A 57,077-nucleotide genomic window follows, 5' to 3' on the forward strand; every position below is an offset into this window, starting at 1 on the left:
GCCTCCCCCGGCCCGAGCCGGTGTTCCACTGATGTCAGCGGACCTGGTCCACGTCGACGAGGTCGACCCGGATACCACGGCCGCCGATGGCGCCCACGACGGTGCGCAGGGCGCGCGCGGTGCGGCCGTTGCGGCCGATCACCTTACCGAGGTCGTCGGGGTGGACCCGGACCTCCAGCACCCGTCCGCGGCGCAGGTTGCGCGAGGCGACCTGCACATCGTCCGGGTTGTCGACGATGCCCTTGACGAGGTGCTCGAGAGCCTCCTCGAGCATGCTCAGGCCTCGGTCGACTCGGCGGCGCCGGCGGCGTCGGCCGCCTCGTCCGCCTTCTTCTCGGACTTCTTGGCCTTCTGGGTGATGGCCTCGCCCTTGGGCTCGCCACCCTCCAGGGTCTTGGCGAACTCGTCGAACGCGGCGCGCTTGTCGGCCTTCGGCTCGGCCACGAGCAGCGGCGCCGGGGCCGGCAGGCCCTTGTGCTTCTGCCAGTCGCCGGTGAGCTTCAGGATCGCGAGAACGGGCTCGGTCGGCTGGGCGCCGACGGACAGCCAGTACTGCGCACGCTCCGAGTTGACCTCGATACGCGAGGGGTTCTGCACCGGGTGGTACAGGCCGATCTCCTCGATGGCCCGGCCGTCACGGCGGGTACGGGAGTCGGCGACGACGATGCGGTAGTGAGGCGAACGGATCTTGCCCAGACGCTTCAGCTTGATCTTGACTGCCACGGAAGTGGTGTCTCCTGGTCTTGACGTGGTTGGGCACAACGAGATGCCACGTGGGGTTGCGGTACTCGGGTGCCCGATGGACGCGTCAGCCGGAGGAGAGAGGGGTCCTGTGCGGCCGTCGAGTACAGCTAGCCATTGTGCCACACGCCGATGACGCGCTGTTCCCCGGACCTGCGCCGCCCCCGTCAGGCGGCCGGGCCGGGGGTCAGCTCGCCGCGGCGACCGGTTCGGGGATACGGAAGGGTTTGCCGCAGCCTCCGCAGACGATGGGCGCCTGGGCGAGGACCGAGGGGACGACCCGGACATTGCGCCCGCAGTCGCAGACGGCCTTCACCCGGACGCCGCCGCCCGAGGAGCCGTGCCGGGCGGCCGGTCCCCGGAAGGAGCGTTTGGTGTCGGACGCCGTGGCGACGGTATGGGCTCTGAGGGCGCGCTGGAGCCGCTCGATGGTCGGACGGTACCGGCGCTTGGCTTCGGGGCTGAGCACGACCAGCGAGAAGCCACTGCTGGGGTGCGGCTCATCGGCGTGGTCGAGGCCCATCTCCTCGGCGATCGCCAGGAATCTGCGGTTGTGGTAGCGGCCGGCGCGGGAGGTGTCTCGGACGCCTCGCGCGGCGGCGATGCCGTGGACTGCCTCGTGGAGCAGTCGCTCGAAGGACAGCTCGCCGCCGCAGGCGGACGACGACTCTCCGATCAGGGACTCTGGCGCGGCGAGATCCGGCAGCTCAGGGTGGTGCCGTTGAATATCGGCCCATGCCTGTGCCAGTTCTGCGGCGAGAACAGGTGGTGTCGTGCTCACGTCGTGATAACGAGCCTGGACGGTCCACGGTTCCATTACGGGGCATCCCAAATATTTTGCACGTACCAGTCAGTTGACATTGATGTGTCCCGACGAGGGCGGGTACGTCGATCTGCGGAGAAGACTCCCAGTGCGCATCAAGGTGGTACGTAGTACCTCGTACGGCTCCGGGCACCGCGCGGGCGGTTCGCGCACTCCCGGCATCCCCGTGGGGTCTCCGGACATCGGACACCGTACCGAAACCGCCCCCGCGAAAAGGCCGACTTGGTGCTTCCCGGCCGGATCCGCACAGGTTTCCGGCCGTGGGTCAGGGGTCCTGTTTGGTGAGGCGCGGGATGCCGGCGGCGCGGTAGGCCGCGTCCTCGTCCAGCGTCTCGTGTTCCAGCAGCGCCGCCGCCAGGGAGTCCAGCCGGTGCCGGTTCTCCCGGAGCAGGCGGCAGGCGCTGTCGTAGCACTCGTCGACGATGCGCCGCATCTCGTGGTCCACCGAGTCCAGGGTGGCGGGTGCGGCGGAGAGGCCGTACGGCACCTGGGCGTCGGCGGGGACGGCGGAGAGCCGCCCCACCCGCTCGCTCATCCCCCAGCGCCCCACCATCCCCCGCGCCAGCCGAGTGACCTGTTCGAGGTCGCTCTCGGCGCCGGTGGTGACCATGCCGAAGACGATCTGCTCGGCCGCCATGCCGCCGAGGGCCCCGATGATCCGGCCGCGCAGATACTCCTCGGTGTACGCGTACTTGTCCGCCTCCGGGGTGGAGAGGGTGACCCCCAGGGCGCGTCCGCGCGGCACGATGGTCACCTTGCGGACCGGGTCGGCGCCGGGCTGGACCATGCCGAGCAGGGCGTGGCCGCTTTCGTGGAAGGCCGTGCGCCGTCGTTCGTCGGCGCTGAGGACCAGGGGTCTCTCGGCGCCGAGCTGGACCTTCTCCAGGGCGGTGGTGAGGTCCGACTGGGTGACGGCGTCCTGCTGGCGTTTGACCGCGACCAGCGCGGACTCGTTGGCGAGGTTGGCGAGATCGGCGCCGGTCATCCCGGGGGTCGAGGCGGCGATCCGGGCGAGGTCGACGTCGTCGGCGAGGGGGATGTCGCGGGTGTGGATCCGGAGGATGGCCTCACGGCCGGGCCGGTCGGGCGGGGAGACCTGCACGATCCGGTCGAAGCGGCCGGGCCGGGTCAGCGCCGGGTCGAGGACGTCGGCCCGGTTGGTGGCCGCGAGCACGATCACGCCCTCCGAGCCGGTGAAGCCGTCCATCTCGGTGAGGATCTGGTTGAGGGTCTGTTCGCGTTCGTCGTGGCCGCCGAGTCCGGCGCCGCCGCCGCGGACCCGGCCGATGGTGTCGATCTCGTCGATGAAGACGATCGCGGGCGCGACCTTGCGGGCCTCGGAGAACAGCTCCCGGACCCGGCCGGCGCCCACGCCGACGATCATCTCGATGAACTCGGAGGCGGAGGCCGAGAAGAAGGGGACCCCGGCCTCTCCGGCGACCGCCCTGGCGAGCAGGGTCTTGCCGGTGCCGGGCGGGCCCGCGAGAAGGACGCCGCCGGGCATCCGGGCGCCCATCCGGCGGTAGGCCCCGGGGTGCTTGAGGAAGTCGACGACATCGTCCAGTTCGCCCTCGACCTCGTCGATCCCGGCGACGTCGGCGAAGGTGGTGCGTTTGCCGGGGAGGAGTTCGACGGGCCGGGGCGGTTCCTTGCGGCCGAGCATCCCGCCACCGCCGCCGAGGGCGGCGCCCATTCTCCGGGCCGCGTACACCCAGACGGCGATCAGCAGCAGTATCGGGAGGAAGGCGATGAGCAGGGTGGACCAGATGCTGGTCTTCTGGACGACGGGTTCCGCGGTGACCGTGACGTTCCGCCGGGTCAGCTCGGCCCAGAGGTCGTCGGTGGCGAAGGCGGGCCGCTGCGTCTTGAACTTGGTGTAGTCGCCGTCCTTGTCCGGCAGGGGGGCCTTCTTCTTCAGCTCGCCCTCGATCGACTCGTCCTTGGAGTAGATCTTGGCGATGTTGTCCGCGGCGACCTGCTTGCCGAACTCGGTGTACGAGATCGTGGGCTCCTGGCCGCCGCGGAAGAGCGAGAGCACCAGGCTGGCGACGAGATAGACGACCACGGCGGCGAGGAGCAGCCCCCACAGGCCGCCGGGCATCTTCTTGCGCGGCGGGGGCGGCGGGGGCGCGCCCTCGGAGCGCCAGGGGTCGTCGGGCGCCCGGCGCGGCGGCACGGGGTTGCTCATACCGGGACGTTAAACCGGGGCGGCGGGCTCGGCATCCCCATGTGGACAACCGCGGAGGCACCCCCGGCTCGAAGCCGGGGGTGCCGATCGGGTGTCCTGGCCCGCACCGCGGCCGCCCCGGTGCGGGGCGGGCGCGGTCAGCGCATGAACTTCTTGAACTCGTCCGGCAGCTCGAACGACTGGTCGCCGCCCCCGGCCGGCAGCCCGAAGGCCCCGCCCTCCTGGGCGGCCTGCTCGCGCCGCTCGACGGCGGCCTGCTCATCGGCCTTGCGCTTCATGGGGTTGCCGCTGCGCCGCTTGCCCTTGGCCTGCTTCTGCTGCTTCTTCTGGCGGCCGGGACCGCCGCCCATGCCGGGCATCCCCGGCATGCCGGGCATTCCGCCGCCCTGGGCCATCCGGGACATCATCTTGCGGGCCTCGAAGAACCGCTCCACCAGGCTCTTGACGGCGCTGACCTCGACTCCGGAGCCGCGGGCGATCCGGGCCCTGCGGGAGCCGTTGATGAGGGTCGGTTCGGCGCGCTCGGCCGGGGTCATCGACTTGATGATGGCGGCGGTGCGGTCCACGTCGCGCTCGTCGATGCTGTTGATCTGGTCCTTCATCTGCCCCATGCCGGGCAGCATGCCGAGCAGCTTGGAGATGGAGCCCATCTTGCGGACCTGCTCCATCTGGGCCAGGAAGTCGTCGAGCGTGAAGTCCTTGCCCTTGCTGCTCGCCAGCTTGGAGGCCATTTTGGCGGCCTCTTCCTGGCTGAAGGTCTGCTCGGCCTTCTCGATGAGCGACAGCATGTCGCCCATGCCGAGGATGCGGGACGCCATCCGGTCGGGGTGGAAGGCGTCGAAGTCGTCCAGCTTCTCGCCGTTGGAGGCGAACATGATCTGGCGGCCGGTGACATGGGCGATGGAGAGCGCGGCACCGCCGCGGGCGTCGCCGTCGAGCTTGGACAGGACGACGCCGTCGAAGCCGACGCCGTCGCGGAAGGCTTCGGCGGTGTTGACCGCGTCCTGTCCGATCATGGCGTCGACGACGAAGAGGATCTCGTCGGGCGATACGGCGTCGCGGATGTCCGCGGCCTGCTGCATCAGCTCCTGGTCGATGCCGAGGCGGCCGGCGGTGTCGACGACGACCACGTCGTACTGCTTGGCGCGGGCGTGCTCGACGGAGTCCTTGGCGACCTGGACCGGGTCGCCGACGCCGTTGCCGGGCTGGGGGGCGTAGACGGCGACGCCCGCGCGCTCGGCGACGACGGAGAGCTGGTTGACCGCGTTGGGGCGCTGGAGGTCGCAGGCGACCAGCAGGGGGCTGTGGCCCTGGGCCTTGAGCCAGCGGCCGAGCTTTCCGGCGAGGGTGGTCTTACCCGCGCCCTGGAGACCGGCGAGCATGATCACGGTCGGCGGCTGCTTGGCGAACCGCAGCCGCCGGGTCTCGCCGCCGAGGATGCTGACCAGTTCCTCGTTGACGATCTTGATGACCTGCTGGGAGGGGTTGAGCGCCTTGGAGACCTCGGCACCCCGGGCCCGCTCCTTGACCTTGGCGATGAAGGCTCGGACCACGGGGAGGGCGACATCGGCTTCCAGCAGCGCGATACGGATCTCCCGGGCCGCGCCGTCGATGTCCGCCTCGTTGAGGCGCCCCTTGCCCCGCAGGGTCTTGAAGGTGTTCGCCAAGCGGTCGGAGAGAGTATCGAACACGGCGCTCTTCGGTCCTCAGAGTCGGGGGCGGGGGGAAATCGTCCTCCAGGGTATCCGGCCGCGGGAGGTACCGGCCCGCCCCGGCCGGGAAAAACGCCCCGGGCCCCTCAGCGCAGGGCGGCCTCGACGGCCCGTGCCAGCCGATCGGCGGTCTCGTCCGCCAGTGGTCCGCCCCGGTCGCCGGTGACGTAGAAGGCGTCGACGGCGTTTCCGCCCAGGGTGCCGATGTGCGCGCTGCGGACCCGTACGCCCGCGTCCTCCAGGGCGAGCCCGACCCGGTACAGCAGTCCGGGGGCGTCGGGGGCGCGGACCTCGATGACGGTGGCGTGGCGGGAGGCGTCGGACGCGACGGTGACCCGGGGCGGGGGCGGTTCGACGCCCCGGCGGCGCGGCTGGGCGGCGTCCCGTTCGGCGAGCCGGTCCCGGACGGCGAGGGATCCGTCGAGGGCGCGGACGAGGTCGGCGCGGAGCCGGTCGGCGGCCGGGAGGGCGCCGTACGCGGCGGCGATCCGCCAGTTCAGCACGGTGACGGGGGCGGCGCCGGGGCCGACGGCGGCGGGCAGCGGGATCTCGCGCAGATCGGCGGAGCGGACGGTGAGCCGGTGCAGGGCGAGCACTCCGGCGACGGCGGGCAGGATCCCGGGCCGGTCGGGCAGGGCGATCCGCAGCACGGCCCCGACGGGCTCGGTGGCGCCCACGGCTTCCCCGGCGGACGCGTCCCCCGCGGGGTCGGCCTCGGAGTCGGCCGTGCCGGTACGGGCGCGGAGCGCGAGGACGGGCCCGCCGGTGCGGTACGCCTCGACGGCGAGCCGTTCCGCCTCGGCGCCGGGCGCCTCGGCCGCCGCCGGTCCTGGCGGGGCCCCGCCGATGGCGGCGGCGACCCGTGCCACGAGATCGGCGACGAGGGACGCGCGCCAGGCGGACCAGGCGGCGGGCCCGGTGGCGAGCGCGTCGGCCTCGGTGAGGGCGTGCAGCAGTTCCAGTGTCCCGGTGGTCCCGACGGCGTCGGCGACGGCCCGTACGGTCGCCGGGTCGTCGAGGTCGCGCCGGGTGGCGGTGCGGATCAGCAGCAGATGGTGGCGTACGAGGGCGGCGACGACGGCCGCGTCGGCGGCGGCGAACCCCATCCGCAGGGCCGTGTCCCGGGCGACGCCCTCGCCCGCGGTGGCGTGGTCCCCGGGGCGGCCCTTGCCGATGTCGTGCAGCAGGGCGGCGACGAGGAGCAGGTCGGGGCGGTGGACGCGGCGGGTGAGCGCGGCGGCCCTGACGGCGGTCTCGACGAGATGGCGGTCGACGGTCCAGAGGTGGACGGCGTTGCGTTGGGGGCGGTGGCGTACGTGTTCCCAGGCGGGCAGCAGCCGGGTGATCAGGCCCTCGGCGTCGAGGGCCTCCCAGACGGCGACGGCGGGTGCCCCGGCGCCGAGGAGGGTGACGAACTCGTCCCGGGCGTCGGCGGGCCAGGGCACCGGCAGCGGCGGGGCGGCCCCGGCGAGGGTGCGGACGGTGTGCCGGGAGAGGGGCAGTCCGGCGCGGGCCGCGGCGGCGGCGGTGCGCAGCGGCAGGACCGGGTCGTGTTCGGGGCGGGCGGTGCGGGCGAGCCAGACCTCGCCGTCCTGTTCGACGACGCCGTCGGCGAGCGGGACGCGGTCGGGGGCGGGCCGCCGGGTGCCGCCGGTGAGCAGGGCGCGCAGCCGGGGGCGGCGGCCGCGGGCGCGCAGGACCCGGTGGACCTCGCGCCAGGTGACGTCGGCGGCGTAGGAGATCGTCCCGGCGGCTTCGTAGACGTGGCGCAGGAGGGTGTCGGCGTCGGGGGTGCCGAGTTCGGCGGCGACCTGGTCCTGGTCCTGGAGGGCGAGGCGGTCGGTGGCGCGGCCGGTGGTGAGGTGGAGGGCGTCGCGGGTGTCGAGGAGGGTGCGGCGGGCGTCGTCGAGTCCTTCGCGGGGGGCGTCGGCGAGCCAGGAGGCGGCGACGGCGCGCAGGGCGGTGGCGTCGCGGAGTCCGCCGCGGGCTTCTTTGAGGTCGGGTTCGAGGAGGTGGCGGAGTTCACCCTGGCGGTCGGCGCGGTCGCGGCAGAGTTCGGCGAGTTCGGGCAGGCGGGCGGGGGCGCGGTTGCGCCAGTCGGCGAGGACGGCGGTCCGTACTCCGGCGACGAGGCCGAGGTCTCCGGCGACGGGCCTGGCGTCGAGGAGTCCGAGGTGGACTTTGAGGTCGGCGTCGGCGGTCGCGCGGGTTTCGGCGGGGGTGCGGACGGCGTGGTCGAGGGCGATGCCGAGGTCCCAGACGGGGTACCAGACGCGGTCGGCGAGGGCGGCGACGGCGCCCGGGTCGGCGGTGCCGTCGTGGAGGAGGAGCAGGTCGAGGTCGCTGCGGGGGGAGAGTTCGCCGCGGCCGTAGCCGCCGACGGCGACGAGGGCGGCGCGGTGGACGCCGGTGTCCCGGCGGGCGGTGTGGAAGAGGCCGGCGAGCCAGTGGTCGGTGAGGGCGGCGAGGGCGGTGCGCCGGGGTGCGCCGGGGCGGTCCCGGTCGTTGAGGAGCAGGAGCCGGGCGGCGGCGTAGCCGGATGCGGGGTGCGGCTCCGGTTCGGACGCGAACATTTCCGGTGCGGCCCCTGTGTTCGGTGTGGCCCCTGTGTTCGGTGTGGCCGCTGCGTCGTGGCTGTGCACCGCTGCTCCCTCGTTCGTTCGGTGGCCCGGGGCCCCGCCGGTGGGGGCGGGGCCCGGTGCCGTACGGCCGCGGCCGGTGGGTCAGAGCGCGTCGGGCCCGCGTTCCCCGGTCCGGACGCGAACGGCGGTGTCGACGGGGACGGACCACACCTTCCCGTCTCCGATCTTGCCGGTGCGGGCGGCTTTGACGACGACGTCGATGAGCTGTTCGGCGTCGTCGTCCTCGACGAGGACTTCGATACGGATCTTGGGGACGAGGTCGACGGTGTACTCGGCGCCTCGGTAGACCTCGGTGTGGCCGCGCTGGCGGCCGTAGCCGCTGGCCTCGGTGACGGTCAGGCCGTGGACCCCGAAGGCCTGGAGGGCCTCCTTGATCTCGTCGAGCCGGTGCGGCTTGACGACGGCGGTGATGAGCTTCATGCGTCCACCTTCCTGGTGCGGTCCGCGGCCACCAGGGCGTCGCCGGGTACGGCGGGGGCCTTGGTCCGGGATCCGGTGCCGCCGCCCGCGCCGCTGAAGTCGTACGCGGTCTCGGCGTGCTCCCGCTGGTCGATACCGGTGATCTCGGCGTCCTCGTCGACCCGCATGCCCATGGTCCGGTCGAGGATCAGGGCGAGGACGGCGGAGACGGCGAGGGAGTAGGCGAGGACGGCGGCGACGCCGACGGCCTGCTTGCCGAGCTGTTCGAGTCCGCCGCCGTAGAGGAGGCCCTTGGCGTCGGACTGTACGCCGCCGGTGGCGAAGAGGCCGACGAGGAGGGATCCGGCGATGCCGCCGACGAGGTGGACGCCGACGACGTCGAGGGAGTCGTCGTAGCCGAGCTTGTACTTCCAGCCGACGGCGACGGCGCAGAGCACTCCGGAGATCGCCCCGACGGCGATGGCGCCGAGCGGGGAGACGGAGCCGCCTGCGGGGGTGATGGCGACGAGTCCGGCGACGGCGCCGGAGGCGGCGCCGAGGGTGGTGCAGGCGCCGTGCCGGATCTTCTCGTAGGCGAGCCAGGCGAGCAGTGCGGAGGCGGAGGCGACCTGGGTGTTGACGAACATGACCGCGCCGACGCCGTCGTCGTTGCCGAGCCATGATCCGGCGTTGAAGCCGAACCAGCCGAACCAGAGGAGGGCGGCGCCGAGCATCACCAGGGGCAGGCTGTGCGGGCGCATCGGGTCCTTCTTGAAGCCGATGCGCTTGCCGATGACGAGGATGACGCCGAGGGCGGCGGCTCCGGCGTTGATGTGGACGGCGGTCCCGCCGGCGAAGTCGATGACGCCCATCTCGAAGAGCCAGCCGCCGGCGCCCCATACCCAGTGGGCGACGGGGAAGTAGACGACGGTGGCCCACAGGGCGATGAAGAGCGCCCAGGCGGAGAACTTGACCCGGTCGGCGAGGGCGCCGCTGATCAGGGCGGGGGTGATGACGGCGAACATGAGCTGGAAGACGGCGAAGACGTAGACGGGGACGGTGTAGCCGTCCCAGAGTTCGGTCAGGCCGATGCCGCCGAGTCCGACGTAGTCGGTGGACCAGCCGATGACGCCGCCGCTGTCGGTGCCGAAGGCGAGGGCGAAGCCGTAGAGCACCCACAGGACGGTGACGATGCCCAGGCTGACGAAGCTCATCATCAGCATGTTGAGGGTGGACTTGACCCGGACCATGCCGCCGTAGAAGAAGGCGAGGCCGGGGGTCATCAGCATCACCAGGGCGGAGCAGATGAGCAGGAAGCCGGTGTTGGCTGCGGACAGTGCCGGGGCTTCGGCGGCTAGCGTCGGGATGCCTTCTGGCATCGGCGTCTCCTCGTCGTCGGTTCGGCCGCGTGCGGGTGGGCCCGCGGGCGGGGCGGGGCCCTCGGCCGTGTCCGCCGTCCGCCCGGGGGTGTCGCGGGCGGACGGGAGGGGCGGACACGGCGAGGGCCGCTCGCCGGCGGTGTGGGGGGCCGTGGCGTCGAGAGTGGCGCGGTGGGATTTCGGCCGGTGCCGTGTGTTGTTTCGCGGGGGTGACGAAGGCGTCGGGTGTGTTACGCGGCCATGAACCGGCGATGTCCGGCCCGCCCCGGAGACGGGGCGGACCGGACAGGGCGGGACCGGACAGGGCGGTGGGCGCGGGGACCGGGGGCGCGGGAGGTGCGGGGACCGGCGGGTGGGGCAACCGGGGGCGCGGGAGGTGCGGGGGCGCGGGCCGGTCAGACGGCCTGCGCGGTCTCGGGGAGCTGGGCGGTGAGCTGGTCGGTGAGGCCGACGACCTCGGCGACGTCACCGAAGTCCCTGGCCGCGGTGTCGACGGTCTTGCGGAGCCGGTTGTTGACGCGTTCGGAACGGACGCGGCGGGCGACGGTCAGCGCCTCGGAGGCCAGTTCGGTGGCCTGTTCGGGTTCCTTCTTCAGCAGATGGACGGTGGCCATGCCGATCAGGTTGAGGGCGTAGGACCGCTGGTGGACCGGGTCGTCGCGGAAGAGCTGTACGGCCCGTTCCATCAGCGGCTCGGCGAGGGAGGCGTAGTTGGGGCTGCGTCCCGCGACATAGGCGAGGTCGCGGTAGGAGTGGGCGTTCTCGCCGTTCAGCTCGGCCTCGGTGAAGAAGCGGATCCAGTCCGGTTCGCGTTCGCCGTCGTCTCCGGCGTCGGCGAAGGTGGCCTCGGCCATCCGGACGGCGCGTTTGCACTTGCTGGGCTGGCCCATGTTGGCGTAGGCGCGGGCCTCCATCGCGTACAGCATCGCCTGGGTGCGGGCGGTGGCGCAGTCCCGGCTGCCGTACTGGGCCAGATGGATGAGTTCGAGGGCGTCGTCGGGCCGGCCGAGGTGGATCATCTGGCGGCTCATGGAGGAGAGGATGTACGAGCCCAGGGGCTTGTCCCCGGCTTCCTTGGCGGCGTGCAGGGCGAGGACGAAGTACTTCTGGGCGGTGGGCTGGAGGCCGACGTCGTAGCTCATCCAGCCGGCGAGCTGGGCGAGCTCCGCGGCGCAGGTGAACAGGCGGGCAGTGGTGAGGTCGGGGTGCGGCTCCTGGAGGAGGTCGGTGACCTCGTGGAGCTGGCCGACGACCGCTTTGCGGCGCAGCCCGCCGCCGCACTGGGCGTCCCACTGGCGGAACATCACGGTGGTGGACTCCAGCAGGTCCAGCTCGGGCCCGGAGAGCCGGGGCATGCGGTGCCCGCCGGTCTCCGGGGGCGTCACGGCCCTGCCCGGGTCGCCGGGGGTGGGGACGAGCCAGCGCTGCATGGGTTCGACGAGCGACGGTCCGGCGGAGAGCGCGAGGGACGTGCCCAGGAAGCCGCGCCGGGCCAGCATCAGATCGCTGCGGGAGAACTCGCTCAGGAGGGAGATCGTCTGCGGCCCCGCCCACGGCAGGTCGACGCCGGAGGTGGAGGGGGTCTGGTGGGCCGTGCGGAGCCCGAGGCTCTCGACGGCGACGACGGTGCCGAACCGTTCGGAGAAGAGTTCGGACAGGATGCGCGGGATGGGCTCGCGCGGCTGTTCGCCGTCGAGCCAGCGGCGGACCCGTGAGGTGTCCGTACTGATGTGGTGCGCGCCCATCTCCCGGGCCCGGCGATTGACCTGCCGGGCCAGTTCCCCCTTGGACCAGCCGCTGCGTACGAACCACGAACCGAGCATCTCGTTCGGGCGCTTGCCGGTACCGGTATTCGCACCGGCTCCGCTGCCGTCCACTGGTTACGCCCCCATCCATGAAGCCTGAAAGCCCGAGCCTTCGCCGGATGCCGTCAGAATGCCGTGACCGGGGGCCTTATGTACGGAACTTGCGGAAACATCGACCGGATCCGCACAGGTGAGAGGGGTGGCCCCGGGATGTCCAACGGTGTGCGCCGGGTCAGGGTTCGCGTACTGAAAGTAATCCTACGATCACCGCCCCGGGCCCGGGATTCCAGAAACGCCACCATTCGCCACCCCTTCGAATGAACTCCCCCGCCGCCGGGCGCGATTCACTTGACAGAGGACGATCAGCAGTCGGCGGATCGGTGCATTCACCGGCGTGTGGCGCGATACGCACTACCGGTCGCACCTCGGCGCGACCCCGGATCCACTCCGATCGCGACGCTGTGTCACGAGTGGACTTCGGGTCGTAACCACCGGCGAACGGGACACGTTGGAGTGGGCATGGGCTTCACGATCGGCGGCAGCCGGGGGATCAGGGACATCCGGTCCGCCCGGCCCGGCTCCAGGCGGCGCGGCCGCGCGGCGGAGCGGGCGGTGACGGCGGTGGCCGAGTACACGGGGCTGTGGGGCTGGGCGGTGGTGCCGGGCGCCCGGTCGCCATCGGGCGCGTCCGCCTCGCCGACGGCTTCATTAGCGTCTGATACGTCTGCCGTGTCTGCTGTTCCCGCTGTGTCTGCTGTGCCTTCGGCAGCTGCGGCACCGGGGGTATCGGGGGCATGCTCGTGCGGCCGCCCCGGGTGCGCGTCCCCGGGTGCGCATCCCCTCTCCCCCGCCGCCGAGATCCCGGCGGGCGCCACGCTCGACGAGGTCGGCGACGCCTGGGCCCGGATGCCGGACGCCACGGTGCTGCTGCCGGTGGGGCGCGCCTTCGACGTCCTCGACGTGTCGGCGGCGGCGGGCCGGTGCGCGCTGGTGCGGATGGAGCGGATGGGGCTGCCGCTGGGTCCGGTCACGGCGACGCCCGACGGGCGCTGCCAGTTCTTCGTGGCGCCGGGCGCGGCGGCCGCGCTGCCCGAGTTGCTGTACCGGATGGGCTGGGACGACGCGGATCTCGATCTGCGCTGTCCGGCGCCGGGCTCGTTCATCACGGCGCCGCCGTCGGACTACGCGGGTCTGGGCCCGGTGATCTGGCTCAGGCCGCCGTCGCTGGACACGGCCGCGGCCCCGCCGGAGGCCCGGCTGCTGCTGGGAACTCTGGCGTACATCTGCCATCGCGCCGTCACCCGCCGCTCCGCGGGGCCCGCCGGGGAGTAACGGAAGCGCCCGGGACCGCGACCGGCTCCGGTTCCGCGCCGGTCCGCCGACGACCCCACAGGGTGCGGCGGATCCCGGTCGCGGTCGCGGTGTGTGTTCAGTCCCCGATGAGCGCGTCGACGAACGCCTCCGGCTCGAAGGGCGCGAGATCGTCCGGGCCCTCACCGAGGCCGACGAGCTTGACGGGCACACCCAGCTCGCGCTGGACGGCGACGACGATGCCGCCCTTGGCGGTGCCGTCGAGCTTGGTCAGGACGATGCCGGTGATGTCGACGACCTCGGCGAAGACCCGCGCCTGCACCAGACCGTTCTGACCGGTGGTGGCGTCGAGGACGAGAAGGATCTCGTCGAGCGGGCCGTGCTTCTCGACGACGCGCTTGACCTTGCCCAGCTCGTCCATCAGACCGGTCTTGGTGTGCAGCCGGCCGGCGGTGTCGATGAGGACGACGTCGGCGCCCTCGGCGATGCCCTCCTTCACGGCGTCGAAGGCGATGGACGCCGGGTCCCCGCCCTCCGGGCCGCGTACGGTACGGGCCCCGACCCGCTCGCCCCAGGTCTGGAGCTGATCGGCGGCGGCGGCGCGGAAGGTGTCGGCCGCGCCCAGGACGACGGAGCGGCCGTCCGCGACCAGGACTCGGGCAAGCTTGCCCGTGGTGGTGGTCTTACCGGTGCCGTTGACGCCGACGACCATCACGACACCGGGGGTGTCGAGGCCGCTCTCGGTCTTCACGGCGCGGTCGAAGTCGGTGCCGAGGAGGGTGAGCAGCTCCTCGCGGAGCAGGGTGCGCAGCTCGTCGGGGGTCCGGGTGCCGAGGACCCTCACCCGCTCTCGCAGCCGCTCCACCAGCTCCTGGGTGGGGGCGACGCCGACGTCGGCGACGAGGAGGGTCTCCTCGATCTCCTCCCAGGTGTCCTCGTCGAGGTGCTCCCGGGACAGCAGGGTCAGCAGGCCCTTGCCGAGGGAGTTCTGGGAGCGGGCGAGCCGGGCGCGCAGCCGGACCAGCCGGCCGGCGGTGGGCTCGGGAACGTCCAGCGGCGGCGCGGTCTCGGCTTCGGCGGTCTCGGCGGGCGCGGGGGCGGTCTCGACGGACGCCTCGGCGGTATCGGGGAGGCCGACCTCCTCGATGGTGCGGCGCGGTTCGTCCCGCGGTGTCTCCGCCTCGTCGCCGACGTGCGGCTCGGCGGGGGGAGCGGTGATGGTCGGGGTGGTCCGCGGGGCCGACGGCGGGAGCTGCTTCTTGCGGCGACCGCTGATCACGAGCCCGCTGATGGCGACGACCGCGACCAGGGCGATGACTACAGCAAGGATGAGGATGTCCATAACCCGTCCAGTATCGGTCACGCCCCCTCCGGCCGGGCCGGGCGCGCCCGGCCACAGGGCGCCGGGCCCGTGGCCGGATCTCGTGGATCCCGCCGGGGCGGGCCGGCGGCGGGGTGGGAGCCCGGTCCGGCGCGGAAAATCCGGTGACTCCTCCCGGATGGCCGGGTTAGCGTCCCCGCCATGACCGTTGTGGAATATCGGACCATTCCGGAGGCGCACCTCGATCGCGCCCTGGATCTGCACTATCTGGTTTTTCTGCAGAAGGACCCGGAAGACGAACTCCGGAAGCTGCACCGGGAGACCCTGGAGCACTGTCTGCTCGTCGGCGCGTACGAGGGTGAGGATCTGGTCGGGCTGCTGGGTGCCCATCCGCTGAACCTGTCGGTGCCCGGCGGGGAGCAGAGGTGCGCGGGTGTGACCTTCGTCTCCGTGGCGCCGACGCACCGCAGGCGCGGGGTGCTCAGCGGCATGGTCGCGGAGCTGTGGCGCCGGTGCGCGGAGCGCGAGGTGCCGCTGGCCGCGCTGTGGGTGTCGGAGGCGACGATCTACGGCCGTTTCGGCTTCGAGCCCGCGACCCGTTCGTACCGGGTGGAGATCGAGACCGACCGTCCGCTGGAGCTGCGGATCGCCCCGGACGAGCGGCCGCTGCGGCTGGTGCCGGTGGACGAGGCGCCCAAGGTGATCGGCGCGGCCCACGAGGCGGCGCGGGCCCGGCGCGCGGGCCGGGTGGCCCGGGACGACTTCTGGTGGCGTACGCACATCCTGCGGACCGAGGACGAGGAGGACGGCGATCTGAGCGCGCCGCGGGTGGTGACGATCGGCGATCCGGGCGCCCCGCCCGCGGGCTATGTGATCTACCGGACCGAGTCGAACGACGAGGGCCGGGGCCGGCTGCACATCGGTGAGCTGGAGGGCGACTCCCCCGCGGTGGAGGCGGCGCTGTGGCGGTATGTGACCTCGGTCGACCTGGTCGACCAGGTGCGGGCGTGGGGGCGGCCGTTGGACGATCCGCTGCTGCGGTTCGCCGCCGACCGCGACCGGGTGGAGGTCGCCGCGGAGTTCCCGGCGCTCTGGCTGCGGCTGGTGGACGTCCCGGGGGCGCTGGCCGGGCGCGCCTGGTCGGCCCCGGTCGATCTGGTGCTGGAGGTCACGGACACGGGCATCCCCCGGAACGCGGGCCGCTACCGGCTCACCGTCACCGGCGGCGACGGCGATACGGCCCCGGTGACACGGGTGGACCGTACGGACGAGGCGCCCGATCTGACGCTGGACGTACGGGAACTCGCCGCCTGCTACCTCGGCGACCTCGACCCGGCCGAGCTGGTCCGGGCCGGCCTGGCCACCGAACACACCCCGGGCGCCGCGGCCCGGCTGGGCGCGGCGTCGCGTACGGAACTGCTGCCGCACACGACGGACGAGTTCTGACACCGGGCTGACCGGCGGGGCGGCTGCGGGTACCCAAGAAGCGGTCACCTTCGTACCGGACGTACACGGACGACTCCGGCAGAGCCGGGAACGCGCGGGCCGGCACCCGGTGACGCCACGACCCGCGCCCCGCAGGCCGCGCACCGGCCACCGGCCACCGGAGCGCGAACGCCTCACGGCATCGGGGCGCCCGGTGTGGTGCCCGGACCAGGGGGGAGGGCCGCGCCCGCGCCGCGGCGGCCCGCGGCCCAGCTCTGGAGTTCGGTCCCGGCCGTGGCCTCGATCTCCTCCAGCAGTCTGCGCCGCGCTCCCTCGTCCCGGTCGGCCTCGGGCACCGTCCCGTACCGCCGGACCGCCAGATGGAGCCGCGTCCACGCCTCGGCGGCCAGCACATACCGCTCGTTGTGGTTGAAGACCTGCCGGAAGCCGCCGACGAAGACGGCGGCGCCGGCCAGGGACGCGGTCGCCGCCGCGGGCGCCTGGACGCCCGCGGCCACCACCGTGGCCGCCCCGGTGAACAGGGCGGTCAGCTCGACCGTCCAGTGCATCCGGCGGGAGCGGTCGCGTATCCGGGCGAACCAGGCCAGCTGCTCATCGGCATAGGCCAGGACGGCCGGCTCGGACGGGCCGGACACCGCGGCCGGGGTCACCGCGGCCGGGGACACCTCGGAGGCCGAAGGCTCGGACACCGGCACCGGCACCGGCACCGGCGACACCGCCGGGGCGGCCGCGGAGGATTCTCGGGGACTCGTCGACATGCGCATATGCTGCCCCACCCGTCCGCCGCCGTCCGCGCCCCTTCTCATCTGACAGGGCGTCAGTTACGGTGCGCCCGCCGGTCGGAGAGGGAGTACGCCATGACCTTCACAGTCGTCCGCTTCAACCTCGTCGCCCCCGGCGCGTCCCCCGACGCGCTCGCGGCCCGCTATCGCACGGCGCTGGAGATGGCGGCCTACGCCGACGGTCACGGCGTCGCCACCGTCCAGACCGAGGAGCACCACGGCGCCGCGAACAACTGGCTGCCGTCCCCCTTCGTCTTCGCCGGGGCCGTCCTCGGCGCCACCCGCCGGATCGGGGTGACCGTCTCCGCCGCCGTGGGACCGCTGTACGACCCCCTGCGCCTCGCCGAGGACATCGCGGTCCTCGATCTGCTCGGCCGCGGCCGGCTGACCACGGTCGTGGGCATCGGCTACCGGCCCGAGGAGTACGAGCGCTCCGGCGTCCCCTGGCCGGAACGCGGCCGGCGCCAGGACGAGCTGCTGGAGACGCTGCTCGCCGCGTGGACCGGGGAGCCGTTCACGTACCGGGGACGTACCGTACGGGTCACCCCGCGCCCGTACACCAGGCCGCACCCCCTGCTGCTGGTCGGCGGCTCCTCCCGGGCCGCGGCCCGGCGCGCCGCCCGCCTCGGACTGCCGTTCTTCCCCAGCGCCCATCTCCCGGAGCTGGCCGCCCACTACGACGAGCTGCGGACCGGGTACGGCACCGGGGGCTGGACGATGATGCCGGGGCCCGTGACCCCGCTGCTCCATGTCTCCGAGGACCCGGACCGCGCCTGGGCCGCGTACGGCGAACACTTCCTCCACGAGGCGCGGACCTACGCGTCCTGGCAGTCGGCGGGGGTCCGCTCCGCCGTCCGCTCCCGGGCCGGGACGGTGGCGGAACTGCGGGCCGAGGGCGTCTACCGGATCGTCACCCCCGACGACTGCGCCGAACTGGCCGCCGGACTCCCGTCCCTCGTTCTGCACCCGCTGTGCGGCGGGATGCCGGAGGAGGAGGGCTGGCGGTCGCTCCGGCTGCTGTGCGAGAAGGTCCTGCCCCGGGTCGGCTGACCACCACCCGGGCGCGGGGTGGGCCTAGGCCGTCTCTTGTGGATCTTGCCGGGCTCGCGTGCCCTGGCACCGCGCCTCGCCGCGTTGTCGTCAGTCGTCGACGCTCCGCGTGGACTCCATCCTCCGCCTTGCGATCCACGGCACCAGACCCCGCTCACTGATCCGGCCTGATCCACAAGAAACGACCTAGCCGGGGCCGGGGCCGCCGCTCAGCCCATCTCCTCCAGCGGCTTCCCCTTCGTCTCCCTCACGAAGAGCAGCACGAACGGGATGGAGAGCGTCGCGAAACAGGCGTAGATGATGTACGTGGCCGACAGATTCCAGTCCGCGAGGCTCGGAAAGCTGGCGGTGATGGCCCAGTTGGCGAGCCACTGCGCGGACGCCGCGACACCGAGGGCCGCCGCCCTGATCCGGTTGGGGAACATCTCACCGAGCAGCACCCAGACGACCACACCCCACGACAGGGCGAAGAAGAGGACGAAGACATGGGCGGCGACCAGCGCCACCGTCCCCTCGGTACTGGGAAGTTTGCCGCCGATCAGCGGCGCGGAGAAGGCCCAGGCCTCGACGGCGAGGGCGATCGCCATTCCGGTGGAGCCGATCAGCGCCAGCGGGCGGCGGCCGATCCGGTCGACCAGCACCATCGCGATCACGGTACCGATGATGTTCACGATGGAGGTGGTGAAGGAGTAGAAGAAGGAGCCCGCGGGGTCGATCCCGACGGACTGCCACAGCGTCGTCGAGTAGTAGAACGCCACATTGATGCCGACGAGCTGCTGGAAGACGGAGAGCCCGATACCGACCCAGACGATCGGCAGAAACCCGAACCCGCTGCCCAGCAGGTCCTTGAACGTCGACTTGTGCTCCCGGTGCATGGCGTGTTCGATCTCGGCCACCCGGTGGTCGAGATCGATGTGCTCGCCCTCGACCTCCACCAGGACCTTCTTCGCCCGCTCCACCTTGCCGACCGACAGCAGATAGCGGGGGGACTCGGGGATGGCGAAGGAGAGGAGCCCGTAGAGCACGGCCGGGACGACCATCACGCCCAGCATCCACTGCCAGGCCTCCAGACCGCCGATCTCGCCCCGCTGCTCGCCGTCGGCCATCTGCAGGATGCCGAAGTTGACCAGCTGGGAGATGGCGATACCGATGACGATCGCCGCCTGCTGGAAGGAGGCCAGCCGTCCCCGGTAGGCGGGCGGGGAGACCTCGGCGATGTACGCGGGCCCGATCACGGAGGCCATACCGATCGCGAAACCGCCGATGATGCGCCACATCGCCAGATCCCACAGGGCGAACGGCAGCGCCGAGCCGATCGCGCTGGCGGTGAAGAGGACGGACGCGATCCGCATACAGGCGATCCGGCCGATACGGTCGGCGATCCGGCCCGCCGTGGCGGCCCCGATCGCACAGCCGATCAGGGCGATCGCGATGACCTGGGCGAGTTCGGCCGAGCCGATGTCGTACCGGTCGCGGATCGCCTCGACGGCGCCGTTGATGACCGAGCTGTCGTAGCCGAAGAGAAAGCCGCCCATCGCCGCGGCGGCGGTGATGAAGACGACGTGACCGAGGTGTTCGGCATGGGCCGGAGGCGCCCCCGGCGGGGGTGGTGGCTGCGCGGTGCTGGACACGTCTACTCCTGGGGCCGACTCCGGTGGGAGCCCTTCAAGTGGCGCACACCTCGTGGCCGCGCACCACTTGAGCTGCTGCTTCAGTGTCCGCGGCGCCCCGGGGCGGGTCGACGGACCCCGGACGGCGGGACCCGCCCGGGGACCGGGCGGGCACGGCCGTCGCCTACCCGGAGGGGAACGGATCATCCCGGGCCCTGGCGTCGGCGCCCGACGCCGCGTCACCCGAACGGCTCAGTCGGCCGGTCGGCCCGGTGCGGCCCCGGTCGGCCCTTCGACGGATACGGCTCCGGGCGCGACCGCCCGGACGGCCCCGCACCGCGCACCCCCGCGTACCTCCACGTACCACCGCGAAAAGACCTACCGCAGCCGCTGGCTGATGACCTTGGAGACACCGTCGCCCTGCATGGAGACCCCGTACAGCGCGTCCGCGACCTCCATCGTCCGCTTCTGATGGGTGATCACAATCAGCTGTGAGGATTCCTGGAGCTCCTGCATGATCCGGATCAGCCGCTGGAGGTTGGTGTCGTCCAGCGCCGCCTCGACCTCGTCCATCACATAGAAGGGGCTGGGCCGGGCCTTGAAGATGGAGACCAGCATCGCCACGGCCGTCAGGGACCGCTCCCCGCCGGAGAGCAGGGAGAGCCGCTTGACCTTCTTGCCCGGCGGGCGGGCCTCCACATCGATCCCCGTGGTGAGCATGTTCTCCGGGTCGGTCAGCACCAGTCGGCCCTCGCCGCCCGGGAAGAGCCGGGAGAACACGCCCTCGAACTCGCGCGCGGTGTCCCGGAACGCCTCCGTGAAGACCTGCTCGACCCTTACGTCGACCTCCTTGATCACCGTCAGCAGATCGGCCCGGGTCTTCTTCAGATCCTCCAGCTGCTCGGAGAGGAACTGATGACGCTCCTCCAGCGCCGCGAACTCCTCCAGGGCCAGCGGATTGACCTTGCCGAGCTGCTGGTAGGAGCGTTCGGCGGCCTTGAGCCGCTTCTCCTGCTCCGCCCGGTCGAACGGCCGGGGCAGATGGCGCGGATGTCCGGGATCCTCCGGCAGCTCCTCCCCCTCGGCCGGCGGCGACGGCGGTACGGGCTGGTCGGGGCCGTACTCGGCGATCAGCCCCGCGGGCTCGACGCCCAACTCCTCCAGCGCCCTGGTCTCCAGTTGTTCGATCCGCAGCCGCTTCTCGGCGCCCAGGACCTCCCCCCGGTGCACCGAGTCCGTCAGCTTGTCGAGACCGGCCTTGAGGTCGCGGCCCCGGGCCCGGGCGGTGCCCAGCGCGCCCTCCCGCTCCGCCCGCGCGGACTCGGCGGCGGTACGTTCCTCCTCGGCCCGGCCCAGCGACACCTCGACATGGGCCAGCAGCGACCGGGTACCGGCGGCGACGGCCGCGGCGACCGCGGCCTCGTGCCGCAGCCGGGCGCGCAGCCGCTCGGCCCGCGCCCTGGCCTCACGCTCGGCACGCGCTCCCCGGTCGAGGGAGTCGGCCCGGCCCGCGAGCCCCTTCACCCGCTCCTCATGGGTACGGACCTGGAGGCGGGCCTCCATCTCGGTCTGCCGGGCGTTGGCGCCGTCGGCCGCGAGCCGGTCCCGTACCTGGGTGTCGGGCTCCTCCGCCTCGTCCCCATAGGGCGCCGACTCCTCGGCCGCCGCCAGCCGCCCGGCGATCTCGTCGGCCTCCTCACGGGCGCTTTCCAGCGCCTCCCGGGCCCGGGTGACGGCCGCGTCGGTCCGCTCGGCCTCCCCCGCGGCGGCCCGTGCCTGGCCGCGCAGTCCGCCGAGGCGGCCGGCGAGCGCGGACTTCTCCCGCTCGGCGGCCCGGCGCCGCTCCCCCAGCTCCTCCACGAGCGCGGCGCACTCCGCCCGGTGCCCGGCGGCGGACTCCCGCGCGCCGGCCAGCTCGGCGCAGCGGGTCTCCAGACCGGCGAGTTCGGCGGCGGCCTCGTCGACGGACGCCCGTACCTCCAGCAGACTGGGCGCCCCGGCCGAGCCGCCTTGCGCGAACCGGGCGCCGAGGACGTCGCCGTCGGTGGTGACGGCGGTCAGACCGGGGCGGGCGTAGACCAGCTCCTCCGCCTCCTCCAGCGTCCCGACGACGACGATGTCCCGGACGAGTCCGCGGACGGCGGGCATCAGTTCGGCGGGGCCGCGCACCAGATCGGTGACGTACGTCCCCCCGGCGACAGCCACGCGCTCATCGCGCGGCGGTACGGGGTTCTCGGGAGCGTCGGCCAGCAGTATCGAGGCCCGGCCCGCGTCGGATTTGCGCAGCAGCCTAAGCGCCTCGGCCGCGGTCGCGGGGCCCGAGACGGCGATCGCGTCGGCGGCGGCGCCGAGCGCGGCGGCGACCGGGATCTCGTGTCCGGGGGCGACGGTGAGCAGTTCGGACGCGGGTCCCAGCAGGCCGGTCAGCCGGTCCCGGGCGGCGAGCAGGGCGCCGGTGCCGTCCTTGCGGCGCAGACCGAGCGCGAGGGCGTCCCGGCGGGCGGCGACGGCGGCCCTCCGCCGTTCGGCGTCGGTGAGCGCGTCGCGGGCGGCGGTCAGGGCGGCCTCCGCCTCGGCCAGCTCGCGGCGGGCCGTGTCGTGGCGCTCGGCGAGTTCGGTGTCCCCGGCGTCGATGCCGTCGGCCTCGGTCCGCAGCCGCTCGTACGCCTCCTGGTCGGCGACGGCCCGCTCGCGCGCCTCGTCACGGGCGACGGTGAGCCGTTCGATCTCGGCCTGCGCCGACACCGTCCGGCCGCGGGCCGCGGTGACCTGGGCGCCGAGCCGGGCGAGGCCCTCCCGGCGGTCGGCGATCGCCCGTGCGACGTCCTTGAGACGGCGCTCCTCGGCGACGAGCCGCCGCTCCAGGTCGGCGCGGTGGGCGACGGTGTCCTCCAGGGCGTGTTCGGCGGCCTCCAGGGCGGCCGCGAGTTCGGCCTCCTGCTCCCGGATCCGGGCGGCCTCGCGCTCCATGTCCTCGGGTTCCCGGCCGCGCCGCTCCTCCGCCGGACGGTCGGTGGCGCTGCGGACCCGGGCGTCGGCGAGGGAGACCGTGCCGCGGACGCGTTCGGCAAGCCGGGAGAGTTCGTACCAGGTCTGCTGGGCGCGTTCGAGACGCGGCGCGAGCCGCCGTACCTCGTCCTCCAGCGCGGCCTCCCGGGCGAGGGCGTCCCTCAGCTCCCGTTCGGTGCGCTCCTTGCGCTCCTTGAGCGCGGCCTCGTCGGCGATCTCGGCGCTCAGCGCCGCCCGCAGCCGGACCAGGTCGTCGGCGAGGAGCCGCAGCCGGGCGTCGCGCAGATCGGCCTGGATGACGGCGGCCCTGCGGGCGACGGCGGCCTGCCGGCCGAGGGGTTTGAGCTGGCGGCGCAGTTCGTCGGTGAGGTCCTGCACCCGGGCGAGATTGGCCCGCATCGCGTCCAGCTTCCGCAGCGCCTTCTCCTTGCGCTTGCGGTGCTTCAGCACCCCCGCGGCCTCCTCGACGAAGGCCCGGCGTCCCATGGGGTCGGCGTGGAGTACGGAGTCGAGCTGCCCCTGGCCGACGATGACATGCATCTCACGGCCGATGCCGGAGTCGGAGAGGAGTTCCTGGATGTCGAGGAGACGGCAGGTGTCCCCGTTGAGCTGGTACTCGCTGCCGCCGTTGCGGAACATGATCCGCGTGATGGTGACCTCGGCGTACTCGATGGGAAGGGCGCCGTCGGAGTTGTCGATGGTCAGGGACACCTCGGCCCGGCCGAGCGGGGGCCTGCCGGTGGTCCCGGCGAAGATGACGTCCTCCATCTTGCCGCCGCGCAGCGACTTGGCCCCCTGCTCCCCCATGACCCAGGACAGGGCGTCCACCACATTGGACTTGCCGGACCCGTTGGGGCCCACGACACAGGTGATGCCCGGCTCGAACCGCAGGGTGGTGGCGGAGGCGAAGGATTTGAACCCGCGGAGGGTCATGGCCTTGAGGTGCACGCAGCCGGACTCTACCTTTCACGGTGCCCGGTACCCCGGTGGCCACCCGTGGTTCGGTCGCGGTTTCACCGGGGGAGGCGCAGGGCACATCTGTCGGTAAGGCACGGGGGCGGTTTCCGCCCCCGACCGCGGGCGGAGTCGGGGGAGCGACGAGGGGCGGGACGGGACGCGGGACGAGAAGACGAGAAGACGACGGACAAGAAAGAAGGGACGCCGAGGCGTCCCTTGCATATCTTCGCGCGATGGATCTCCGGTGGATCTCCGTGCTCAGGTGAGCGCGGGCTCCGCCTGCGGTACGTCGATGTCGATGCCGTCGAGCAGCGACTCTCGGGGGTGCTGAGCAACGGCAGCGTTCAGCGCGTCGTTCTCGATCTGGATCCGTGCGAGTTCGGATTCCAGGTCCTGGACGCGCTGCTGGAGCCGTCGCATCTCGGAGAGGAGTCGCGGGTCGGAACCGCCGACGTAACCGAGAAGCGCCTTTGCCATGATGGATGGTCCTCCACACTGAGTGACCGACCGATGCGGTGTGGGTCGTGAGGGAATCGCACCCGCTGGTGCCCGACAGTGTGGTTGACGCTGATCTCGCTGCGGTTCCTACTGCCGAACAGCTAGGGTGCGCGGGGCTTCCAGAGTCTCACCAAAAAGTTTGACGGTCAACACGATCACGCCCCGCCGCGGGGGTCGCACCGACCGGCATCCGGCCGTCCGGCGGACGGCACGGGCGGTGTTCCGGGGCCCGGGGGCGTGGAGATCATCCGTACCCGCGCAGCCTGGCACGAACCCCTACCGATGGCAACCACCAGGGTCTTTCCGTCTCCGGCGGGCGCCGGGGGCGTTCCGTCGCGTCCGCCGTGCGGGTGGTGGAGGCGGTGACCCGTCAACGGATGGCGAAGCCGTCGTACCCCCCGCGCGGCGTGTCCCAGATCTCAGTGACACCGTCGACGCGCCCGGGTGTGTCGCCGGAGCGGAGCCATTCCAGCAAACGGTGGCAATTCTCACGCGGCCCCTCGGCCACCACCTGCACCCTGCCGTCGTCCAGATTGAGGGCGAATCCCGTGAGTCCCCCGATCTCCAGGGCGTTTGCCCTGGTGAACCAGCGGAAGCCCACTCCCTGTACTCGCCCGCGTACCCAGGCGGTCAGTCGTGCGGCGTCGTTCATGGCGTCACCGTAGCCTCCGTACGGTTCACCCTGTCGCCCCATGGACCACTTCCGTCACTCGCCCCATGGCGTACAGTCCCCTCGCAATGAACGTCACCCGTTCGGGCGAGCGTGTTTCCGGTTTTGCCCGGACGGGGTCCGGTAAGCGATGTGTTCGGGACGCTCCGGGCTCCGCGGCACTAGGAAGGCACAGCCAGATGGGACGTCATCGAAGCACCACCGCCAAGCGCCGGGGCGTGCCCCTGCGCACGGGGCTGCTCGGCGCCTCCGCCGCGGTGGCCATGGGTGCCGTGGCCGTCGCGTCGGGGCTGCTGCCGGGCGGCGACACCTTCGTCACCGGGGGCGACAGCGCGCCCGGCGGCTCGGTCCGCAGCGGGGGCCCGGCGACGCTCCAGACCCAGGGCGACCAGGGGGCCGCTCCGACGACCGGGGCGCCGGGCTCGGGTCCGACGGCCCCGCATCTGCCCTCGCAGTCCCCGACCGGTTCCCCGGCCCCGGAGAAGCCGGCCGCCTCACCCTCCGACAAGGAGAAGGAGAAGGCGGCCGAAGCGGCCCGGGAGCGGGCGAAGCGGGAGGCCCCCGCGTCCCGCGGCGCCGCGGTGCCCTCGCCGCGTACCGGAGGGAAGACCACCGCTCCCGAGCGGTCCGCCGCCCCGTCCCCGGCGAAGAAGAGCGCGGCCCCGGAGCGGAAGCGCACCACCTCGACCAGCTCCGAGACGGCGATGGAGGCCGAGGTCCTGCACCTGGTGAACCAGGAGCGCGCCAAGGCGGGCTGCGGTCCGCTGCGGTACGACGCCGGGCTCGCCCGGCTCGCCGGGAACTTCAGCGCCGATATGGCCGGGCGCGGTTTCTTCGACCACACCGACCCGGACGGCGACTCCCCCTGGGACCGGGCCGAGCAGGCCGGGGTGAAGAACCTCGCCGCCGAGAACATCGCCCGCGGCCAGGGCGATGCGGCGGCCGTGATGGACGCCTGGATGAAGAGCGACGGGCACCGCAAGAACATCCTCAACTGCGACTACAAGACGCTCGGCGTCGGCGTCCACCTGGGCGACGGCGGCCCCTGGTGGACCCAGAACTTCGGCTACTGATCCCCGGCGGAGACGGGACCGGCACGGGGCCGGCCCACGGGCCCGTACGTACCGGCTCGGCGTCCGCCGCCTCAGGGGCGCGGCGCGCGCTGGCAGCGGGGGCAGAAGTAACTGGAACGGTTCATCCAGGGACGGCGCCGGATCGGCGTACCGCACCGGCCGCAGGGCTCGCCCTCCTGGCCGTAGGCGTCCAGGGACCGATCGAAATAGCCTGATTCGCCGTTCACATTCACATAGAGGCTGTCGAAGCTGGTGCCGCCCTCGGCGAGGGCCGCCGTCATCACATCGCGGACGTGCCCGAGCAGCTCGGCGGCCTTGGGCCGGCTGAGGCCGGCCGTCGGCCGCTCGTAGTGGAGCCTCGCCCGCCACAGCGCCTCGTCGGCGTAGATGTTCCCCACCCCGCTGATCAGGGTCTGGTCCAGCAGCGCCCGTTTCACGGTGGTCCTGCGCAGCCGCAGCGCCGGCAGGAACGCCTCGTCGTCGAAGGCCGGGTCCAGCGGATCCCGGGCGATATGGGCGATGGCGTCCGGCAGCCCGTCGGGGGTGTTGTCGTGGACGGAGAGCCCGCCGAAGGTGCGCTGGTCGACAAAGCGCAGCTCGGTCCCGATGGCGTCGTCGAAGCGGAACCGGATCCGCAGATGCCGCTCGTCGGGCGCGCCCTCGGGCTGGATCAGCAGCTGGCCGCTCATGCCCAGATGTCCGAGGAGGGATGTGCCGCCGTCCCCGATCGGGAACCAGAGGTACTTGCCGCGGCGGCAGGCCGGGCCGAGGCTCCGCCCGGTGAGCCGGGCGGTGAAGTCGACGGCTCCCGGGGGATGGCGGCGTACGGCGCGCGGATGGAGGACCTGGGCCTCGGCGACCGTCCGTCCGGTGACCCAGCGCAGGAGTCCCCGGCGTACGACCTCGACCTCGGGCAGTTCGGGCACGGGATCCTCCGGTTGCGCTCTCGCCGACGCCCGCAGCGTACCGCCGAACGAGTGCCGGAGCGGCGTCGAGCCCCCTCTCCGGCGATACCGGAAAGGGGGCTCGGACCTGCGGTCGCCCGGAAGTCCCGGGTCAGCGGTCAGGCGTCGGCCCGACCACCGTCCCCGGACTCCTCCTCCGGGTCGGACGAATCCGTCCCGGGGGCTTCCGCTTCGGCCTTGTTCGCCGCTGCGGCCCGCTCGTCGGCGGCGGTACGGATCTCCCGCCACGCCGACTCGGCGGCCTGCTGCTCCGCTTCCTTCTTGCTGCGGCCGGTGCCGGTGCCGTACGAGACACCACCGACGCGGGCGGCAGCGGTGAAGGTCTTCTCGTGGTCCGGACCCGTCTCCGTGACGAGGTACTCCGGGACCCCGAGCCCCTCGGCCGCGGTCAGCTCCTGGAGACTGGTCTTCCAGTCGAGACCGGCACCCAGGTTGGACGACTTCTCGATCAGCGGATCGAAGAGCCGGTGCACCAGCTCCGACGCGGCGTCGAGCCCCTGGTCGAGATAGACGGCGCCGATCACCGCTTCGAGGGTGTCGGCGAGGATGGACGCCTTGTCCCGGCCGCCCGTGCCCTCTTCGCCCCGGCCGAGCCGGATGAAGGAGCCCAGGTCGAGGCCTCGGCCCACGCCCGCGAGCGCGCGCGAGTTGACCACCGCGGCCCGCAGCTTGGCGAGCTGCCCCTCCGGGAGGTCGGGATGGCTGCGGTAAAGGGTGTCGGTGACGACCAGACCGAGGACGGAGTCCCCGAGGAACTCCAGCCGTTCATTGGTCGGCAGACCGCCGTTCTCGTACGCGTACGAGCGATGGGTCAGCGCACGCACCAGAAGGGCGGACTCGACCTGATAGCCGAGCCGCCCTTCCAGAAGCGCGTGGGGCGAGGCTGCGTTGACCGCGTCGGCGTTGTCCGCCGGCTTTTCGTCTCCGGCGTTGGACAGCTCAGACATCGGGCCTCTCACCAGCCGCTCAGACCTCGAGGACCTGGCGCTTGTTGTAGGTGCCGCAGCTGGGGCACGCGATGTGCTGCTGCTTGGGCTCCTGGCAACGCTCACACGAAACCAGGGTGGGGACCGCAGCCTTCCACTGCGACCGGCGGTGGCGCGTGTTGCTGCGCGACATCTTCCGCTTCGGAACAGCCACGGCTACTTCTCCTGCTTCTCGTCGACGCCGGCGTCGGCGCCGCCCATGTTGTCCTTCTCGCCGTCCCGAGCGGTGTCGGCGAGTCCTTGCAGTGCCGCCCAACGAATGTCGACGGCGTCGTGGTGGTGGTCCGGGTCGTCATTGAGCCGGATTCCGCACTGAGCGCAGAGTCCGGCACAGTCCTCCCGGCACACCGGCTGCATCGGCAGGGCGAGCACCACCGCGTCACGCAGCACGGGTTCGAGGTCGAAAAGGCCGTCCTCGAGGAGGGTGATGTCCTCGTCCTCGGCATCGTCGTCCGGCTCCGCGGCACGGCCGCGGCTCCGAACGGCGTTGTCGGGGTACGTGAACATCTCCTGGAAGTCCGCCGCGACATCGAGGCGCAGCGACTCCAGACACCTTACGCACTCCCCCTCGGCCGACGCACGGGCGGTGCCCGTGACGAGCACCCCTTCCATGACCGACTCCAGGCGGAGTTCCAGTTCGACGGGTGCGCCCTCGGGCACCCCGACGACTCCTTCGATACCCAGGTCCTTCGGCGCCGACACGGAGCGGGAGAGCCGCTGGAGCGCGCCGGGACGCCGCCCCAGCTCGTGCGTGTCGAACACGAGGGGGTTGCGGTGGTCGAGGCGGGCGTTCAGGGCACTTCCTGCTTTCGGGTCGTGCCGACGCAACCGGGCTGATGCGTCGGAGGGGAGGGCCGCCGTCCCCTGCGAAGGAGGGGAAACGGGCAGCCGGGACCGCGAACGAGGCGCGACCGAAGAGCCAGGATACTGGACCGGACGCCGTCGTCCCAATCCGGTCCCCGGCACCCCGGCCGGGACGGGCGCGACGGCGCCGCACGACCCGGCCACCGAATGCGTACCGTGACGATGCCCGAGGGAATCGTCACGGAACGTCGCCGTTTTCCCGGCCGAGGCCCCCTGCCGGGACCGACCGGGACCGACCGGGGGCGTTCAGCCGCCGGTCACCGGCCCGCCCGGAACCGGATGGACGGCAGGCTCGGCCAGTCCGGCCAGATACTCGGCGTCGCTGGTGGCCCGCTCCGGTGCCGCGAGCGCGTCCCGGAACCCCACGGTGTCCTCACCGTCTCCACCGTCTCCACCGTCGTCGCCGGTGCGCGCGTGCAGGGTGCGCCGTCCGCGCCCGACGGCGTCCAGCGTCCTGGTGAGCACGGCCTCGAAGGCATCGAGGGTGGCGTGCGCGGAGGCGCCGGCCCGCTCGGCGAGAGCCGCCGGATCCTCCGGGACCGCCCCCGGCCCGGCTTCCCGGGGGCCGGGGACCGCCGGGCATCCGGCCCCGGGGTCCGGCAGCCGCTCCCGGCCCGCGGCGACCGAGCCGATGGCCTTGGTGAGGACGACCTCGAAGTTGGCCAGCTTGGAGTCGACGTAGTCGTCGGCGTCGGTACGGATCTCCTCGGCGGCCCGGCGGGCCTCGGCGAGGATCCGGTCGGCCTCCGCCCCGGCCTCCAGCGCGACCCGGGTCCCCGACAGCAGGGCCCCGCGTTCGGCTCGGGCGTCGTCGACGATCCGCCGGGCCTCCTCCCGGGCCTCGGCCACCAGCCGCTCGCGCTCGCGGATCAGTTCCCCGGCCCGGTCGAGGGCGCCCGGGAGCGCGGCCCGCGCCTGCTCGACCAGAGTCGACAGCTCGGCCCGGTTGACGACGCACGACGCCGACATGGGCAGCGACCTGGCGCCTTCCAGGACCGCGGCGATCTCGTCGAGTCTCTTCTGCACGTCCACCGGGGTTCCGCCGTTCCTGCGCTGGTACGAGAGTGGCGCGGACGACTGTACGGGCCGGGGCGCGGCCCGGCCCTTCACCGCTCGGCGAGCCGCCGCAGCAGCGCCTCCTGGACCTGTGGGGGCAGCAGATGGGAGACGTCCCCGCCCCAGGCCGCGACCTCCTTGACCAGACTGGAGGAGAGGAAGCTGTAAGTGGGGTTGGTGGGCACGAACAGCGTCTCGACGCCCGAGAGGCCGTTGTTCATCTGGGCCATCTGGAGCTCGTAGTCGAAGTCGCTGACGGCCCGCAGCCCCTTGACGATGGCGGGGATGTCCCGCTCCTTGCAGAAGTCCACCAGCAGACCGTGGTGGGATTCGACGACCACGTTTCCGTAGTCGGCCGTCACCCCGCGAATGAGATCCATCCGCTCTTCGACGGTGAACAGGCCCTTCTTCGACTTGTTGATCATCACCGCGACGTAGACGACGTCGTACAGCTTGGCGGCGCGGCCGATGATGTCGAGATGTCCGTTGGTGATGGGGTCGAACGACCCGGGACAGACTGCGCGGCGCACTGGGAGTCCCTCCGGTCCGGTCATGAAGCGTCTTCGCACGTGGATGCCTCGTCGCAGACAGAGGCGGCGCGACCGTACCAAAACGTTCCCTCGCCGTAGCGACGGGACCGCAGCGGCTCGAAACCCGGCGGCCAGCGGAAGGTTCCGCCTCTGGTGCTCCGCTCCACGGTGACGAGGGCTTCCCCGACTAGCCACCCCCCGGCCAGGAGTGTGAGGAGGATCTCCCGAAGATCGTCGTCCCCGACGGCGTACGGCGGATCGAGGAAGACGGCGTCGTACGGGGCGTCCGGCGCGGGTCCCGCGACGAGCTGCTCGGCCCGGCCGGTACGGACCTCGGCGCCCGGAAGACCGAGGGCGCGGACGTTCTCCCGGACCACCCGGGCGGCCCGGGCGTCGGCCTCCACCAGCAGGGCGTGCGCCGCGCCCCGGGACAGCGCCTCAAGACCGACGGCGCCGGAGCCCGCGTACAGATCGGCGACGCGGATCCCGTCCACCGTGCCCAGCAGGGACTGCCAGGTGGAGAAGAGCCCCTCGCGCGCCCGGTCGGACGTGGGGCGGGTACCGGTGCCGGGGGGTACCGCGAGGCGGCGTCCGCCGGCCGTACCGGCGATCACGCGGGTCATCTCGGTCCTAGATGTTCGGTGTGGTTCGGAAGAGGTTCGGAAGAGGTTCGGAAGAGGTTCGGAAGGAGTGGTTCGGAAGGGGTGCGATACGACACTGACGGGCCGGCCGGCCGCGCGGGAGCCCGGCCGCCGCGATCAGTCTCTCAGCTCGCCCCCGGGGTCCGCGCGCCGCGGTCCGGGGGCGTACCGGCGTACGGATCACCGGGCCGGACGGCTCGCCCCTTCCGGCCCCCGTCGCCTTCCCGGTCCTCCGCCGCCTTCCCGCCCGCGGTCAGCCCTTCTCCAGATACTGCTCGCGCTCCGCGTCGAGCAGCGCGTCCAGCGCCGTCCGCAGCTCGGGCAGCCGCTCCAGGCCGGGGTCGGCGGCGACCACGGCCACGGCTTCCTCCCGGGCCGCCGCGATGACCTCCTCGTCCTCGATGACGGCGAGCATCCGCAGCGACGAGCGGACCCCGGACTGGGCCTGGCCCAGGACATCGCCCTCACGGCGCTGTTCGAGGTCGATCCGGGAGAGCTCGAAGCCGTCGAGGGTCGCGGCGACGGCACCGAGCCGGGCCCGGGCCGGGCTCGCCTCCGGCGCCTCGGAGACCAGCAGACAGAGACCGGGGGCCGAGCCCCGGCCGACCCGGCCGCGGAGCTGGTGCAGCTGGGAGACGCCGAACCGGTCCGCGTCCATGATCACCATCGCGGTGGCGTTGGGGACGTTGACCCCGACCTCGATCACGGTCGTGGCGACCAGGACGTCCACATCGCCCGCGGCGAAGCGGCGCATGACGTCGTCCTTGTCGTCCGGCGGCATCCGGCCGTGCAGCACCTCCACCCGCAGTCCGGCCAGCGCGCCGCCCGCCAGATCGGCGGCGACCTCCAGCACGGCGAGCGGGGGCCGCTTCTCGTCGCTGTCCGCGCCGCCTCCGGCCGGGTCGGCGGAGTCGGCCGGGGCGCCCTTCCCGGCGGTCCTCCCCCCGGTATTCCCCCCGGTCTTCGGGTCGGTCTCGTCGCCGATCCGGGGGCAGACCACATAGGCCTGATGCCCCTTGCCGACCTCCTCCCGGATCCGCTCCCAGGCCCGGGACAGGAAGTGCGGCTTGTCCCTGGAGGGCACCACATGGCTGGCGATCGGCGACCGTCCGGCGGGCAGCTGGTCGAGGACGGAGGTCTCCAGATCGCCGAAGACGGTCATCGCGACCGTCCGCGGGATGGGGGTGGCGGTCATCACCAGCAGATGCGGGGGCTGCTTGCCCTTGGAGCGCAGCGCGTCCCGCTGCTCGACCCCGAACCGGTGCTGCTCGTCGACGACGACCAGGCCGAGGTCGTGGAACTTGACCTTGTCCTCGATCAGGGCGTGCGTACCGATCACGATCCCGGCCTCGCCGGTCACCAGGTCCAGCAGCGCCTGCCGCCGGGCCGCGACGCCCATCGAGCCCGTCAGCAGCACCACCTTGGTGCCGTGCTCGGCGCCGCCGAGCAGACCGCCCTCGGCCAGCTCGCCCATCATCTCCACGACCGAGCGGTGGTGCTGCTGGGCCAGGACCTCGGTGGGCGCGAGCATGGCCGCCTGGCCGCCCGCGTCCACGACCGCGAGCATGGCCCGCAGCGCGACCAGTGTCTTGCCGGAGCCGACCTCGCCCTGGAGCAGCCGGTGCATGGGATGCTCGGTCGCCAGATCGTCGAAGATCTCGCCCGTGACCTTCCGCTGGCCGTCGGTGAGGGTGAACGGCAGCCGGGCGTCGAAGTCGGCCAGCAGACCGTCCGCCGACGCCTTGCGGGCGACCGCCGGAAGCTGGGCGTCCGCGTAGCGCCGCCGGGCCAGCGCGACCTGGAGGACGAATGCCTCGTCCCACTTCAGCCGGGCCCTGGCGTCCTCGACATCGGCCTTGGTCCCCGGCCGGTGCACCTTGAGGAGCGCCTCGGGCAGCGGGACGAAGCCCCGGCCGGACCGCAGCGCGTCGGGCAGCGGGTCGACCGCGTCCGCGGCCCGGGGCAGCACCGCGTCGACCGCCTTGGCGATCTTCCACGACTCCATGCCCTTGCAGGCCGGGTAGATCGGGATGAGGGCGCCCGCCCACGACTCCACGACCGACTCGGTGCCGTCCGCGCCGGCGCCGGTCCCGCCGGCGGTGTGGGGATCGGCGGCCAGCTTGGCGTAGGTCGGATGGGCGAGCTGGAGCTTGCGGTTGAAGACCGACACCTTCCCGGCGAACATCGCCCGGCTGCCGGGCGGCAGCTCCGCCTGCGGCTTGTGGACGCCGCGGCCGAAGAAGACCAGCTGGAGCCGTCCGCTGCCGTCGGTGATGGTCAGTTCGAGCCGCTTGCCCCGGCCGCCGTTGAACGTGTGCACCCGGGAGTCGGCGACCTGGGCGACCACGGTCACATCCTCGTCCAGCGGCAGCTCCGACAGCCGGGTCAGCTGGCCCCGCTCCTCGTACCGCCGCGGATAGTGGTGCAGCAGATCCCCGACCGTGCGCAGGCCGAGCTGCTCGCCGAGCACCTTCGCGGTGGCGGGGCCGAGCGTCTTGTCGAGGGGTTCACTCAGGACGGACACATCGTCCATTGCACACCACGGCACCGACATCCGGGGCGGCGGCGGTACGGGACGGCGCTCACTCCACCCCGATCAGCAGCGGGCTCGTCCCGGGCCCGCCCCCGTAGACGACCGTGTCCACGGCCAGATACGCGTCCCGGACGTGCCGCTCGAGCCGGGCGGCGGTCGCCGCGCCGTCGGGCAGATCGCCGGAGAGGACCAGAGTGACCAGTTCGCCGCCGGCCGCCAGCATCCGGTCGAGGACCGCGACAGCCGTGTCGTCGAGGTCCTGCCCGATGACGGCGACGTCCCCGTCGATCAGGCCGAGGACGTCCCCGGCCTGGCAGACCCCGGCGCTCGTCCACGATTGGTGCTCGGCGATCGCCAGCTCGGCGCAGCGGGTGGCCCCGGCCGCCGCCGTCATCGCCACCACGTCCTCGTCGAAGCGGCGCGCGGGCTCGTGGACGGCGAGGGCGGCGAGGCCCTGGACGGCGGCCCGGGTGGGGACGAGGGCGACCCGGACGCCTTCGGTACGGGCCTGTTCCGCGGCGGCGGCCGCGGTGTGCCGCAGCTCGGCCGAGTTCGGCAGGAGGACCACCTCGCGGGCGTGGGCCCGGCGGATCGCGTCCACCAGCTCGCCGCTGGCGGGCGGCTCCCCGGGGCGGGCCAGCACGGCCGTGGCGCCCGCCTCCGCGCAGAGCGCCGCGAGGCCGTCGCCGGGGACGACCACGACGACGGCCCGCTGGGCCTGCTCCCGTACGGGGGCGGGGGCGGCCCCCGTGAGATGGGTGATCCGGATCCGGTGCGGGCGGCCCGCCTCCACCCCGGTCTCGACGGCGGCGCCCGCGTCGTCGGTGTGGACGTGGACGTTCCACAGCCCGTCGCCGCCGACGACCACGAGGGACTCCCCCAGGGCGTCGAGCCGGGTCCGCAGCCGGGCGACGGCCTCGTCGCCGGCCTCCAGCAGGTAGATCACCTCGAAGGCGGGGCCGCCGCCCCCGCAGGGCCCGGCGGCCATCGGGGGCGCGGGGGTGTGGGAGCGGGCGGGCCCCGCGATGGCCTCGCCGGTGAGGGCCGCCACCAGGGCCCGCAGCACGGCCAGCAGCCCCCGGCCGCCCGCGTCGACAACCCCGGCCCGGCCCAGCACGTCGAGCTGGCCCGGTGTCGCCGCCAGCGCCGTACCGGCCCCGTCGTACGCGGCACGGGCCGCACCGGCGTCGTCGGCGTCCGCGCCCCCCGCGCCGGCGGCGGCGTCCGCGGCGGCGCTCGCGACGGTCAGGATCGTCCCCTCCACGGGGTGCGCCACCGCCTCCCGCGCCAGGGCGGCTGCCCGGGCCAGCGCGTCCGCGAGGCCCGCCCCGGCCGCGACGCGCTCCGCGACCCCGCGCAGCAGCTGGGCGAGGATCGTGCCCGAGTTGCCGCGGGCGCCCAGCAGAGCGCCGTGCGCCATGGCACCGATCACCGCGGCCGTCCCGGGCTCGCCGCCGGCCGGGTCCGCCTCATGGGCGGCGAAGACCGCCTCGACGGCCGTCACGGCCGACTCGACGGTCAGATAGAGATTGGTGCCGGTGTCACCGTCCGCGACCGGATACACATTGATCGCGTCGATCTCCTCGCGCTCCCGGCCCAGCGCTTCCAGCGCCCCCGCGCACCAGACCCGTACCGCTTCGGCGTCGAGTTTCTGCGGCACCTGGGGGTCCTCCTCCGTCGTGGCTCGTCCGCCGCCGGGCGGGCGGGGCCCGGCGTCGGGCCCGGTCGGCGGGGTCGCACCGCAGGGTAGTCCCCCGGACGGCGGGGGCCGCATCCGTGGCGGAGCGGGGTGGGAGGGGCATGGTAGTTTCGTTGAAGGGACGGAGCCGTTGTATGCTGCTCCGGTTGCCTGATGAAAATCAGGCCGTTTCCCCCGGCAAAGCCACCGAGTCAGCTACTGATTTCCGGCACGCCGGAATTCACTGTACGTGCATCTGAAGTCTTTGGAGTGACCCGTGGCTGCCAACTGCGACGTCTGCGGCAAGGGGCCGGGCTTCGGCAACAACATTTCGCACTCGCACCGCCGTACGTCCCGTCGCTGGAACCCGAACATCCAGCGCGTGCGTGCCGTGGTCGGTCGGACGCCGAAGCGGCTCAATGTCTGCACCTCGTGCATCAAGGCCGGCAAGGTCTCGCGCTAACGCGGATGCCCCGTCGCTAGCGCAGCCCTTCCCGGTTGCCTGCCCAGGCGGCCCACCTCTCAGGTGGGCCGCCTGGGCTTTTTCCGTGGCCACGCGCCGTTCCCGTGACCGTCCGCTGTCGTCCGCGGCCCGGCCGTGGCCGGCCAACGGCCCTGGGAACGGCACACCTGGCCCCTCAGCGGGGGACGGCCCCGCGGGAGGCGAACCCGTGGTCCACGGGCCCGATGCCCCCGCCCAGCGGGAACCCGGCGGCGATGGCCGCCGTCACGTACTCCTTGGCCGCCGCCACCGCCTCCGGTACCGGCAGGCCCTTCGCCAGGCCGGCCGCGATCGCCGACGCCAGCGTGCAGCCCGTGCCGTGGGTGTGGCGGTTGTCGTGGCGCGGCGCGCGCAGCCAGTGCTCCGCGGTGCCGTCGGTCAGCAGGTCGACCGCGTCGCCCGCGAGGTGTCCGCCCTTGATCAGCGCCCACCGCGGCCCGAAGCCGAGGATCGCGTCGGCCGCCCGGCGCAGCCCCGTCTCGTCGTCGGCGACGATCCCGGTGAGCTGGGTGACCTCGTCGAGGTTGGGGGTGGCCACGGTGGCGACCGGCAGCAGCAGGCCCCGTACCGCGTCCAGCGCGGAGTCCGCGAGCAGCGAGTCGCCGTGCTTGGAGACTCCCACGGGGTCGACGACGACGGGCGCGTCCGTCTCCGCGAGCAGTGCGGCGACGGTCTCCACGAGCGGCGCCGACGCCAGCATGCCGGTCTTCACGGCCTGGACGCCGATGTCGTCGACGACGCTGCGGTACTGGGCGCGGACGGCTTCCACCGGCAGTTCCCAGAATCCCTGGACGCCGAGGGAGTTCTGCGCGGTGACCGCGGTGATCACGCTCATGCCGTGGGTGCCGAGGGCGAGCATCGTCTTGAGGTCGGCCTGGATCCCGGCGCCGCCGCCGGAGTCCGACCCGGCGACCGTCAGCACCCGGGGCGGGGCCACCCCGGGTGCCGCTCCGGGTGCCACACCGGGGGCCGCCCCGGGTGTCGCTCCGGAAGCGGGGACGGGGCCTCCGGTGCCCGGTATCGCCCCGCTCATGAGGCGTCCCCGAAGTGGTCCCAGCCGCCTCCGCCGTGCCATGGCAGCCCGTCCACGGTGACCTGGGGCGCCGCCGCCGGGCGCAGTACCTCGCCGATCACCTTCCAGCGCGCGGGCAGTTTGGTGTCGGCGGGGAAGGTGGCGACGATGGCGTGGTCCTCTCCCCCGGTGAGCACCCACTGCAACGGGTCGACGCCGACTGCCTGCCCGATGTCGTTCATCTGGCCGGGGATGTCGATCGCGCCGGAGCGCAGATCGATCCGGACGTTGCTGGCATCGGCGATATGGCCGAGGTCGGCGATCAGTCCGTCGCTGATGTCGCACATCGCGGTCGCGCCGAGCCCGGCGGCGGCGGGCCCCGCGTGGTAGGGCGGTTCGGGCCGCCGGTGGGCCTCGACGAAGGCGCGGGGGGAGCGGAAGCCGCGGGACAGGACGGCGTGGCCGGCGGCCGACCAGCCGAGCCAGCCGGTGTAGGCGACGACGTCGCCGGGTCCGGCGCCGCCCCGGGTGACGGGTTCATGGCCGCGCAGATCGCCGAGTGCCGTGATGGCGAGGGTGATCAGTTCGCCGCGTACGACATCACCGCCGACCACCGCGGCGCCCGCGACCTGGCATTCGTCGCGGATCCCGTCCATCAGCTCGGTCGCCCAGGTGACGGGGAGGTCGGCGGGGACGACGAGGCCGAGCAGCAGGGACGTGGGGACGGCGCCCATGGCGGCGATGTCGGCCAAGTTCTGCGCGGCGGCCTTGCGTCCGACGTCGTAGGCCGTCGACCAGTCCCGGCGGAAGTGCCGCCCTTCGAGCAGGACGTCGGTCGTCGCCACGACCCGCCGGTCGGGGGCGGCGACGACGGCCGCGTCGTCCCCCGGCCCGATCCGGACCGCGGGGGTGGAGGTGAGCCGGGAGGTGAGCTCTTTGATCAGGCCGAACTCTCCCAACTCGCCCACAGTGCCCTTCACCCGAGTCTCACCTCTCCGTCGTCCCGCCGGACCACCCGGCGGGGCTGTCGTGCCGTGGCGGATCGCGCCGCGCGGCGCCGCCGGGCGGCGCCGCCACCGAGCGGTCGCGACCCGCCGGGCCGCTCGGTACCGTCAAGAGATACGTCGGATACGTCGACACGCGCTCGTCGCACGCTCGACGCACGCCACACTATGCACGCCACCCGGCGCGCGGGTCTCCCCGTCGCCCGCGGCGACGCGATACCGTGGCGTCCCTTTCTCCCCCCTGGGGTTTCCCCGCCCGGGGCGCCGAGGGCGCCGATGACACCGTCGAACGGGGAAGCGGACCCAGGGCCGCCCAGGAGGTTCCGTGGTACAGGCGTACATCCTGATTCAGACCGAGGTGGGCAAGGCTTCGGCCGTCGCCGAGACCATCGGGAAGCTTCCGGGAGTGATTCAGGCGGAGGACGTGACGGGCCCCTACGACGTGATCGTGCGGGCCCAGGCCGACACCGTGGACGAGCTGGGCCGTCTGGTGGTCGCGAAGGTCCAGCAAGTGGACGGCATCACCCGTACCCTCACCTGCCCGGTCGTGCACCTGTAGCCCCCGTCTACGCTGGGGCGGTGACTCCCGCCCGTCCGTCCCGCCACCGCGTCCGCGCGCGTCCCCGCCGCGCGGTCCCGTCTCTTCCGTTCGTCCTCTCCGCGGCCGTGCTGTTCGCCGTGACCGCGTGCGCCGCCGAACGGCCCGAGGTCGCCGTTCCCCGGCCTCCGGCCGAGGAGTCGGCGCTCTGTTCGGCGCTGGACGAGGCGCTGCCGGAGACGGTCGGCGGACACGACCGTTCCGACCCCGAGCCCGCGTCGGCGCTGACCGCCGGCTGGGGTGACGCCGCGATCGTACTGCGCTGCGGGGTGCCGCGGCCCGAGGGGATGAGCGATCCGGCGCAGCAGGGCATCGAGGCGGAGGGCGTCGGCTGGCTGCTGGAGCGGTTGGACGGCGGTACGCGCTTCACGACGACGTTCCGCGCGACCTATGTCGAGGTGTCGATGGACGAGCGGTACGCGCACGACTCGACGCCGCTGGCGCAGCTCGCCGACGCGGTGAAGAGCACCGTCCCGACCGCGGTCCCCGTGCCCTAGGTCATGTCCTGAACGGCGGCCGGGCCCGGGATCACCGGGCCCGGCACCGAACCGTGTCGCTCAGCGCAGGCCCGTGGAGCGGCGCAGGGCGGCGCCGATGAGCAGGTCGATCAGTTCGGGGTACGAGACCCCGGTCTCCTGCCACATCCGCGGGTACATCGAGATCGGGGTGAACCCGGGCATGGTGTTGATCTCGTTGATCACGAACCGGCCGTCCTCGGTGAGGAAGAAGTCGGCGCGGACCAGGCCCTCGCAGCTGGTGGCCTCGAAGGCGGCGACGGCGAGCCGCCGGACCTCGGCGGTCTGCTCCTCGGTGAGGTCGGCGGGGACGACCCCGTCGGCCGAGTCGATGTACTTGGCCTCGAAGTCGTAGAACTGGCCGTCCTGGTCGACGAGGATCTCGGCGGGGACGCTGGCGCGCGGCCCGTCCTCGTACTCCAGCACACCGCACTCGATCTCCCGGCCCCGGACCATCGCCTCGACGATGATCTTGGGGTCGTGGCGGCGGGCCTCCTCGATCGCGGCGTCGAGCCCGTCGGGGGAGCCGACCTTGCTGATGCCGATCGACGATCCGGCGCGGGCGGGCTTCACGAAGAGCGGCCAGCCGTGCTCGTCGGCGAGGGCGAGGAGGCGCTTGCGGGCGGCGCCGGGGTCCAGCTCCCACTCGCGGGGGCGGATCACTTCGTACGGGCCGACGGGCAGCCCGTAGGAGACGAGGACCCGCTTCATGTACTCCTTGTCCTGCCCCACGGCGGAGGCGAGGACGCCGGAGCCGACGTACGGCACCCCGGCCAGCTCCAGCAGGCCCTGGATGGTGCCGTCCTCGCCGTACGCGCCGTGCAGCACCGGGAAGACGACGTCGACCTCGCCGAGCGCCTTGGGTACGGCTCCGGGCTCGTTGTAGACGAGTTCGCGGTTGCCGGGCTCGACGGAGAGCACCACGGCGCCGTCCGCGCCGTCGGTCAGCTCGGTCACGTTCGGGGTGCGCCGGTCGGCGATCGCCATCCGGTCCGGGTCGTCCGCGGTCAGCACCCATCGGCCGTCGACCGTGATGCCGACCGGGATGACGTCGTACCGGCTCCGGTCGATGGCCCGCAGCACGGCACCGGCGGTGACCATGGAGATCCCGTGCTCGGAGCTGCGCCCGCCGAAGACGACGGCCACCCGGGGCCTGCGGCCCTGCTGATCGGAGGTCTGGGGGAGGTTCTCGGTGCTCATATCGTCCTGAGACTACCGTGCGAACCGTCATCCGCCAGGGTCGGCACGGAAGCGGGGTCCCCGGCGACGGGCCCGGGAGCGGGCAGGACCGCGGCGCGCCGCCCGACCGCGTCCGGGACGTGGTGAGTTCGGCGGGCCGCGGTGCCGGAGCCGGAACCCCGCCGCGGGGGCGCCCGCCCCGGTCCGCGGCGGAGACGGTCCGTCAGCGCCGTTCGGGCTTGGCGCTGCGGGACATCAACTCCTTGAGGGCGACCGCGGGCGGCTTGCCCTCGTGGACGATGCCGACGACGGTCTCCGTGATGGGCATGTCGACATCGTGCCGCCGGGCCAGGTCCAGCACCGACTCGCAGGACTTGACGCCCTCGGCGGTCTGCTTGGTGACCGCGATGGTCTGCTCCAGCGTCATGCCCTTGCCGAGGTTGAGCCCGAAGGTGTGGTTGCGCGAGAGGGGCGACGAGCAGGTCGCCACCAAGTCGCCGAGTCCGGCGAGTCCGGCGAAGGTGAGCGGGTCGGCGCCCATGGCGAGGCCGAGCCGGGTGGTCTCGGCGAGGCCGCGGGTGATGAGGGATCCCTTGGCGTTGTCCCCGAGGCCCATGCCGTCGGCGATGCCGACGGCGAGCCCGATGACGTTCTTCACGGCGCCGCCCAGTTCGCAGCCGACGACATCGGTGTTGGTGTAGGGGCGGAAGTAGCGGGTGTGGCAGGCGGCCTGGAGCCTGCGGGCCACGTCCTCGTCACGGCAGGCGACGACGGCGGCGGCGGGCAGCCGCTGGGCGATCTCCCGGGCGAGATTGGGCCCGGTGACGACCGCGACCCGCTCCGACGGCACCCCGGCGACCTCCTCGACGACCTGGCTCATCCGCTTGGTGGTGCCCAGTTCGACGCCCTTCATCAGGGAGACCAGAACGGTGTCGGCTGGCAGCAGCGGCGCCCAGGCGGCGAGATTGGCGCGCAGGGTCTGCGAGGGCACGGCGAGCACCGTGAAGTCGGCGCCGTCCAGCGCCTCGGCGGGGTCGGTGGTGGCGCTCAGCCCCGGGGGGAGTTCGATCCCCGGCAGATAGTCGGGGTTGGTACGGGTGGTGTTGACGGCCTCCGCGAGCTCCGCGCGGCGTCCCCAGAGGGTCACCCGGCAGCCCGCGTCCGCGAGCACCGTGCCGAAGGCGGTCCCCCAGGAGCCGGTTCCGAAGACGGCTGCCTTGACGGGCCGGTCGGCGAGGTGGGCCGATTGTGTCACTGCTGTCCTTCCCCTGCGGCGTTGCGCCGCTGTTCTGCACGGGCCTTGCGGTGGTCCCACGGCTCGTCGGGCGCCTTCTCGCCGCGGATGTCCTCCAGCAGCGCCGTGACGGCGCCCATGATGGCTTCCGTGGCCTCTTTCAGCACCTCGGGCGTGGGCTCCAGATCGTAGAACCTTCTGAGATCCACGGGCGGCCCTGCCTGCACGATCAGGGTCTTCCGGGGGAAGAGGCGGATCTTGTTCTCGGTGGCGTACGGGGGCATCGCGTGGTTCGCGCCCCACTGGGCGACCGGGACGACGGGGGCATGGGTCTCCAGGGCGATCCTGGCGGCGCCGGTCTTGCCGGCCATGGGCCACATCTCGGGGTCGCGGGTGATGGTGCCCTCGGGGTAGAAGGCGACGCACTCCCCCGCCTCGATGGCGTTCACGGCGGCCCGGTAGGCGTCGAGGGCGTTGGTGGATTCCCGGTAGACGGGGATCTGCCGGGTGCCGCGGAGCATCATCCCGACGAACGGGGTGTCGAAGAGGGGGGCCTTCGCGAGAAAGCGCGGTACGCGTCCGGTGTTGTACTGGAAGTGCGCATACGAAAGCGGGTCGAGATACGAGTTGTGATTGACCGCGGTGATGAATCCGCCGTCGGCCGGAATGTGTTCCGTGCCGCGCCAGTCCCGTTTGAACAGAACCAAGAGCGGCGGTTTGGCGATGACCGCCGCCAGGCGGTACCAGAAGCCGATTTTTCGGCGGGACACGCGGACACCCTTTCTTCTGCGGACGCGTACGAGACCGGACGGACTCGTCGGTGCCCCGGGCCGCGGGCCCGGGAGGCGGGGATCAAGTGTCGCCCCGGCCCCACCGTCTGTCGAGAACACCGTACGCCCCGGTCATCGCACCGGAACCGTTCGTGTCACAGGGCCGGGCGACAATGGGAGCCGTGACGCACGGACGGAGAACCGACCTGGACAGCGACGCACGGGCCGCCTGGTCCCTGGTGGTCCCTCTCAAGCCCCTTGCCCTGGCGAAGAGCCGGCTCTCCGGTGCCGTCGCCGACGCCGCCCGGCCGGGCCTTGTGCTGGCATTCGCGCAGGACACGGTGGTCGCGGCGGTGAGCTGCGCGGCCGTACGGGATGTGGTCGTTGTCACGGACGACCCGGTCGCGGGGCGGTTTCTCGCCGAGCTGGGCGCCAGGATCGTGCCGGACGAGCCCGGCGCGGGGCTGAACGCGGCCCTGGCGCACGGCGCCCGTGCGATACGGCGCGCGCGCCCGGGAGCCGCGGTGGCCACCCTCAACGCGGATCTGCCGGCGTTGCGGCCCGATGAATTGTCGCGGGTCCTGACCCGCGCGGCCCTATTCCCCCGTTCTTTTCTGCCGGACGCCGCCGGAGTGGGCACGACTTTGCTGGCCGCCGGGGAAGGCGTCGAATTGCGTCCCGCGTTCGGAGGTGCTTCCCGGCGCCGTCACCGGAAGTCGGGCGCGGTGGAGATCCGGCTGCGGGACGTGGACTCGGTCCGCCGCGACGTGGACACGGGCGCCGATCTGGCCACGGCCCTCCGCCTGGGCGTCGGCCCCCACACCACGGCCCGCCTCACCCCGGCCCCTTGCCCCTGCCCCTGACGGGCCGCACCGCTTGGTGGATACGAAGACCGGTCACCCGCGGCCCACGGGTCGCACCCGAGGAACACCGCGCAAGAGGCACCGCCTCCCCGTAGAGGCGCAGCCACCCTGGTCGGCGGCTAGGCTGCGGGGTATGCAGGCGACCTCGTACACCTACGATCCCGGGACCCGCGCCGGGAGTGTGCTGCTCGACGACGGCACACCCGTCGAATTCGGCGCCGCCGCCTTCGACGCGGGCGGGCTCCGGCTGCTCCGGCCCGGTCAGCGGGTGCGGATCGAGACCGAGGGCGAGGGCGCGGACCTGCGGATCACCCTGGTGACGCTCCAGACGTTCTGACCCCGTACGGGGTCACGGCCGGCGGACACGCCGCGGGCCGGGCTCCCCTGGGGGAGCCCGGCCCGGCGCGTGAGTGGCCCGTGCGGCGAACGCCGCCCACCGGTGACGGCATCGGCCGTCCCGGCGTCCCTACCGCTTGCGCGCGGTGGTCTTCTTGGCGGCGGTCGTACGGGCCGTCGCCTTCTTCGCCGGGGCCTTCTTGGCGGTGGCCTTCTTGGCCGGGGCGGTCTTCTTGGCCGTGGCCTTCTTCGCCGGCGCGGCCTTCTTCGCCGTGGTCTTCTTGGCCGCGGCCTTCTTGGTGGTCGTCGCCTTCTTCGCGGCGGTCTTCTTCACGGCCGCCTTCTTGGCGGGAGCCGCCTTCTTCGCCGTGGTCTTCTTCGCGGCGGCCTTCTTGGCGGTGGCCTTCTTGGCCGCGGCCTTGGCCGTCGTACGGGTGGAAGCGCCGCCCGAGAGGCTGCCCTTGGGGGCCTTCTTCACCGAGACCTCGCCACCACGCGGCAGCTTCTTGGCCCCGCTGACCAGGTCCTTGAAGCCCTGACCCGCACGGAACCGCGGAACGGAGGTCTTCTTGACCCGCACCCGCTCACCCGTCTGAGGGTTGCGGGCGTAGCGAGCCGGCCGTTCGACCTTCTCGAACGAACCGAAGCCGGTGACCGAGACCCGGTCGCCGCCGACGACCGCGCGGACGATCGCGTCCAGCACCGCGTCGACCGCGTCGGCGGCCTGCTGTCGGCCGCCGACCTTGTCGGCAATCGCTTCTACGAGCTGCGCCTTGTTCACGTCTTCCCCTTCGGAGACATTGCCGGACCGAATCTGTCCAGGCTTTTTCGCACGTTAGGCAGATATATACCGCAAATCAAACACGAAACGGGCTAATCACCCTAGTGCCGCAATGAAGTCGACCGCTCATGTCGCCGCATGTCGCTCCTTCACTGGGCCGGGTGTCAGTCGCCTTCGGGGAATCGGCGCTCGTCGATGTCCCGCATCAAGCGGTCCAGACGCCGTGCCGCGTCCGGGAGATCGTGCTTCGCCGCGGCCGTGATGACCAGCAGCTTCCGGGAGAGGGCCACCCTTGTGCCCTCCGGGACTTGCAGTGCGCGCACTACGGCGTGCGCTTCCTTCAATCGGGCCGCGACCACCTCGTACAGGTCGAGTTGGCTGTCGCGTTCCATGCACCGATTGTGCCATCTGAGGCGAGTTGTCGCCCGGCGGGCCCTCAACAGACGACTGCGCCCCCCACCGGACGGTGGGGGGCGCAGTCGGGGATAACCGCTGATCAGACCCGATCAGACCTGAACAGTGGACGGTTTGTGGGCGGGCCGCGAGGACTCGTACGCGGCGATGTCCGCTTCGTTCTGAAGGGTGAGGCTGATGTCGTCCAGACCGTTCAGCAGCCGCCAGCGGGCGTTCTCGTCCAGCTCGAAGGGGGCGGTCAGACCGGCGGCCCGGACCTCGCGGGCCTCCAGGTCGACGGTCACATCGGCGGTGGGGTCGTTCTCCGTCAGCTCCCAGATCGCGTCCACGGTCTCCTGCGGGAGAACGACGGTGAGCAGACCGTTCTTGAGGGAGTTGCCGCGGAAGATATCGGCGAAGCGGGCGGAGATCACGGCCTGGAAGCCGTAGTTCTGGAGGGCCCAGACGGCGTGCTCACGGGAGGAGCCGGTACCGAAGTCGGGGCCCGCGACCAGCACGGTCGCCCCCCGGCGCTCGGGACGGTTGAGCACGAACTCGGGGTCCTTGCGCCAGGCCTCGAAGAGCCCGTCCTCGAAGCCGTCCCGGGTGACCTTCTTCAGCCAGTGGGCGGGGATGATCTGGTCGGTGTCGACATTGCTGCGGCGCAGCGGGACGGCCCGGCCGGTGTGGGTGGTGAAAGCTTCCATGGGTGATCAGACTCCAGCGGGCGTACGGGCGGCGTCGGACAGGTCCGCCGGGGCGGCCAGCCGGCCCACCACGGCGGTGGCGGCGGCGACCTGCGGGGACACCAGATGGGTCCGGCCGCCCTTGCCCTGCCTGCCCTCGAAGTTGCGGTTGGAGGTGGACGCGGAGCGCTCGCCGGGCGCCAGTTGGTCGGGGTTCATCCCCAGGCACATCGAACATCCGGCGTGCCGCCATTCGGCGCCCGCGGCGGTGAAGACCTTGTCGAGGCCCTCCTCGACGGCCTGCAGGGCGACCCGGACCGAGCCGGGGACGACCAGCATCCGGACGCCGTCGGCCACCCGCCGGCCGTCCAGCACGGCGGCGGCGGAGCGCAGGTCCTCGATGCGCCCATTGGTGCAGGAACCTACGAAGACGGTGTCGACCTCGATGTCGCGCAGGGCCTGCCCGGCGGACAACCCCATGTACTCCAGGGCCTTTTCCGCGGCGAGCCGCTCCGATGCGTCGTCGTACGAAGCCGGGTCGGGGACGTTCGCGGAGAGCGGGGCGCCCTGGCCGGGGTTGGTGCCCCAGGTGACGAACGGGGACAGCTCGGTGGCGTCGATGACGACCTCCGCGTCGAAGACCGCGTCGTCGTCGGTGCGCAGCGTCCGCCAGTACGCGACCGCCTCGTCCCACTCCTCGCCCTCGGGGGCGTGCGGACGGCCCCGCAGATACGCGAAGGTGGTCTCGTCGGGGGCGATCATGCCGGCCCGGGCACCCGCCTCGATCGACATGTTGCAGATGGTCATCCGGGCCTCCATCGAGAGCTTCTCGATGGCGGGGCCGCGGTACTCCAGGACGTAGCCCTGGCCGCCGCCGGTGCCGATCCGCGCGATGATGGCCAGGATCAGGTCCTTGGCGGTGACACCCTCGGGCAGCTCGCCGTCGATGGTGATCGCCATGGTCTTGGGCCGGGCCAGCGGCAGCGTCTGGGTCGCCAGTACGTGCTCGACCTGGGAGGTGCCGATACCGAAGGCCAGCGCGCCGAAGGCGCCGTGCGTGGAGGTGTGGGAGTCGCCGCAGACCACGGTGGTGCCGGGCTGGGTCAGACCCAGCTGCGGGCCCACCACGTGGACGACGCCCTGCTCGACGTCGCCGAGCGGGTGCAGGCGTACCCCGAACTCCGCGCAGTTGCGCCGCAGGGTCTCCAGCTGGGCCCGGGAGACCGGGTCGGCGATCGGCTTGTCGATGTCGACGGTGGGGGTGTTGTGGTCCTCGGTGGCGATGGTCAGATCGAGCCGCCGCACCTTCCGGCCGCCCATCCGGAGGCCGTCGAACGCCTGGGGGCTGGTCACCTCGTGCAGCAGGTGCAGATCGATGTAGAGGAGGTCGGGCTCGCCCTCGGCGCGCCGGACGACATGGTCGTCCCAGACCTTCTCCGCCAGTGTCCTACCCATCGGCTTCCCTCCGCCCGGCCACGGTGCCGGCGTTCCTAGACAGCAGGTGCGGACCCGCAGTTCCCTGCCCGCTTCTACAGACTGGCGGGTTCTCGGGAAAATTGAACTTGCGTTTCACAGTGTGAGACGCGAATATCGTTTCATGGACAACTCTAGCGGCGTCGGCGTTCTCGACAAGGCGGCTCTGGTTCTGAGCGCACTGGAGTCCGGTCCGGCCACCCTCGCCGGGCTGGTCGCGGCCACCGGGCTGGCCAGGCCCACCGCCCACCGACTGGCCGTGGCACTGGAACACCACCGGATGGTGGCGCGGGACATGCAGGGGCGCTTCATCCTGGGACCGCGGCTGGCCGAGCTGGCCGCCGCGGCGGGCGAGGACCGGCTGCTGGCCACGGCCGGGCCGGTACTGACCCATCTGCGCGATGTGACCGGCGAGAGCGCCCAGCTCTACCGGCGCCAGGGCGATCAGCGGATCTGTGTGGCGGCGGCCGAGCGGCTCTCCGGCCTGCGGGACACCGTCCCGGTCGGCTCCACGCTCACCATGAAGGCCGGTTCGTCGGCGCAGATCCTGATGGCCTGGGAGGAGCCCGAGCGGCTGCACCGCGGACTCCAGGGCGCCCGTTTCACGGCCACGGCCCTGTCGGGCGTACGGCGCCGGGGGTGGGCCCAGTCCATCGGCGAGCGCGAGCCGGGCGTGGCCTCGGTCTCGGCGCCCGTCCGCGGCCCGTCCAACCGCGTGGTCGCCGCCGTCTCGGTCTCCGGACCGATCGAGCGGCTGACCCGCCACCCGGGGCGGATGCACGCCCAGGCGGTGATCGACGCGGCGGGCCGGCTGAGTGAGGCGCTGCGCCGCAGCGGCTGACCGCTCCCCGCGCCGGAAGTCCGCCTCCCGCTCCCCGTCCACCGTGCCCGGACCGTCCGCCGACGCGTTCCGGTCGCCCCGGGCGGGGAGTTCGCGTACGACGCCCCGAGCCGGAGCCCGAAGCGGGCCCGGAGCCCGAGGAACCCCAAAGAGGAGAGGCCCTCCGCGCGATCGCGAAGGGCCTCTTTCCGTACCCCCGACCGGATTCGAACCGGCGCTACCGCCTTGAGAGGGCGGCGTGCTAGGCCGCTACACAACGGGGGCAAATCTATGATCCAAGGGACAAGCTGGGCTACCAGGACTCGAACCTAGACTAAATGAACCAGAATCACTCGTGCTGCCAATTACACCATAGCCCATGGTGGTTTAGACCAGTACCCCCGACCGGATTCGAACCGGCGCTACCGCCTTGAGAGGGCGGCGTGCTAGGCCGCTACACAACGGGGGCCCTAGCGATCCTGCATCGTGCGCACCGGGAGCGACCCGAAACTGCACGCGGGAAGGATCTGTACCCCCGACCGGATTCGAACCGGCGCTACTGCCTTGAGAGGGCAGCGTGCTAGGCCGCTACACAACGGGGGCTTTGCAGATGAGCTCTGCGAGCTGGCCTACCAGGACTCGAACCTAGACTAACTGAACCAGAATCAGTCGTGCTGCCAATTACACCATAGGCCACCAGAGCGCAACCCCTTCACAGGGGCTTGCTCGGCTTGCGCCGTCCGGTCCGGCCTTTCGGCCCTCTCGGGCGGCGCAGGAAGAACATTACCCGAAGGTGGACGGCGCTCCAAAACGGGTATCGCCCGCCAACAGGCCGGGAAGCTGGCCGAGACCGGTGATCCGGATCAGTTCGGGACGGCCGCCCCGTCCGGTGCGGTCGAGCCAGATTCCCCGCAGTCCCGCCTCGACCGCCCCGCGGGCGTCGATATCGGGCTCGTCCCCCACGTACGCCGCTTCCTCCGGCGGCACCCCGATCGCCGCGCACGCGGTGTGGAACGCCTCCGCGGCGGGCTTGGAGACGCCCAGGTCGGCGGCGCAGACGACGGCCTCGAAGCGGTCCCGGACGCCCAGGGTCCGCAGCTTGTGCTCCTGGACCTCGGACGAGGAGTTGGACAGCACCGCGTGCCGGTAGCCGCTCAGCCGGTCGAGGGCGGGCACGGTGTCCGGGAAGAGGGACCAGGCGGCCTCGTAGTGGACGATGTACCGCCCGAACCAGGCGTCGGCCTCGGCATCGGCCATGTCCGGCCGTCCGGTGAAGGTACGGACCCGGTCGCGGCGCTGGCCGGGGAAGTCCACCTCGCCCGCCGAGAAGCGCGCCCAGTGGTGCACGGTGGCCCGCTGCCAACGGCCGAGGGCCTGCTCGGCGGAGGTGAATCCGTCGAGCAGGCCCTCGGTCCGCAGATGCGCGCGGATCCCGGCGACATCGGCGCCGGCATAGTCGAAGATCGTGTCGTCGACGTCCCAGATGATCGCGCGCAAGGTCATATCCGCAGCCTATGCGTTCGGCGCGGCGGGCTCCCGGGCGATCTTGGCCAGGGCCGCGTCGATTCGCGCCAGGGTGCGTTCGGCGCCCAGGATCTGGAGCGACTCGAAGAGCGGCAGTCCCACGGTGCGGCCGGTGACCGCGACCCGGACCGGGGCCTGCGCCTTGCCCAGCTTGAGGCCGTGGGCCTCACCTGCGGCCAGGACGGCCTCCTTGAGCGCGTCGGCGCTGTCCCAGTCGGCCGCCGCCAGCTTCTCGCGCGCGGTGACCAGCAGCTCGGCCGCCCCCGGCTTCATCGCCTTGGTCCAGGACGCCTCGTCGTCGACGGGCTCGTCGCGGAAGAGGAAGTCGACATTGGCGGTGATGTCGGAGAGCACCGTGAGCCGGGTCTGGGCGTAGGGGGCGATGGCCTCCCAGGCCGCGCGGTCGAACCCGGCCGGCTCCCAGTTCGCGTACGGCGCGTTCAGCCAGGGCTCGCAGGCGGCGGCGAAGGCCGTCGCATCCAGCCGGCGGATGTGGTCGGCGTTGATCGCCTCGGCCTTCTTGAGGTCGAAGCGGGCCGGGTTGGCGTTGACGTCCGCGATGTCGAACTTCTCCACCAGCTCGGCCACCGAGAACACGTCCTGGTCGGCGGAGAAGGACCAGCCGAGCAGCGACAGGTAGTTCAGCAGGCCCTCGGGGAGGAAGCCGCGCTCGCGGTAGAGGTTGAGGGAGGACTGCGGGTCGCGCTTGGAGAGCTTCTTGTTGCCCTCGCCCATGACGTACGGCAGATGCCCGAAGGCCGGGATCTCCTTGGCCACGCCCAGGTCGATCAGCGCCTGGTAGAGCGCGATCTGCCGGGGGGTGGAGGAGAGCAGGTCCTCGCCGCGCAGAACGTGGGTGATCTCCATCAGGGCGTCGTCGACCGGGTTGACCAGGGTGTACAGCGGGGCGCCGTTGGCCCGGACGATGCCGTAGTCCGGCACGTTCTCCGGGGTGAAGGTCAGCTCGCCGCGGACCAGGTCGGTGAAGGTGATCGGCTCGTCGGGCATCCGGAACCGGACGATGGCGGACCGGCCGTCGGCCTCGTACGCGGCGCGCTGCTCGTCGGTCAGGTCGCGGCACTGGCCGTCGTAGCCCGAGGGGCGGCCCGCGGCGCGGGCGGCCTCGCGGCGGGCGTCCAGCTCCTCGGTGGTGCAGTAGCAGCGGTAGGCGCGCCCGGCGGCCAGCAGCCGCTCGGCGACGTCCGCGTAGATCCCCATCCGCTCCGACTGGCGGTACGGCGCGTGGGGCCCGCCGACCTCGGGGCCCTCGTCCCAGTCGAGCCCGAGCCAGCGCAGGGAGTCGAGCAGCTGGCGGTACGACTCCTCGGAGTCCCGGGCCGCGTCGGTGTCCTCGATGCGGAAGACCATGGTGCCGCCGTTGTGGCGGGCGAAGGCCCAGTTGAACAGGGCCGTGCGGACCAGACCCACATGGGGGTTGCCGGTCGGCGAGGGGCAGAAACGTACGCGGACGTTCGGGTTAGCCACGCTTGATCACCTTGTTGGCGAGAGTGCCGATGCCTTGGATGGTGACGGCGACCTCGTCGCCGACATTGAGCGGTCCGACTCCGGCCGGGGTGCCCGTGAGGATCACGTCGCCGGGCAGCAGGGTCATGGCCTCGGAGATGTTGACGACCAGGTCCTCGATCGAATGGATCATGTCGCGGGTGGAGCCGAGCTGGCGCTGTTCCCCGTTGACCGTGCACTGGATCACGAGGTCGCCGGCGGCGGCCGGGTCGAGACCGGTCTCGACCCAGGGGCCGAGGGGGCACGCCCCGTCGAAGCCCTTGGCCCGGGCCCACTGCTTCTCCCGGCGCTGGACGTCACGGGCGGTGATGTCGTTGGCACAGGTGAAGCCGAGGACGACCTCGGCGACCCGGTCCCGGGGGACGTCACGGCACATCCGGCCGATCACCACGGCCAGCTCCGCCTCGTAGTGCACCTCGTTCGAGAACGAGGGATAGCCGATCGGGTCGCCGGGCCCGATCACCGAGGTGGAGGGCTTGAAGAAGGCGAAGGGCTCGGCGGGGGGCTCGTGGCCCAGCTCCGCCGCGTGCTCGGCGTAGTTCCGCCCGAAGGCCACGACCTTGCTCGGGAGCACCGGCGGCAGCAGCCGTACCTTGTCCAGCGGGACCTTGGTACCGGACAGCTCGAAGTCCGCGAACGGCACGCCCTTGATGATGTCGAGGACGAGCCCGTCGGGGGCCTCGCCCTCGACCGCGCCGAAGGCCACATGGCCGTCGATGGAGAATCTGGCGATGCGCACGGGATGCGGCTGCCCCTCTGTAGCTGGTGACACTGCTGAATCGGACCTGTAAAGGCTAACGCGGCGGGGTGTCCCGGCCGCCGCGTCGGCGGCCGCCGCGGGATACCCGTCCGGATCCGGCCGCCGTACGCGCCGAGCCCGGGACCCGGCATGGTGACGCGGGTCCCGGGCTCGGGACGTACGGACGGTTCCCCGGTCAGGACAAGGTCAGGACAAGGGGACGTTCATCAGGACCGTGCGGCGCGGGTTGGCCGTGCTCGCCGGCAGGTCCTGGGAGTGCTCCGGCCGGACCGGCGCGGGCAGTTCGGTCGCGTCGCCCAGATGCATCAGGGTCGTGCGGCGGGGGTTGGCTATCGTGCGCAGCTGCTGCGGCGTCTTCGGCGAGATCGTGGGATTCATCGGCTGTGTTCGGACCCATCGGCGTCGGGCCGCCCGGGGCGGCGCTTTACAACAGAGGCGCTCATGCCTAACGCGACAGGTTAAACATCCGTTCCCCGGCAAAGTCGTGGAGGACATGTGTGTCTGATGTGAGTTTCCTCACCAGACATCCGCCAATCTGGCTGATTTTGGACATTACATACCGTCAAATTCAACCAGTGAAACGGACATTGCCTACCTGAATCGGCCATTCCGCTGCCGATCGCAACGACCTGGGCGCGCCTCACCCGCGACCCCACCCCGGTGACTCATCCGTGAAAGTCCGTTTCATACCGTAAGTCTTTCAACGATTGGTGACCCGGTCATCACACCGTGTCACCCAGGTCACAGCACGGTACGCGGCCCTTGTTGGAGATCCTGCACTGTGCTGGAATTCCACGCACCGCCGCAGAACAGTCCGGCGCGCAACGGGCGCAACGCAGCGCCGAGCGGCGGCGGGAAAGGGGGAGAGCGCCGGTACTCACATCATCAGAGGCGCGCCCGGCGCGCCTCGCCAGACGCCGACACCGTCCCGCAGCTCCGGCAACGGGACGCCTGGTCCAGAGGTTGCGACGCTAGTGCAGGGACGTTTCAAGAGGGATGGCACGGGGCGTCCCCAGGCCCCCCAGGGCCGTGGGGAAGCCACGGCGGGACAGGAGCCGCGCGGCGGGAACGACCGCGGCCCCTCACACCAGCACGGCCAGCACGCCACGAGCCCGGCGCAGGGCCCGATGACATCGGGTACCGACCGCAGACCTGACGGTCCCGGCCGCCCCGGCGGCGGCCCGCGGTCCGGTCCACCGGGTCAGGGCGGCTCCCCCGCCCAGGGCGGCGGCAGGCCCGGCGCGCCCGGCGCCTCCGGTCCTTCCGGTCCCGGCGGCCCGCAGGGCCCCCAGGGATCCAGCCCGGCGTCCGGCGACGCCGGGCCCGACGGCGCTCCGGCCAAACCCCCCGTGGACACCGGCTCCCGGCTCGCCCTGCGCAACTGGCGCATCAGCACCAGGCTGATCTCCCTCCTCACCCTTCCCGTCGTCGCCGCGACGTCCCTGGGCGGGCTGCGGATCAACGAGTCCCTGGACAAGATGGAACAGCTGGAGCACATGCAGCTGCTCACCGACATGACCCGGGAGGCGACCAAGCTCGCCATCGCGCTCCAGTACGAGCGCGATGTCACGGCCGGTCCACTCGCGAACAACCGCAACGCCAGCGACTTCAAGGTCACCGAGCCCCGCCAGGCCACCGACCGGGCGCGCACCGCGTTCGTCAAGGCGGCCGGCGGTATCGACATCGTCGACGGCGACGACACCATCGACTCGTTCCGCTCCACCCTGGGCCAGATCTACAACCAGCTGAACCGGCTCAAGGAGTACCGGAGCAAGGCGTACGTCACCGAGGGCTCCAACGCCCTGACGATCGAGTCGTACCACCGGATCATCCGCTCCCTGCTCGACCTCTCCTCGGACATGGCCCAGGCCACCAACAACCAGGAGATGATCAAGCGGACCCGTGCCCTGGCCGCCTTCTCGGCCGCCAAGGAGTACGCCTCCATCCAGCAGGCGGTCATCGCCGCCGCGCTGCCGGGCGGCGCCGGGCAGAAGGGCGACGTGCTCTCCGAGGCCGACCGGCTCTACGGCCAGGGCGCCATGGAGAGCGGCCGGAACAGCGAGAAGCAGTTCAAGGAGATCTACGAGGCGCTCGGCGGCGACGCCAACGACCTGATGGAGCCGCTCGACCGCGGCCACCCGGACATCGTCAAGGTCAACGAGTACGCGGGCCGCGCCCTCGACCGGCCGAACGGTATCGAGGGGCTCACCAAGCAGTCGCACCTCGACTGGACCGACGCGTACAGCGTCCGGATCGACGCCATGAAGCGCATCGAGGCATCGCTCCTCGACGACATGGAGGCCAAGGCCCGCGATCTGCGCGAGGAGTCGCAGCAGGACGCCATCATCAACGGTGTCGTCATCCTGTTCGTCCTCGGCGTCTCCCTCGTCGGCGCCTTCATCGTGGCGCGCTCCATGATCCGCTCCCTGCGGCGGCTCCAGGACACCGCCACCAAGGTCGCCCAGGAACGCCTGCCCGAGCTGGTCAAGCAGCTCTCCGAGGCGGACCCCGAGGACGTCGACACCTCGGTCGAGTCGGTCGGTGTGCACTCCCGCGACGAGATCGGCAAGGTGGCCACGGCCTTCGACGAGGTGCACCGCGAAGCGGTCCGGCTCGCCGCCGAGCAGGCCCTGCTGCGGGGCAACGTCAACGCGATGTTCACCAACCTCTCGCGCCGCTCCCAGGGTCTGATCCAGCGCCAGCTGTCGCTCATCTCCGAACTGGAGTCCCGCGAGGCCGACCCGGACCAGCTGTCGTCCCTCTTCAAGCTGGACCACCTGGCGACCCGTATGCGCCGGAACGGTGAGAACCTCCTCGTCCTCGCGGGCGAGGAGCCCGGCCGCCGCTGGACCCGGCCGGTCCCCCTGGTCGACGTGCTGCGCGCCGCCGCCTCCGAGGTGGAGCAGTACGAGCGCATCGAACTGGCCGCGGTCCCCGCGACCGACGTCGCCGGGCGGGTCGTCAACGACCTCGTCCACCTCCTCGCCGAGCTGCTGGAGAACGCCACCTCGTTCTCCTCCCCGCAGACCAAGGTCCGGGTCACCGGTCACGCCCTGCCCGACGGGCGGGTCCTGATCGAGATCCACGACACCGGTATCGGTCTCTCGCCCGAGGACCTCGCGGCGATCAACGAGCGGCTGGCTTCGCCGCCCACCGTGGACGTCTCGGTCTCCCGCCGCATGGGTCTGTTCGTGGTCGGCCGGCTGTCCCTGCGGCACGGCATCCGGATCCAGCTGCGCCCCTCCGACTCCGGTGGTACGACGGCGCTGGTCATGCTGCCCGTGGACGTCGCCCAGGGCGGGCGGAAGCCGGGAGCGCCGGGCATGCCCGGCGGCGGCCCCGGCCAGTCCGCTCCCCCGGTCGGCGGCGGCCCGCTCGGCGCGGGCCCGGCGGGCGGCACGGGCGGCGGCCGTCCCGGCGGCCAAGGCGGTCCGGGTGGCCAGGGCGGTCAGGGTGCCCCGTCCGGCGGCGGTCTGCTCGGCGCGGGCGCGCCGCGCGGCCAGGTCGGACCGGGCGGCGGTACGGGTTCCCGGGCGGCGCTGCCGTCCCGCGACGGCGCCCCGGGCCGCCCCCAGGGCGGCGGCGGGCTCGCCGGTGCCTTCGGCAACCGGCCGGCCCAGCGTCCCCCGGGCAACGGCCAGGGCGCGGGACCCGGTGACACGGCGGCGCTGCCGCGGATCGGTGCCGACGGTTCGGTTCCGCCCGGTGCCCGCGGCGAGCTGTCCGACCCGGGCCGCCCGCGTCAGGGGACTCCCAGCTGGGGCAGCGACCAGCGCCCCGGCGGCCATCAGGACCAGGGCTCCGCGCAGGGTCCCGGTCCGGCCCGGGAGACGCCGCGCCAGGAGTACGGCACACCGCCCGGCGGGCATCCGCAGGCCCCGGCCCGCGGGCCGGTGTCCGGTGACGGCGGGTCCGGCCCGCGGCACTCCGGCGGTCCGGTCCCCGGTGCTCGCGAGTTCGACGCCCCGATGGGGCAGCACCGTCAGCCGAACGCGCCGCAGGCCCCGCACGCCCCGACGGGCCAGTACGTACGCCCCGATGTGTTCGGTGCCCCGTCGGACGGCTCCGGCCGTCCCGCCCAGGACCACTCCGCCCAGGACCACTCCGGTCCTGCCGCGGGACCCGGCCAGTTCGCGCCGCCGCGCGACGACGTCCGCGAACCCCGGTTCGGCGACCAGGCCGGGCAGTCGCCCGCGGGCCAGTTCGCGCGTCCCGGGACGGGCGCGCCGCAGCCGCCTTCGCCGGGCCCCGCGCCCTCGCCCCGCGGCTACGACGAGCAGCGGCCCCGGCACACCGGCGCCCGCAACGAGCTTCCGCCCCAGCCGCGGCACGAGGCGTTGCCGCCCGCGCCCGGCGACGGCGGGACCCCGCTGTACGACACGCTGGAGACCGACTGGTTCCGCGGCCAGGACCGTGGCGGCCGGGCCGAGCAGCCCGCCGCGCCGGGCCCGGCGGAGACCTACGCCCCCGAGCAGGTCCAGCCCGTCCAGCCCGTCCAGCAGACCCAGCCGATCCCCCGGCTCAACCGGCCGGACCAGGCACGGCACGACCAGGCGGGGCACGAGCTGCCCGGCCGGCACGTCGCGCCGGAGCCGGGCGGCCGGGACGACCGGGACGACCGGGCCGGGTCCTTCGACCGGGTCGGCCCGGGCGGTACGGGGGAGTTCCCCGCGCCGGTGTCCGAGCCCGCTCCGGCGCCGAGGCGGCAGGAGCCGCAGGGCGCGCCGGGCGCGGGCGGGGACTCCTCGTGGCGTACCTCTCCCAACGACGAACTGGTGCGCCAGGCCGAGCGGGTCAGGAAGCCCGCGTCCGGTGGTGTCACCACGTCCGGTCTGCCCCGGCGGGTCCCGCGCGCCAATCTGGTCGCGGGCACCGCTCAGCAGAACGGCACGCAGGGCGGTCCCTCCGTCTCGCGCGCCCCGGACGACGTCCGCGGCCGGCTCACCAACCTCCGGCGCGGCATCCAGCAGGGGCGCGAGCAGAACGGCTCGTCGACCGGCAGCTTTGACCTCGGCCCCACACACCAGCAGGAGCGTTAGTTGAGCCCGATGAGCCAGGCGGCGCAGAATCTGAACTGGTTGATCACCAATTTCGTGGACAACACCCCGGGGGTGTCCCACACGGTGGTGGTCTCCGCCGACGGTCTTCTGCTGGCCATGTCCGAAGGTTTTCCGCGCGACCGTGCCGACCAGCTGGCGGCGGTCGCCTCCGGACTGACCTCGTTGACCGCGGGCGCGTCCCGCATCTTCGAGGGCGGGACCGTCAGCCAGACGGTCGTCGAGATGGAGCGGGGCTTCCTGTTCCTGATGTCCGTCTCCGACGGTTCGTCCCTGGCCGTACTGGCGCACCCCGAGTGCGACATCGGTCTGGTGGGCTACGAGATGGCCCTGCTGGTCGACCGTGCGGGCAATGTCCTCACCCCGGATCTCCGCGCCGAGCTCCAGGGAAGCCTCTTGCACTGATCCGCCACGGCCTGCAGGTCCTATCGCCACGCGCCATCGCGCCGTCAACCCTCACCACGGTCGCCCCACCCCCCACCGGCCGCACCGACGGCTCGCCACTCCACTTGCTGTCCCGCCCGGAGGACTCCATGACCCCGCCACCCGCCTCACACGATCCGTACGGTGTCCAAACCGACTACGGAGTGGACGGCGACCAGCCACTGGTCCGCCCGTACGCCATGACGGGCGGCCGGACCCGGCCGCGCTACCAGCTCGCCATCGAGGCACTGGTCAGCACCACAGCGGATCCCGCGCTGCTCGGCGGACTCCTCCCCGAGCACCAGCGGATCTGCCATCTGTGCCGTGAGGTGAAGTCCGTCGCCGAGGTCTCCGCGCTGCTGTCGATGCCCCTGGGTGTCGCGCGGATCCTGGTGGCGGACCTGGCGGAGGCCGGGATGGTGGCCATCCACCAGCCGGGCAATGGTGACGCGAGTGGCACGCCTGACGTGACACTGCTCGAAAGGGTGCTCAGTGGACTTCGCAAGCTCTAGCGGCGCGACGGCACCGAGATCGACCACCAGCGCGAAGATCGTGGTGGCGGGCGGATTCGGCGTGGGCAAGACCACGTTCGTCGGCGCCGTCTCGGAGATCAACCCGCTGCGTACCGAAGCCGTCATGACCAGCGCATCCGCCGGCATCGACGACCTCACCCACACCGGCGACAAGACCACCACCACGGTGGCCATGGACTTCGGCCGCATCACACTCGACCAGGACCTCATCCTCTACCTGTTCGGCACCCCCGGACAGGACCGCTTCTGGTTCATGTGGGACGACCTCGTCCGCGGCGCCATCGGAGCAGTCGTCCTCGTCGACACCCGACGCCTCGCCGACTGCTTCCCCGCGGTCGACTACTTCGAGAACAGCGGCCTCCCCTTCGTCATCGCCCTCAACGGCTTCGACGGACACCAGCCCTACACCCCCGAAGAAGTC

General features: G+C 72.5%; 51 protein-coding genes and 5 tRNA genes (1 of these 56 running past the window's edge). 14 read left to right on the forward strand and 42 right to left on the reverse strand.

All coding sequences use genetic code 11. The features are described 5' to 3' along the window. Positions 1-34 precede the first annotated feature (34 nt). The 9 genes from ACFXG1_RS18125 to ACFXG1_RS18165 form a co-directional block, all read right to left on the reverse strand. Positions 35-274 carry an RNA-binding protein gene (locus ACFXG1_RS18125; RefSeq protein ID WP_005311361.1) on the reverse strand — a complete coding sequence of 80 codons (240 nt, stop codon included), beginning with the start codon at positions 272-274 and terminating at the stop codon, positions 35-37. A gap of 2 nt (positions 275-276) precedes the next feature. Beyond that, the gene (rpsP, locus tag ACFXG1_RS18130) at positions 277-723 is read right to left on the reverse strand and encodes a 30S ribosomal protein S16 (protein WP_384720163.1); all 447 of its coding nucleotides are present in this window, start codon (positions 721-723) and stop codon (positions 277-279) included. A gap of 205 nt (positions 724-928) precedes the next feature. Further along, positions 929-1,522 (reverse strand): hypothetical protein, encoded by a 594-nt coding sequence (locus ACFXG1_RS18135; protein ID WP_384720161.1) that lies wholly within the window; start codon positions 1,520-1,522, stop codon positions 929-931. A gap of 307 nt (positions 1,523-1,829) precedes the next feature. Further along, positions 1,830-3,752 (reverse strand): ATP-dependent zinc metalloprotease FtsH, encoded by a 1,923-nt coding sequence (ftsH, locus tag ACFXG1_RS18140; protein WP_384720159.1) that lies wholly within the window; start codon positions 3,750-3,752, stop codon positions 1,830-1,832. 137 nt (positions 3,753-3,889) lie between these two features. Beyond that, complete coding sequence (gene ffh, locus ACFXG1_RS18145; RefSeq protein ID WP_384722644.1) at positions 3,890-5,443, reverse strand: signal recognition particle protein; 1,554 nt, start codon at positions 5,441-5,443, stop codon at positions 3,890-3,892. Between the two features lie 107 nt (positions 5,444-5,550). Then, complete coding sequence (locus ACFXG1_RS18150; RefSeq protein ID WP_384743496.1) at positions 5,551-8,037, reverse strand: [protein-PII] uridylyltransferase; 2,487 nt, start codon at positions 8,035-8,037, stop codon at positions 5,551-5,553. Between the two features lie 150 nt (positions 8,038-8,187). Continuing rightward, positions 8,188-8,526 (reverse strand): P-II family nitrogen regulator, encoded by a 339-nt coding sequence (locus ACFXG1_RS18155; protein WP_142192909.1) that lies wholly within the window; start codon positions 8,524-8,526, stop codon positions 8,188-8,190. After that, complete coding sequence (locus tag ACFXG1_RS18160) at positions 8,523-9,884, reverse strand: ammonium transporter (protein ID WP_384743499.1); 1,362 nt, start codon at positions 9,882-9,884, stop codon at positions 8,523-8,525. The genes ACFXG1_RS18155 and ACFXG1_RS18160 overlap by 4 nt, the downstream gene beginning before the upstream one ends. Before the next feature lie 395 nt (positions 9,885-10,279). Then, a complete protein-coding gene (locus ACFXG1_RS18165; RefSeq protein WP_384743501.1) occupies positions 10,280-11,761 on the reverse strand; it encodes a hypothetical protein in 1,482 nt (493 codons plus the stop codon). 447 nt (positions 11,762-12,208) lie between these two features. Between ACFXG1_RS18165 and ACFXG1_RS18170 the strand changes: the two genes are divergently transcribed. After that, positions 12,209-13,021, forward strand: a complete 813-nt coding sequence (locus ACFXG1_RS18170; protein ID WP_384718128.1) for a bifunctional DNA primase/polymerase — start codon at positions 12,209-12,211, stop codon at positions 13,019-13,021. Between the two features lie 97 nt (positions 13,022-13,118). Here ACFXG1_RS18170 and ftsY read toward each other — a convergent pair whose 3' ends face one another. Then, entirely contained in the window at positions 13,119-14,342 is a 1,224-nt protein-coding gene (gene ftsY, locus ACFXG1_RS18175; protein ID WP_384718132.1) for a signal recognition particle-docking protein FtsY, read from the reverse strand. A 180-nt stretch (positions 14,343-14,522) separates the two neighbouring features. Here ftsY and ACFXG1_RS18180 point away from each other — a divergent pair, with 180 nt between their 5' ends. Beyond that, entirely contained in the window at positions 14,523-15,767 is a 1,245-nt protein-coding gene (locus ACFXG1_RS18180; protein WP_384718126.1) for a GNAT family N-acetyltransferase, read from the forward strand. 173 nt (positions 15,768-15,940) lie between these two features. On the opposite strand, the gene ACFXG1_RS18185 is transcribed toward ACFXG1_RS18180, so the two are convergent. Continuing rightward, entirely contained in the window at positions 15,941-16,525 is a 585-nt protein-coding gene (locus ACFXG1_RS18185) for an SLATT domain-containing protein (RefSeq protein WP_384743506.1), read from the reverse strand. 99 nt (positions 16,526-16,624) lie between these two features. Between ACFXG1_RS18185 and ACFXG1_RS18190 the strand changes: the two genes are divergently transcribed. Continuing rightward, complete coding sequence (locus ACFXG1_RS18190; RefSeq protein WP_384743509.1) at positions 16,625-17,599, forward strand: LLM class flavin-dependent oxidoreductase; 975 nt, start codon at positions 16,625-16,627, stop codon at positions 17,597-17,599. A 209-nt stretch (positions 17,600-17,808) separates the two neighbouring features. Here the strand turns inward: ACFXG1_RS18190 and ACFXG1_RS18195 are convergent, their stop codons facing one another. The 4 genes from ACFXG1_RS18195 to ACFXG1_RS18210 form a co-directional block, all read right to left on the reverse strand. After that, positions 17,809-19,230, reverse strand: coding sequence for a sugar porter family MFS transporter (locus ACFXG1_RS18195; protein WP_384713244.1), 1,422 nt, complete (start codon positions 19,228-19,230; stop codon positions 17,809-17,811). A gap of 357 nt (positions 19,231-19,587) precedes the next feature. After that, positions 19,588-23,166, reverse strand: a complete 3,579-nt coding sequence (gene smc, locus ACFXG1_RS18200) for a chromosome segregation protein SMC (RefSeq protein WP_384743513.1) — start codon at positions 23,164-23,166, stop codon at positions 19,588-19,590. A 267-nt stretch (positions 23,167-23,433) separates the two neighbouring features. Continuing rightward, entirely contained in the window at positions 23,434-23,652 is a 219-nt protein-coding gene (locus ACFXG1_RS18205; RefSeq protein ID WP_384713238.1) for a hypothetical protein, read from the reverse strand. Positions 23,653-24,043: 391 nt separating this feature from the next. Next, positions 24,044-24,325 (reverse strand): acylphosphatase, encoded by a 282-nt coding sequence (locus tag ACFXG1_RS18210; RefSeq protein WP_366259828.1) that lies wholly within the window; start codon positions 24,323-24,325, stop codon positions 24,044-24,046. A 197-nt stretch (positions 24,326-24,522) separates the two neighbouring features. Between ACFXG1_RS18210 and ACFXG1_RS18215 the strand changes: the two genes are divergently transcribed. Then, positions 24,523-25,416: a CAP domain-containing protein gene (locus ACFXG1_RS18215; RefSeq protein ID WP_384743517.1), complete on the forward strand. Its 894-nt coding sequence runs from the start codon at positions 24,523-24,525 to the stop codon at positions 25,414-25,416. Between the two features lie 71 nt (positions 25,417-25,487). On the opposite strand, the gene mutM is transcribed toward ACFXG1_RS18215, so the two are convergent. From mutM to ACFXG1_RS18260, 9 genes are all read right to left on the reverse strand, one after another. After that, entirely contained in the window at positions 25,488-26,342 is an 855-nt protein-coding gene (gene mutM, locus ACFXG1_RS18220) for a bifunctional DNA-formamidopyrimidine glycosylase/DNA-(apurinic or apyrimidinic site) lyase (RefSeq protein ID WP_384713602.1), read from the reverse strand. Between the two features lie 137 nt (positions 26,343-26,479). Continuing rightward, positions 26,480-27,340, reverse strand: a complete 861-nt coding sequence (gene rnc, locus ACFXG1_RS18225; RefSeq protein ID WP_384713599.1) for a ribonuclease III — start codon at positions 27,338-27,340, stop codon at positions 26,480-26,482. Positions 27,341-27,347: 7 nt separating this feature from the next. Next, on the reverse strand, positions 27,348-27,521 hold the full coding sequence (gene rpmF, locus ACFXG1_RS18230) for a 50S ribosomal protein L32 (RefSeq protein WP_026165248.1): 174 nt from the start codon (positions 27,519-27,521) through the stop codon (positions 27,348-27,350). A gap of 2 nt (positions 27,522-27,523) precedes the next feature. Then, a complete protein-coding gene (locus ACFXG1_RS18235; RefSeq protein WP_384713596.1) occupies positions 27,524-28,129 on the reverse strand; it encodes a YceD family protein in 606 nt (201 codons plus the stop codon). Between the two features lie 348 nt (positions 28,130-28,477). Then, entirely contained in the window at positions 28,478-29,263 is a 786-nt protein-coding gene (locus tag ACFXG1_RS18240; RefSeq protein ID WP_384743522.1) for a hypothetical protein, read from the reverse strand. 74 nt (positions 29,264-29,337) lie between these two features. Then, a complete protein-coding gene (coaD, locus tag ACFXG1_RS18245; RefSeq protein WP_384713590.1) occupies positions 29,338-29,817 on the reverse strand; it encodes a pantetheine-phosphate adenylyltransferase in 480 nt (159 codons plus the stop codon). 20 nt (positions 29,818-29,837) lie between these two features. Next, positions 29,838-30,440, reverse strand: a complete 603-nt coding sequence (gene rsmD / locus ACFXG1_RS18250; protein WP_384713587.1) for a 16S rRNA (guanine(966)-N(2))-methyltransferase RsmD — start codon at positions 30,438-30,440, stop codon at positions 29,838-29,840. Positions 30,441-30,711: 271 nt separating this feature from the next. Continuing rightward, positions 30,712-32,991 (reverse strand): ATP-dependent DNA helicase RecG, encoded by a 2,280-nt coding sequence (recG, locus tag ACFXG1_RS18255; protein WP_384713584.1) that lies wholly within the window; start codon positions 32,989-32,991, stop codon positions 30,712-30,714. Between the two features lie 49 nt (positions 32,992-33,040). Further along, positions 33,041-34,651 (reverse strand): DAK2 domain-containing protein, encoded by a 1,611-nt coding sequence (locus ACFXG1_RS18260; protein ID WP_384743526.1) that lies wholly within the window; start codon positions 34,649-34,651, stop codon positions 33,041-33,043. Between the two features lie 295 nt (positions 34,652-34,946). On the opposite strand from ACFXG1_RS18260, the gene rpmB reads away from it, so the two are divergent. After that, the gene (gene rpmB, locus ACFXG1_RS18265) at positions 34,947-35,132 is read left to right on the forward strand and encodes a 50S ribosomal protein L28 (RefSeq protein ID WP_003957616.1); all 186 of its coding nucleotides are present in this window, start codon (positions 34,947-34,949) and stop codon (positions 35,130-35,132) included. A 175-nt stretch (positions 35,133-35,307) separates the two neighbouring features. Here the strand turns inward: rpmB and thiD are convergent, their stop codons facing one another. Both thiD and ACFXG1_RS18275 read right to left on the reverse strand, forming a co-directional pair. After that, on the reverse strand, positions 35,308-36,204 hold the full coding sequence (thiD, locus tag ACFXG1_RS18270) for a bifunctional hydroxymethylpyrimidine kinase/phosphomethylpyrimidine kinase (RefSeq protein ID WP_384743529.1): 897 nt from the start codon (positions 36,202-36,204) through the stop codon (positions 35,308-35,310). Continuing rightward, positions 36,201-37,163: a thiamine-phosphate kinase gene (locus tag ACFXG1_RS18275; RefSeq protein WP_384743532.1), complete on the reverse strand. Its 963-nt coding sequence runs from the start codon at positions 37,161-37,163 to the stop codon at positions 36,201-36,203. Before ACFXG1_RS18275 ends, thiD begins: the two co-directional genes overlap by 4 nt. A gap of 349 nt (positions 37,164-37,512) precedes the next feature. Here ACFXG1_RS18275 and ACFXG1_RS18280 point away from each other — a divergent pair, with 349 nt between their 5' ends. Beyond that, positions 37,513-37,746 (forward strand): Lrp/AsnC family transcriptional regulator, encoded by a 234-nt coding sequence (locus ACFXG1_RS18280; protein ID WP_384717018.1) that lies wholly within the window; start codon positions 37,513-37,515, stop codon positions 37,744-37,746. Positions 37,747-37,766: 20 nt separating this feature from the next. After that, entirely contained in the window at positions 37,767-38,282 is a 516-nt protein-coding gene (locus tag ACFXG1_RS18285) for a DUF3515 domain-containing protein (protein WP_384717015.1), read from the forward strand. Between the two features lie 60 nt (positions 38,283-38,342). Here the strand turns inward: ACFXG1_RS18285 and ACFXG1_RS18290 are convergent, their stop codons facing one another. From ACFXG1_RS18290 to ACFXG1_RS18300, 3 genes are all read right to left on the reverse strand, one after another. Next, complete coding sequence (locus tag ACFXG1_RS18290; protein ID WP_384717012.1) at positions 38,343-39,500, reverse strand: D-alanine--D-alanine ligase family protein; 1,158 nt, start codon at positions 39,498-39,500, stop codon at positions 38,343-38,345. Between the two features lie 202 nt (positions 39,501-39,702). Then, positions 39,703-40,734 carry an NAD(P)H-dependent glycerol-3-phosphate dehydrogenase gene (locus ACFXG1_RS18295; RefSeq protein ID WP_384717009.1) on the reverse strand — a complete coding sequence of 344 codons (1,032 nt, stop codon included), beginning with the start codon at positions 40,732-40,734 and terminating at the stop codon, positions 39,703-39,705. Further along, positions 40,731-41,483 carry a lysophospholipid acyltransferase family protein gene (locus ACFXG1_RS18300; protein ID WP_384717007.1) on the reverse strand — a complete coding sequence of 251 codons (753 nt, stop codon included), beginning with the start codon at positions 41,481-41,483 and terminating at the stop codon, positions 40,731-40,733. Before ACFXG1_RS18300 ends, ACFXG1_RS18295 begins: the two co-directional genes overlap by 4 nt. A gap of 182 nt (positions 41,484-41,665) precedes the next feature. Here ACFXG1_RS18300 and cofC point away from each other — a divergent pair, with 182 nt between their 5' ends. Together cofC and ACFXG1_RS18310 are read left to right on the forward strand one after the other, a co-directional pair. Continuing rightward, complete coding sequence (cofC, locus tag ACFXG1_RS18305; RefSeq protein ID WP_384717004.1) at positions 41,666-42,346, forward strand: 2-phospho-L-lactate guanylyltransferase; 681 nt, start codon at positions 41,666-41,668, stop codon at positions 42,344-42,346. Positions 42,347-42,479: 133 nt separating this feature from the next. Continuing rightward, positions 42,480-42,683: a hypothetical protein gene (locus tag ACFXG1_RS18310; RefSeq protein ID WP_384717001.1), complete on the forward strand. Its 204-nt coding sequence runs from the start codon at positions 42,480-42,482 to the stop codon at positions 42,681-42,683. Positions 42,684-42,812: 129 nt separating this feature from the next. Here the strand turns inward: ACFXG1_RS18310 and ACFXG1_RS18315 are convergent, their stop codons facing one another. From ACFXG1_RS18315 to leuC, 4 genes are all read right to left on the reverse strand, one after another. Next, on the reverse strand, positions 42,813-43,463 hold the full coding sequence (locus tag ACFXG1_RS18315; RefSeq protein WP_384743539.1) for an HU family DNA-binding protein: 651 nt from the start codon (positions 43,461-43,463) through the stop codon (positions 42,813-42,815). 164 nt (positions 43,464-43,627) lie between these two features. Next, positions 43,628-43,855 carry a hypothetical protein gene (locus ACFXG1_RS18320; RefSeq protein WP_384718321.1) on the reverse strand — a complete coding sequence of 76 codons (228 nt, stop codon included), beginning with the start codon at positions 43,853-43,855 and terminating at the stop codon, positions 43,628-43,630. Positions 43,856-43,969: 114 nt separating this feature from the next. Beyond that, positions 43,970-44,563 carry a 3-isopropylmalate dehydratase small subunit gene (leuD, locus tag ACFXG1_RS18325; RefSeq protein ID WP_384718323.1) on the reverse strand — a complete coding sequence of 198 codons (594 nt, stop codon included), beginning with the start codon at positions 44,561-44,563 and terminating at the stop codon, positions 43,970-43,972. A gap of 6 nt (positions 44,564-44,569) precedes the next feature. Further along, the gene (gene leuC / locus ACFXG1_RS18330; RefSeq protein ID WP_384718325.1) at positions 44,570-45,997 is read right to left on the reverse strand and encodes a 3-isopropylmalate dehydratase large subunit; all 1,428 of its coding nucleotides are present in this window, start codon (positions 45,995-45,997) and stop codon (positions 44,570-44,572) included. A 142-nt stretch (positions 45,998-46,139) separates the two neighbouring features. Between leuC and ndgR the strand changes: the two genes are divergently transcribed. After that, entirely contained in the window at positions 46,140-46,856 is a 717-nt protein-coding gene (gene ndgR / locus ACFXG1_RS18335) for an IclR family transcriptional regulator NdgR (protein WP_384743543.1), read from the forward strand. Between the two features lie 191 nt (positions 46,857-47,047). Here ndgR and ACFXG1_RS18340 read toward each other — a convergent pair. The 9 genes from ACFXG1_RS18340 to ACFXG1_RS18380 form a co-directional block, all read right to left on the reverse strand. Then, positions 47,048-47,120 (reverse strand) — tRNA-Glu (locus ACFXG1_RS18340). Positions 47,121-47,143: 23 nt separating this feature from the next. Continuing rightward, positions 47,144-47,215: transfer RNA gene (locus ACFXG1_RS18345), tRNA-Gln, on the reverse strand. Between the two features lie 16 nt (positions 47,216-47,231). After that, a tRNA-Glu gene (locus tag ACFXG1_RS18350) sits at positions 47,232-47,304 on the reverse strand. A 61-nt stretch (positions 47,305-47,365) separates the two neighbouring features. Then, positions 47,366-47,438, reverse strand: a tRNA-Glu gene (locus ACFXG1_RS18355). Positions 47,439-47,459: 21 nt separating this feature from the next. Further along, a tRNA-Gln gene (locus ACFXG1_RS18360) sits at positions 47,460-47,531 on the reverse strand. A gap of 87 nt (positions 47,532-47,618) precedes the next feature. Continuing rightward, complete coding sequence (locus ACFXG1_RS18365) at positions 47,619-48,338, reverse strand: HAD family hydrolase (protein WP_384743546.1); 720 nt, start codon at positions 48,336-48,338, stop codon at positions 47,619-47,621. A gap of 9 nt (positions 48,339-48,347) precedes the next feature. After that, positions 48,348-49,844: a glutamate--tRNA ligase gene (gene gltX / locus ACFXG1_RS18370; protein WP_384720180.1), complete on the reverse strand. Its 1,497-nt coding sequence runs from the start codon at positions 49,842-49,844 to the stop codon at positions 48,348-48,350. Beyond that, a complete protein-coding gene (locus tag ACFXG1_RS18375) occupies positions 49,837-50,622 on the reverse strand; it encodes a fumarylacetoacetate hydrolase family protein (protein ID WP_384720183.1) in 786 nt (261 codons plus the stop codon). The genes gltX and ACFXG1_RS18375 overlap by 8 nt, the downstream gene beginning before the upstream one ends. 207 nt (positions 50,623-50,829) lie before the next feature. Then, positions 50,830-51,021 (reverse strand): hypothetical protein, encoded by a 192-nt coding sequence (locus tag ACFXG1_RS18380; RefSeq protein WP_384714841.1) that lies wholly within the window; start codon positions 51,019-51,021, stop codon positions 50,830-50,832. 596 nt (positions 51,022-51,617) lie between these two features. On the opposite strand from ACFXG1_RS18380, the gene ACFXG1_RS18385 reads away from it, so the two are divergent. The 4 genes from ACFXG1_RS18385 to ACFXG1_RS18400 all read left to right on the forward strand — a co-directional run. Further along, the gene (locus tag ACFXG1_RS18385) at positions 51,618-55,682 is read left to right on the forward strand and encodes a nitrate- and nitrite sensing domain-containing protein (RefSeq protein WP_384743551.1); all 4,065 of its coding nucleotides are present in this window, start codon (positions 51,618-51,620) and stop codon (positions 55,680-55,682) included. Between the two features lie 9 nt (positions 55,683-55,691). Then, a complete protein-coding gene (locus ACFXG1_RS18390) occupies positions 55,692-56,105 on the forward strand; it encodes a roadblock/LC7 domain-containing protein (protein ID WP_146484572.1) in 414 nt (137 codons plus the stop codon). Between the two features lie 128 nt (positions 56,106-56,233). Continuing rightward, positions 56,234-56,635, forward strand: coding sequence for a DUF742 domain-containing protein (locus tag ACFXG1_RS18395; protein ID WP_384714835.1), 402 nt, complete (start codon positions 56,234-56,236; stop codon positions 56,633-56,635). Further along, positions 56,616-57,077, forward strand: partial view of an ATP/GTP-binding protein gene (locus ACFXG1_RS18400; RefSeq protein WP_384743555.1) — the 5' portion only. 123 nt of this gene lie beyond the right edge of the window; the window shows 462 of its 585 coding nt (coding positions 1-462); the start codon lies at positions 56,616-56,618; its stop codon lies off the right edge, out of view. The genes ACFXG1_RS18395 and ACFXG1_RS18400 overlap by 20 nt, the downstream gene beginning before the upstream one ends.

This window comes from Streptomyces sp. NPDC059248, from assembly GCF_042753905.1.
In the GTDB taxonomy this organism is placed as follows: domain Bacteria; phylum Actinomycetota; class Actinomycetes; order Streptomycetales; family Streptomycetaceae; genus Streptomyces.

Bases quoted from the DNA above. Each gene is read 5' to 3' on its own strand.
- ACFXG1_RS18125 (WP_005311361.1), bottom strand. From the start codon at position 274: ATGCTCGAGGAGGCTCTCGAGCACCTCGTCAAGGGCATCGTCGACAAC.
- ftsH (WP_384720159.1), bottom strand. From the start codon at position 3,752: ATGAGCAACCCCGTGCCGCCGCGCCGGGCGCCCGACGACCCCTGGCGC.
- ACFXG1_RS18150 (WP_384743496.1), bottom strand. From the start codon at position 8,037: ATGTTCGCGTCCGAACCGGAGCCGCACCCCGCATCCGGCTACGCCGCC.
- ACFXG1_RS18155 (WP_142192909.1), bottom strand. From the start codon at position 8,526: ATGAAGCTCATCACCGCCGTCGTCAAGCCGCACCGGCTCGACGAGATC.
- ACFXG1_RS18160 (WP_384743499.1), bottom strand. From the start codon at position 9,884: ATGCCAGAAGGCATCCCGACGCTAGCCGCCGAAGCCCCGGCACTGTCC.
- ACFXG1_RS18170 (WP_384718128.1), top strand. From the start codon at position 12,209: ATGGGCTTCACGATCGGCGGCAGCCGGGGGATCAGGGACATCCGGTCC.
- ftsY (WP_384718132.1), bottom strand. From the start codon at position 14,342: ATGGACATCCTCATCCTTGCTGTAGTCATCGCCCTGGTCGCGGTCGTC.
- ACFXG1_RS18180 (WP_384718126.1), top strand. From the start codon at position 14,523: ATGACCGTTGTGGAATATCGGACCATTCCGGAGGCGCACCTCGATCGC.
- ACFXG1_RS18185 (WP_384743506.1), bottom strand. From the start codon at position 16,525: ATGTCGACGAGTCCCCGAGAATCCTCCGCGGCCGCCCCGGCGGTGTCG.
- ACFXG1_RS18190 (WP_384743509.1), top strand. From the start codon at position 16,625: ATGACCTTCACAGTCGTCCGCTTCAACCTCGTCGCCCCCGGCGCGTCC.
- ACFXG1_RS18205 (WP_384713238.1), bottom strand. From the start codon at position 23,652: ATGGCAAAGGCGCTTCTCGGTTACGTCGGCGGTTCCGACCCGCGACTC.
- ACFXG1_RS18210 (WP_366259828.1), bottom strand. From the start codon at position 24,325: ATGAACGACGCCGCACGACTGACCGCCTGGGTACGCGGGCGAGTACAG.
- ACFXG1_RS18215 (WP_384743517.1), top strand. From the start codon at position 24,523: ATGGGACGTCATCGAAGCACCACCGCCAAGCGCCGGGGCGTGCCCCTG.
- rsmD (WP_384713587.1), bottom strand. From the start codon at position 30,440: ATGACCCGCGTGATCGCCGGTACGGCCGGCGGACGCCGCCTCGCGGTA.
- recG (WP_384713584.1), bottom strand. From the start codon at position 32,991: ATGGACGATGTGTCCGTCCTGAGTGAACCCCTCGACAAGACGCTCGGC.
- thiD (WP_384743529.1), bottom strand. From the start codon at position 36,204: ATGAGCGGGGCGATACCGGGCACCGGAGGCCCCGTCCCCGCTTCCGGA.
- ACFXG1_RS18290 (WP_384717012.1), bottom strand. From the start codon at position 39,500: ATGAGCACCGAGAACCTCCCCCAGACCTCCGATCAGCAGGGCCGCAGG.
- ACFXG1_RS18310 (WP_384717001.1), top strand. From the start codon at position 42,480: ATGCAGGCGACCTCGTACACCTACGATCCCGGGACCCGCGCCGGGAGT.
- ACFXG1_RS18320 (WP_384718321.1), bottom strand. From the start codon at position 43,855: ATGGAACGCGACAGCCAACTCGACCTGTACGAGGTGGTCGCGGCCCGA.
- leuD (WP_384718323.1), bottom strand. From the start codon at position 44,563: ATGGAAGCTTTCACCACCCACACCGGCCGGGCCGTCCCGCTGCGCCGC.
- leuC (WP_384718325.1), bottom strand. From the start codon at position 45,997: ATGGGTAGGACACTGGCGGAGAAGGTCTGGGACGACCATGTCGTCCGG.
- ndgR (WP_384743543.1), top strand. From the start codon at position 46,140: ATGGACAACTCTAGCGGCGTCGGCGTTCTCGACAAGGCGGCTCTGGTT.
- ACFXG1_RS18365 (WP_384743546.1), bottom strand. From the start codon at position 48,338: ATGACCTTGCGCGCGATCATCTGGGACGTCGACGACACGATCTTCGAC.
- ACFXG1_RS18380 (WP_384714841.1), bottom strand. From the start codon at position 51,021: ATGAATCCCACGATCTCGCCGAAGACGCCGCAGCAGCTGCGCACGATA.
- ACFXG1_RS18390 (WP_146484572.1), top strand. From the start codon at position 55,692: ATGAGCCAGGCGGCGCAGAATCTGAACTGGTTGATCACCAATTTCGTG.
- ACFXG1_RS18395 (WP_384714835.1), top strand. From the start codon at position 56,234: ATGACCCCGCCACCCGCCTCACACGATCCGTACGGTGTCCAAACCGAC.